Source organism: Parabacteroides johnsonii DSM 18315 (assembly GCF_025151045.1).
Classification (GTDB): domain Bacteria; phylum Bacteroidota; class Bacteroidia; order Bacteroidales; family Tannerellaceae; genus Parabacteroides; species Parabacteroides johnsonii.
The window spans coordinates 4,037,002-4,094,672 of the sequence record NZ_CP102285.1 but is presented as its reverse complement, the minus strand read 5'-3'; the positions used below and the strand labels follow the sequence as shown (position 1 = coordinate 4,094,672).

At 43.3% G+C, this 57,671-nt stretch carries 47 protein-coding genes (2 of these 47 only partly in view); 20 read left to right on the top strand and 27 right to left on the bottom strand.

Annotated features, from left to right (window positions below):
- The 4 genes in view from NQ564_RS16730 to NQ564_RS16715 are tightly spaced (at most 58 nt apart) and all read right to left on the bottom strand, a layout consistent with a single transcriptional unit that may run on beyond the window.
- On the bottom strand, nt 1-771 hold the 5' portion of the coding sequence (locus tag NQ564_RS16730; protein WP_008147104.1) for a glycoside hydrolase family 28 protein. 699 nt of this gene lie to the left of the window's left edge; only the first 771 of its 1,470 coding nucleotides appear in the window; its start codon is at nt 769-771; its stop codon lies off the left edge, out of view.
- 36 nt (nt 772-807) lie between these two features.
- On the bottom strand, nt 808-3,690 hold the full coding sequence (locus NQ564_RS16725) for a glycosyl hydrolase (protein ID WP_087375529.1): 2,883 nt from the start codon (nt 3,688-3,690) through the stop codon (nt 808-810).
- Between the two features lie 15 nt (nt 3,691-3,705).
- Nucleotides 3,706-4,458 carry a glycosyl hydrolase family 28 protein gene (locus NQ564_RS16720; RefSeq protein WP_008147098.1) on the bottom strand — a complete coding sequence of 251 codons (753 nt, stop codon included), beginning with the start codon at nt 4,456-4,458 and terminating at the stop codon, nt 3,706-3,708.
- 58 nt (nt 4,459-4,516) lie between these two features.
- A complete protein-coding gene (locus NQ564_RS16715) occupies nt 4,517-5,998 on the bottom strand; it encodes a glycoside hydrolase family 28 protein (RefSeq protein WP_021863034.1) in 1,482 nt (493 codons plus the stop codon).
- 597 nt (nt 5,999-6,595) lie between these two features.
- Here NQ564_RS16715 and NQ564_RS16710 point away from each other — a divergent pair.
- Together NQ564_RS16710 and NQ564_RS16705 are read left to right on the top strand one after the other, a co-directional pair.
- On the top strand, nt 6,596-7,588 hold the full coding sequence (locus tag NQ564_RS16710; RefSeq protein ID WP_227963178.1) for a TolB family protein: 993 nt from the start codon (nt 6,596-6,598) through the stop codon (nt 7,586-7,588).
- Nucleotides 7,589-7,601: 13 nt separating this feature from the next.
- Nucleotides 7,602-9,287, top strand: coding sequence for a DUF6057 family protein (locus tag NQ564_RS16705; RefSeq protein ID WP_008147093.1), 1,686 nt, complete (start codon nt 7,602-7,604; stop codon nt 9,285-9,287).
- 72 nt (nt 9,288-9,359) lie between these two features.
- Here NQ564_RS16705 and NQ564_RS16700 read toward each other — a convergent pair whose 3' ends face one another.
- Complete coding sequence (locus tag NQ564_RS16700; RefSeq protein WP_008147092.1) at nt 9,360-11,201, bottom strand: RagB/SusD family nutrient uptake outer membrane protein; 1,842 nt, start codon at nt 11,199-11,201, stop codon at nt 9,360-9,362.
- A gap of 12 nt (nt 11,202-11,213) precedes the next feature.
- Nucleotides 11,214-14,372 carry a SusC/RagA family TonB-linked outer membrane protein gene (locus tag NQ564_RS16695; RefSeq protein ID WP_039848009.1) on the bottom strand — a complete coding sequence of 1,053 codons (3,159 nt, stop codon included), beginning with the start codon at nt 14,370-14,372 and terminating at the stop codon, nt 11,214-11,216.
- Nucleotides 14,373-14,569: 197 nt separating this feature from the next.
- Here NQ564_RS16695 and NQ564_RS16690 point away from each other — a divergent pair, with 197 nt between their 5' ends.
- Nucleotides 14,570-15,490 (top strand): AraC family transcriptional regulator, encoded by a 921-nt coding sequence (locus NQ564_RS16690; RefSeq protein WP_008147089.1) that lies wholly within the window; start codon nt 14,570-14,572, stop codon nt 15,488-15,490.
- Nucleotides 15,491-15,503: 13 nt separating this feature from the next.
- Here NQ564_RS16690 and NQ564_RS16685 read toward each other — a convergent pair whose 3' ends face one another.
- On the bottom strand, nt 15,504-17,114 hold the full coding sequence (locus NQ564_RS16685) for a dipeptidase (protein WP_008147087.1): 1,611 nt from the start codon (nt 17,112-17,114) through the stop codon (nt 15,504-15,506).
- A gap of 205 nt (nt 17,115-17,319) precedes the next feature.
- Entirely contained in the window at nt 17,320-19,116 is a 1,797-nt protein-coding gene (gene typA / locus NQ564_RS16680) for a translational GTPase TypA (protein WP_008147086.1), read from the bottom strand.
- A gap of 171 nt (nt 19,117-19,287) precedes the next feature.
- On the opposite strand from typA, the gene rpsO reads away from it, so the two are divergent.
- The 6 genes from rpsO to NQ564_RS16650 all read left to right on the top strand — a co-directional run bounded on the left by rpsO (nt 19,288) and on the right by NQ564_RS16650 (nt 25,472).
- Complete coding sequence (gene rpsO, locus NQ564_RS16675; RefSeq protein WP_005635554.1) at nt 19,288-19,557, top strand: 30S ribosomal protein S15; 270 nt, start codon at nt 19,288-19,290, stop codon at nt 19,555-19,557.
- A gap of 158 nt (nt 19,558-19,715) precedes the next feature.
- Nucleotides 19,716-20,300 (top strand): helix-turn-helix domain-containing protein, encoded by a 585-nt coding sequence (locus tag NQ564_RS16670; RefSeq protein WP_008155791.1) that lies wholly within the window; start codon nt 19,716-19,718, stop codon nt 20,298-20,300.
- A gap of 12 nt (nt 20,301-20,312) precedes the next feature.
- Nucleotides 20,313-21,968 carry an AMP-binding protein gene (locus NQ564_RS16665; RefSeq protein ID WP_008147079.1) on the top strand — a complete coding sequence of 552 codons (1,656 nt, stop codon included), beginning with the start codon at nt 20,313-20,315 and terminating at the stop codon, nt 21,966-21,968.
- Nucleotides 21,969-22,213: 245 nt separating this feature from the next.
- Nucleotides 22,214-23,632, top strand: coding sequence for an adenosylhomocysteinase (ahcY, locus tag NQ564_RS16660; protein WP_008147078.1), 1,419 nt, complete (start codon nt 22,214-22,216; stop codon nt 23,630-23,632).
- A gap of 65 nt (nt 23,633-23,697) precedes the next feature.
- Complete coding sequence (locus tag NQ564_RS16655; RefSeq protein WP_008147077.1) at nt 23,698-24,471, top strand: class I SAM-dependent methyltransferase; 774 nt, start codon at nt 23,698-23,700, stop codon at nt 24,469-24,471.
- 2 nt (nt 24,472-24,473) lie between these two features.
- Nucleotides 24,474-25,472, top strand: coding sequence for a glycosyltransferase (locus NQ564_RS16650; RefSeq protein WP_008147076.1), 999 nt, complete (start codon nt 24,474-24,476; stop codon nt 25,470-25,472).
- Nucleotides 25,473-25,606: 134 nt separating this feature from the next.
- On the opposite strand, the gene NQ564_RS16645 is transcribed toward NQ564_RS16650, so the two are convergent.
- The 19 genes from NQ564_RS16645 to NQ564_RS16555 all read right to left on the bottom strand — a co-directional run bounded on the left by NQ564_RS16645 (nt 25,607) and on the right by NQ564_RS16555 (nt 45,826).
- Entirely contained in the window at nt 25,607-28,126 is a 2,520-nt protein-coding gene (locus NQ564_RS16645) for a YfhO family protein (protein ID WP_039848052.1), read from the bottom strand.
- 25 nt (nt 28,127-28,151) lie between these two features.
- The gene (locus NQ564_RS16640; protein WP_008147074.1) at nt 28,152-28,910 is read right to left on the bottom strand and encodes a glycosyltransferase family 2 protein; all 759 of its coding nucleotides are present in this window, start codon (nt 28,908-28,910) and stop codon (nt 28,152-28,154) included.
- Nucleotides 28,911-28,920: 10 nt separating this feature from the next.
- Nucleotides 28,921-30,126: a glycosyltransferase family 4 protein gene (locus tag NQ564_RS16635; protein WP_217802993.1), complete on the bottom strand. Its 1,206-nt coding sequence runs from the start codon at nt 30,124-30,126 to the stop codon at nt 28,921-28,923.
- Between the two features lie 383 nt (nt 30,127-30,509).
- Nucleotides 30,510-31,463 carry a glycosyltransferase gene (locus tag NQ564_RS16630; RefSeq protein WP_008147071.1) on the bottom strand — a complete coding sequence of 318 codons (954 nt, stop codon included), beginning with the start codon at nt 31,461-31,463 and terminating at the stop codon, nt 30,510-30,512.
- 7 nt (nt 31,464-31,470) lie between these two features.
- Complete coding sequence (locus NQ564_RS16625) at nt 31,471-31,845, bottom strand: class I SAM-dependent methyltransferase (protein ID WP_260056735.1); 375 nt, start codon at nt 31,843-31,845, stop codon at nt 31,471-31,473.
- A 77-nt stretch (nt 31,846-31,922) separates the two neighbouring features.
- Nucleotides 31,923-32,408 carry a class I SAM-dependent methyltransferase gene (locus NQ564_RS16620; RefSeq protein WP_008147069.1) on the bottom strand — a complete coding sequence of 162 codons (486 nt, stop codon included), beginning with the start codon at nt 32,406-32,408 and terminating at the stop codon, nt 31,923-31,925.
- Nucleotides 32,409-32,434: 26 nt separating this feature from the next.
- Entirely contained in the window at nt 32,435-33,376 is a 942-nt protein-coding gene (locus NQ564_RS16615; protein WP_008147068.1) for a glycosyltransferase family protein, read from the bottom strand.
- A gap of 334 nt (nt 33,377-33,710) precedes the next feature.
- Nucleotides 33,711-34,373, bottom strand: a complete 663-nt coding sequence (locus tag NQ564_RS16610; RefSeq protein ID WP_008147065.1) for an LbetaH domain-containing protein — start codon at nt 34,371-34,373, stop codon at nt 33,711-33,713.
- Nucleotides 34,366-35,331 (bottom strand): aspartate aminotransferase family protein, encoded by a 966-nt coding sequence (locus tag NQ564_RS16605; RefSeq protein ID WP_217802991.1) that lies wholly within the window; start codon nt 35,329-35,331, stop codon nt 34,366-34,368. The genes NQ564_RS16610 and NQ564_RS16605 overlap by 8 nt, the downstream gene beginning before the upstream one ends.
- Complete coding sequence (locus NQ564_RS16600) at nt 35,328-36,536, bottom strand: ATP-grasp domain-containing protein (protein WP_008147062.1); 1,209 nt, start codon at nt 36,534-36,536, stop codon at nt 35,328-35,330. The genes NQ564_RS16605 and NQ564_RS16600 overlap by 4 nt, the downstream gene beginning before the upstream one ends.
- The gene (locus NQ564_RS16595; RefSeq protein WP_008147061.1) at nt 36,533-37,696 is read right to left on the bottom strand and encodes a pyridoxal phosphate-dependent aminotransferase; all 1,164 of its coding nucleotides are present in this window, start codon (nt 37,694-37,696) and stop codon (nt 36,533-36,535) included. Before NQ564_RS16595 ends, NQ564_RS16600 begins: the two co-directional genes overlap by 4 nt.
- A gap of 14 nt (nt 37,697-37,710) precedes the next feature.
- Nucleotides 37,711-38,829, bottom strand: coding sequence for a DegT/DnrJ/EryC1/StrS family aminotransferase (locus tag NQ564_RS16590; protein WP_008147060.1), 1,119 nt, complete (start codon nt 38,827-38,829; stop codon nt 37,711-37,713).
- Nucleotides 38,826-40,022: a glycosyltransferase gene (locus NQ564_RS16585; RefSeq protein WP_081450192.1), complete on the bottom strand. Its 1,197-nt coding sequence runs from the start codon at nt 40,020-40,022 to the stop codon at nt 38,826-38,828. Before NQ564_RS16585 ends, NQ564_RS16590 begins: the two co-directional genes overlap by 4 nt.
- Nucleotides 40,023-40,859 carry an O-fucosyltransferase family protein gene (locus tag NQ564_RS16580; protein WP_008147058.1) on the bottom strand — a complete coding sequence of 279 codons (837 nt, stop codon included), beginning with the start codon at nt 40,857-40,859 and terminating at the stop codon, nt 40,023-40,025.
- Entirely contained in the window at nt 40,859-41,701 is an 843-nt protein-coding gene (locus tag NQ564_RS16575; RefSeq protein WP_008147056.1) for a hypothetical protein, read from the bottom strand. The genes NQ564_RS16580 and NQ564_RS16575 overlap by 1 nt, the downstream gene beginning before the upstream one ends.
- Nucleotides 41,702-41,736: 35 nt before the next feature.
- The gene (locus NQ564_RS16570) at nt 41,737-43,179 is read right to left on the bottom strand and encodes a lipopolysaccharide biosynthesis protein (protein WP_008147055.1); all 1,443 of its coding nucleotides are present in this window, start codon (nt 43,177-43,179) and stop codon (nt 41,737-41,739) included.
- A 3-nt stretch (nt 43,180-43,182) separates the two neighbouring features.
- Entirely contained in the window at nt 43,183-44,022 is an 840-nt protein-coding gene (locus NQ564_RS16565; RefSeq protein WP_008147054.1) for a BRO-N domain-containing protein, read from the bottom strand.
- Nucleotides 44,023-44,102: 80 nt separating this feature from the next.
- Nucleotides 44,103-44,420 (bottom strand): nucleotidyltransferase domain-containing protein, encoded by a 318-nt coding sequence (locus NQ564_RS16560; RefSeq protein ID WP_008147053.1) that lies wholly within the window; start codon nt 44,418-44,420, stop codon nt 44,103-44,105.
- Nucleotides 44,421-44,512: 92 nt separating this feature from the next.
- The gene (locus NQ564_RS16555; protein ID WP_008147052.1) at nt 44,513-45,826 is read right to left on the bottom strand and encodes a UDP-glucose dehydrogenase family protein; all 1,314 of its coding nucleotides are present in this window, start codon (nt 45,824-45,826) and stop codon (nt 44,513-44,515) included.
- Between the two features lie 463 nt (nt 45,827-46,289).
- On the opposite strand from NQ564_RS16555, the gene NQ564_RS16550 reads away from it, so the two are divergent.
- The 11 genes from NQ564_RS16550 to NQ564_RS16500 all read left to right on the top strand — a co-directional run.
- Nucleotides 46,290-47,429 carry a hypothetical protein gene (locus NQ564_RS16550; RefSeq protein ID WP_008147051.1) on the top strand — a complete coding sequence of 380 codons (1,140 nt, stop codon included), beginning with the start codon at nt 46,290-46,292 and terminating at the stop codon, nt 47,427-47,429.
- A 72-nt stretch (nt 47,430-47,501) separates the two neighbouring features.
- Nucleotides 47,502-49,367 (top strand): DNA topoisomerase IV subunit B, encoded by a 1,866-nt coding sequence (locus NQ564_RS16545; protein ID WP_008147050.1) that lies wholly within the window; start codon nt 47,502-47,504, stop codon nt 49,365-49,367.
- Nucleotides 49,354-49,827 carry a pantetheine-phosphate adenylyltransferase gene (gene coaD / locus NQ564_RS16540; protein WP_008147049.1) on the top strand — a complete coding sequence of 158 codons (474 nt, stop codon included), beginning with the start codon at nt 49,354-49,356 and terminating at the stop codon, nt 49,825-49,827. Before NQ564_RS16545 ends, coaD begins: the two co-directional genes overlap by 14 nt.
- Nucleotides 49,828-49,838: 11 nt before the next feature.
- A complete protein-coding gene (locus NQ564_RS16535) occupies nt 49,839-51,431 on the top strand; it encodes a S41 family peptidase (RefSeq protein ID WP_008147048.1) in 1,593 nt (530 codons plus the stop codon).
- A gap of 49 nt (nt 51,432-51,480) precedes the next feature.
- On the top strand, nt 51,481-52,011 hold the full coding sequence (locus NQ564_RS16530) for a chromate transporter (RefSeq protein ID WP_008147047.1): 531 nt from the start codon (nt 51,481-51,483) through the stop codon (nt 52,009-52,011).
- Between the two features lies 1 nt (nt 52,012).
- Entirely contained in the window at nt 52,013-52,561 is a 549-nt protein-coding gene (locus NQ564_RS16525) for a chromate transporter (protein WP_008147046.1), read from the top strand.
- Between the two features lie 142 nt (nt 52,562-52,703).
- Nucleotides 52,704-54,059: a TolC family protein gene (locus NQ564_RS16520; RefSeq protein ID WP_008147044.1), complete on the top strand. Its 1,356-nt coding sequence runs from the start codon at nt 52,704-52,706 to the stop codon at nt 54,057-54,059.
- A gap of 130 nt (nt 54,060-54,189) precedes the next feature.
- On the top strand, nt 54,190-55,422 hold the full coding sequence (locus NQ564_RS16515; RefSeq protein WP_008147043.1) for an efflux RND transporter periplasmic adaptor subunit: 1,233 nt from the start codon (nt 54,190-54,192) through the stop codon (nt 55,420-55,422).
- 44 nt (nt 55,423-55,466) lie between these two features.
- Complete coding sequence (locus NQ564_RS16510; RefSeq protein ID WP_008147042.1) at nt 55,467-56,207, top strand: ABC transporter ATP-binding protein; 741 nt, start codon at nt 55,467-55,469, stop codon at nt 56,205-56,207.
- Nucleotides 56,208-56,236: 29 nt separating this feature from the next.
- On the top strand, nt 56,237-57,457 hold the full coding sequence (locus tag NQ564_RS16505; RefSeq protein ID WP_008147041.1) for an ABC transporter permease: 1,221 nt from the start codon (nt 56,237-56,239) through the stop codon (nt 57,455-57,457).
- 18 nt (nt 57,458-57,475) lie between these two features.
- Nucleotides 57,476-57,671: the start of a sensor histidine kinase gene (locus tag NQ564_RS16500; protein WP_008147040.1), read on the top strand. It continues 872 nt past the right edge of the window; only the first 196 of its 1,068 coding nucleotides appear in the window; it begins with the start codon at nt 57,476-57,478; its stop codon lies beyond the right edge, outside the window.

Sequence of the window (57,671 nt, the reverse complement as noted above, 5' to 3'; positions counted from 1 at the left end):
ACCGCTTGCACTTGAACAGACCGTATTGTTGCGCACCTCGATATTCTGGCAGACAGCATCGGCACTATGGGATTTCAGACAGATCGCATCGTCTGTCGCATCCACATAACAGTTTTGAATCAATGCACCGTTACAGTCGACAATATCCATCCCGTCGTTATTCCAGTAAGCACGGCTATGCACCGTAATACCGTCGATCAAGAGATTTTCGCACTGGTCGTAAGTCTGTGTCCAGAATGCCGGGTTCATCATCGTCACCCCTTTTATTTCCACGTTCTTGCATTCGCGGAAATAGACCAGTTTCGGACGGTTGGCAACACGTCCCAACTGCAACTTATCCCTGATCACCCCTGAATAAACCTGGTTGATGAAATTATTGGCAAGCTCACGTCCGCGACCGTCAATCACCCCTTTGCCAGTGATACCGATATTATCCTGCTTGTTAGCCAGAATCAAGCCATACCAAGCTTTCAGTTCCATATCATAATCATAAGGATTGGTGGAACCGACCAACACGGCCCCCTCTCCCAAATGGATCGTCACATTTGACTTCAGATGAATACTGCCGGTCAGATAACGTCCGACAGTAAACACCAGACGTCCTCCCCCATTCTCGGAAATAAAGTCGATCGCCTTTTGTATGGAACGGGTATTCATGGTTGTTCCATCCGACTTGATCCCGAACATAGTCATCTGGTAATCTTTTGCCCACACCGGAACCACCATTTCCACCAGTAAGCACAGGATCATTATTTTCCTAATCACATTCATAGCTCTTCAAATTCCTAATTTCTTAATTTTTAATTCTCAATTCTTAACTCTATAAACGGTGACCGGTCCGACCAGTCCCGCCGATTGGACTACATCCTGCCTCCGGGTCCATGCCTGAGCGATCTTATTATCCTTCAACGTCTTCATATAGTTTCCCATAACAGTTACGACATGTACCTCAACCGTATTCTCCCCCTGTTTCAATTGGGCTGCGACCGGATGGATACGGCGGCCATACCATTTGACACCACAGCTCTGCCCATTCAAGAATACTTCCGATACACCATGCACTAATCCGAGATTAAGCACCATTCCGGCAGATGAAGAGACATTGACTTTCTTTCTATAGACAATTGTACCGCAGAAATTCACATAGTCCGTATCCTTTAAATCCTTCAGTTTGTCGAAATGGGTATTCTGTACCGTATTCTCACGGCTGTGACGGAACTCTACATCCCAGTCAGACGAAAGATCTTTCAAATCCTCACCGGAAACCGGAAGCGGCTTGTAATCATTTCCTCTCTTCTGCTTATCAAACACAATCAGGAGAGAATCAGCCGGACCGAAGTCGAACAGGAAACTGTTGGCAACATCCAGCGGCAACCGGTACCGTTCGCCCGTTTCCAGATCCCACACCCAACCCTGACGGCCTTTTACAACCTCGTTGCTAAAGGAAATACGGGTCTGATGCGAATTATAGCGGTGCGCATAACTGAAGAAAAACATTTCTTCCCTGTTATCACCCTGATAACGGTTCTGCATCAGATAAGGATCAGGTTTTTCGATAGTCATATACGATGTCAATCCATAGTCCTTCTGTACCCCCTGGTACCAACCGACAAAGTCTTTTTCCGGTTTATGGAGTAATATAAAACGCCCGTCCATCTGCTTCATCTTTTCCACCCATCCCTGCACTTCCTTATCATGCTTGTCATGATCTTTCAGGCCGACTGATTTATGCGGATAAGCCTCGATGCAGAAGATACGTCCTCCTGAGGTCACAAAATCATACAATTTACGCGCGGTAGCCGGTTCCATACTCTCCACCTCGATCAGGAAAAGCGTTTTGTATTTGCGGGGACCATAGCATAAGTAACCGTCTTTCATCTCAGCATCCCGGATGATCGATTCAGAAACATAGTCGCAACCGCTGCCGTTCTTATGGATCGCCTCCCATACCAATGTCTTATATTTCACATTGGTAGTGGCAGGGAACGGCTCGTTCTGCATTCCCAAGGTGCTCCACATATCGGCTATCGGATGCAAGATCGCGATATCCGCATACATGGTTCCATGTTGCAGGGCGGAAGCCATGCGGCCTTTATAAGCGGTATAATATTTGAAATACGGCCACCAGTTGTTATTCTCGTTATAATAAGCCCCGTAACGAATCCATCCGGGGAACGGAGCTTCTTTAGGAGAATAGTTGAAACCGTGGAAGATAGAATGCGTCACACCGGAAATAGCCGTCTGGTCACCACCGATCTTCAATAGCTCCAATGTCATATTGAACACGGTATAGGTATTTGTCATTTCCTCACAACTCACTAGGCGCTTTCCACGCAAATGGGCGGCAGAAGACACATACTTATTGACCATTGTATAAGCACGGCCCCGGCGGTAGTCCTCTTCCGACATCTCTTCACCCAAACGATGGCGTAACCAGGTCATCGTCCAGGATTCACATTCCGGAATATCATAGTCCAGACTGCTTTCGAGCGGGAAGAAACCACGTCCGTAGGCTTGTGCACGCGATTTCACATTCAACCCTTTACACCAGTCCAGGTAAGTCTGTGTAAAACGCTCGCGCAGCAGTTCGGCTTTCGTATATTCGAAGTCATAGCGTACACGCTGGATCGTATCATCCAGTTCGGGAGTGAACTGGACCTTCGGCTCATAGGTCAACACATTCCCCATGCTGCCCATCTTAAATAGAATGAAAGGTAGATACGGTTGCACATCATATCCCCGGCGTTTCTTGAACTCCTCCGCCATATCATACGACCAATTCGAGCCTTCCAGTTCCATGCTATCAGTAAAGAGAGAACGGATATTGCCGGACAACGGGCCTAAACGGTTCTGAATCTTGTCCGACATATTGTTCAGATATTTTTGTACGGCCGGCTTGTTGAAGTGGTTCAACACCGGTCCCGTAGCACCGGGAGCACCATTGATCACTTCGAGGAAACCGCGTATCTTGACCAAGGCAAACAAGACATATTTTCCATCGGGCACTTTAAACTTGAACGCCCCATCCACCTCTTTACCCATCAGGTTGATAGCCTGGTCAAGACTGCCAAACGGTTCGGGAACCAGTTGCAAGGAAACCAGCTCCATCTTCCTTCCGAGAAAAGGAGAACTGATAGCAGGATCGGCCGCACAGAACAGACCGTCGCGAGAGACTTCATAATCGATCGGCCCACTCAGCTTCTCTGAATAATTTACTACGACATCCGCCCGTTCATCTCCCGTCAGGAACTCCGCCCCGAACGGCCAACCGGAACCAACAATCAGATCGCAGGTCATATCAAGCGACTTCGCCTCGTCAAAAGCCACCCTCAACATATCGATCCATTCGTCACTCAACCAGGGCAGCGACTTCTTTCCCAAATCATCCGTATCATTACCGGGAAATTTTACAGGATTGATCTCCACCCCTCCGATACCTGCATCCTTCAATATGTGCAGTTCACGTTTCAACTCGTCAGCTTCCACCTTATCCCCGTTCCACCACCAACGGACAAACGGACGATAAATAGATTGTGGATCACGAAATAATTTATATAGCTCACCGGAACGCAAGACCGTCCCCTTCATCTCATCGGTTACACTGACCGAACCCCACAACGGCATACGGCTACCGACAGCACAACCAGCTGTCCATAAAACACTTTGTTTGATAAATGATCTCCTCTGCATAATTTTTTCCTCCTTTTATTGATCGCTTGAGACAGCTTTGCCGTCTGGTGTTACACAATTTGTAAATATTAGATTGCGGGATGTCCCAGCACTCTCCAACGGATTCCCCGTCATATTGAAGTAGCAATCTGTCATCTTCACTCCATCACACCCAGAGATCGAAATTGCTTTCCGGTCCGATGCACCTGCATTCACAACGACTTTGTCGACTGTCACATTATGGCAATCCTTATATATTTCGGCTATGTCTGCTGCATCCTGTAGGGTGATTTGTTCAATTTTTACATCCTCGCAGCCTTCCATACAGATCAAAGCCGGTGCATAACCGGATACATTTCCTTCGATATGGCCTTTCTGCAATTGCTCTTCCACACTTGCCTGCACAGCGATGCTACGCCCATCGATAATACCTTTTCCACCGATACCGATATTTTTTTGCTTGTCTGCGTAAATAATCGCATTACATCCCCCTACTCCTTTAAAATCATAAACGGATGGAACTGCAACTAAAGTGGCTCCTTCTTCGATACGGATCGTCACATTCGACTTCAGTTCGATTGAACCAGTCAGATAACGGCCCACATAAAAAACAAGCCGGCCACCTCCCTGTCCACTTATATAATCAACAGCCCGCTGAATGGAACGGGTATTGAGTGTCACCCCGTCAGATTTGATCCCAAACATCGCAACTTGATAATCTTTTGCCGAAAGCCCCGCCACAAAAAACAGAAGTCCTATCACACTTGCAAATAACTTATTCTTATTCATGTTGTCTCACTTTTTTGTTTTTTAATCCTATACATCCTTCCTATCCGATATCACGCTATCATTTTAGCACTTTAGACTTATAAGGGAATATCTGTTTCTTTCCCTCACTCTCCGGCTCGACAAACCGGACATCCTTAAAGGTCACCTTCCCGGCATCATCCATCACGATAGCCGGACGGTAATCTTTTTTCAAAGCCTTAAACGTCACATTATCAAAAATGATTCCCTCAGCATGGCGAATGTAAAAACCCCAGGCCGGCAATTCCTTAAACTGCGAAAACTCCGGATAGGAAGTCGCCATTTCAGGAATACTGTCCAACTCGGCCGGTGTCAGTCCACGATAAGCGTAGTAAGGATTACCGCCTCCAGGAGAAACGATCTCGATATTCTGAAGCGTCACGTTCTGAATCTTATATTCCGGCAATCCGACAATGCTGGCAGGTGAGATATTGCGCGGAAGGTCTTCAATCGGCCCTTCATAATTATATCCGGCATCCGGTTTATCCATCGGGATCTCGGCATAGACATTTTTGATCGTGATATTCTTCATGACCGGTTTCTTCCCTGCACTCCAACGGTCGCCGATACGAAGATAGATCACATTTCCCGTATGAATGGAGCGAACACCATCTACCTCTATATTTTCGATCAAGGCACCATCAACCGCGGCAAACGTGATAGCCGAACGATACGTATCGTATATCTTAATATTCTTCACCTTGAAATTACGGAAACCACCACGGGACACTGTTCCAAATTTCAATCCGCTGGCACTCGAACGGCCTACACAGTTCTCGACCACCACATTCTGACACATACTGTTCGCATCGTGCGATTTGAAACAAAGGGCATCATCCGCCGCATCAAGAAAAGAATTTTTCAGCACGACGCCGTCACAGTCCACAACATCGATCCCGTCGTTGTTCCAATAGGATTTGCTATCGACGTGTATGCCGTCGATATACAGATTTTTGCACTGATCGTAGGTCTGGTTCCAACTTGCCGGATCCCGCAGGGTAATATCTTTGATCGTCACATTCTCGCATTCGCGGAAATAAATATTCTGCGGACGGTTCGTCTCGTTCGGACGACCCAGTTTCAGAGGGTCTTCGTAGATACCTCGCTGGATATAGTCCACCATATTGTTGGCGGTTTGAAAACCACGCCCGTTAATTGTCCCCTTCCCCGTTATACCGATATTCTGCTGCTTGACTGCGAAAATCATAGACATCCAGCGAATATACGAATCTTTTTCGTAATCCCAGGGATTGGTCGATCCCAGTAGAGTCGCCCCTTCTTCAAGATGAAGTGTCACATTCGATTTAAGATAAATTGATCCCGTCAGATAATTACCGGCAGTAAAGACCAGGCGTCCTCCACCCAGTTTGTTCACAAAGTCGATTCCTTTCTGAATGGAGTTTGTATTCAAAGTCTTGCCGTCTGCTATCACACCAAAATCCGTGGCATAATAATCCTTGGCCGACAGGCTTGCCACACATATCAGAGTGAGGCTAAGAATAAAGAATTTGTATCTGTTCATCATAATACGGTATTTACATAAATAAGATTAATGCATGTTCCCATGTGTCTTTCACAACGGACAAAAATATTTACGTTCTCACAAATTTTATCTATGCTTTTGATATTTATAATTAAAAATTTGATACATCTTTGCAAAGTGCTATTATTAACAGAACGAGATATGAAACAATTATTATTTACTTTATTAGCCTTCTTTATCTACACTGGATGCACCGAAAATAGAATTGCATCAAAGCAGGAAAATACCTATCCGAATATCTTTCCAGATTATAAAGAAATAAGTATTCCTATCAATATTGCACCTTTAAACTTTACAGTCAAAAATTCTTCTCATATAAAAGCTATTTTTTCCAATAATAACCAACCATTATTTAGCATTGAAGGGAAAAACAAAATCGATATACCCTTAAAAAAGTGGCGGCATATAATCTCGCGCAATATTGGAAAACAGATAGATATATCCATATCTATTTGGAACAATTCTTATCCGGAAGGTGTACAATACAAATCTTTTCCTATTTATATTACCACAGACTCTATCGATCCATATATCGCCTACCGACTGGTCGAACCTGGTTACGAATCATGGCACGAAATGGATATACGACAAAGAGCCTTAAACTGTTTCAAAGAAGAGATTATCATTTCCAGTAATATGACTGAAAAAGGATGTGTAAATTGCCATTCATTCTGCAATTATTCACCTACCGATTTCATGTTTCATGCACGGACTACTCCGGGAGGGACAATCATCATTAAAAATAACCAGCCCGTCAAAGTGCAATTATCGCAACTCGGATCGTCCAAAGAAGGAACTTATCCCCATTGGCATCCATCCGGCAAATACATCATTTTTTCAACCAATGCCACCCGTCAGTCTTTTTATAGCCGAAATCCGAACCTTATAGAGGTCTACGATCTGGAATCAGATCTGATCTTATATGATCCGGTCCGGAACACAGTCATAACAGATCCTCGTTTCAACAGTCCGGAATCTTTCGAGACATTTCCAGCATGGGCTCCTGATGGGAAACGCCTATATTATTGTACAGCCCCTGCCAAACAATTACCTAAAAGGTTGAGAGAGGTCAAATACTCCATTTGCAGTGTTTCCTTTGATCCAGATAGCGGTTCTTTCGGAGAAACGATAGACACGATCTATACAGCACACAATAAAAGCGCTTCATTTCCCCGCATCTCACCAGACAACCAATATCTACTTTTCACCGAATCAGATTATGCAACTTTCCCTATTTGGCATAAGGAAGCAGATCTGAAAATGATATCTTTACAAGATTCTGCTTCCGTAAATACCGATATACTAAACAGCCCGGACGTGGAAAGCTATCACTCCTGGTCTTCAAACGGAAAATGGATCATATTCAGCAGCCGGCGTCTGGACGGACTTTATACCCGTTTCTTTATCGCCCACCTAAATAAAAACGGAAAGTTCAGTAAACCGTTCCTGCTCCCGCAGAAAGATCCTGACGAGAACAACCTCCGGATGAAGTCATTCAACATCCCGGAATTTATCAAGGATAAAATCACAATCACCAGATCCCAACTGGATCATACCGTAACCGATTAAAACATACATAAAAATGAAAAAAGAAAACATCATACTTCTGATCCTGTCAAGTATTTATGCACTCATTATCGAATATATGTTCTATCCCGAATATACTCGTTATCAAGAAGCAGGCGAATTATTCCTGGCGACAAATGACTACCTGTCAGGTTATCTACTTGCTCCAGCAGGATGGAACAGTCTGCTAACTAATTTTTTGTCCCAGTTCTACCACCCGCTCTCACTGGGACTTTTCGTGGAAACAAGTTTGCTTCTGATTACTGCAGCTATTACCCTACTCTACTTGCGGCAATGGAATGCCACACAGCATAGATGGGTAATCATCATTCCGGTTATTATGTTCTGCATCTATCAATATGCCTGGAACTTATCTGCACTATTACAATACAATCTGTTCCTTCTGACACTCGCTTTTTATCTTTTCCTCCAGAACAAAATCATACGGCATATCAGCGCTTTGATCGCTATTCCTTTCTTGTATCTCCTTTTACCAGAAAATAGCTTACTCTTATTATATCTGTATGGAGTTGTTTTCGAACGTATTTCCTTCAAACAAAAAGGCTTTCCTATATTACCGGCTATAAATCTGATACTCGTTACCGCATGGCCTCTGTTATGGCAAAATTTTATTTATTACACCCCGACCAATCAGTTGTACACCTTCATCAATCCGGAATATGGAATGCGATATGTTTACATATATTATGCCTTGTTCCTGATTCCGCTCTGTTCTGTCTTCCTCTCCGACCGAAAAGGGAACCGTTATATCTCCTTCGCACTCCCCCTTCTGTTAATCGCATTCAGCTGTTACAGCATTTACTCCTCCCCTAATCAGGAAAGGGAGAAACGCCTGGCTATACAACGGCATGCGGAAGAACAACAATGGGACCAGGTACTGCAAACAATCCATACCTGTAACATTAGCGAAGCCTATTATCATCCTTACCTGATGCTTGCCCTCAGTGAGAAAGGTATCCTGCCGGAACAACTCTTCCACTATCCGGTACAATCGGCAGACCGTATCTATTTTCCGGCAAATGAATTAGACGGAGCTAATTTCAACAGTCTTTTCGCCTATTCCCTCGGACTAAAACACGAAGCTCTCCATCAACTTGCACAAGCAAATGCCATGTCCCCGCAAGGTCTCTCTTTCTCCCGACTCAGAAGGATGATCGACTGGCAAACAGAATTCGGGAATCTTCCCCTAGCCCAGAAATATATGGACATATTACAGACCTCCACCTGTCACAAACAATGGATAAAAGAACGGACCAAACGACTCTCCACCTCTCTAACAACATTCAAAGAAGCCTACAAGGAAGATTTCATTATCGATGCATCTTCCCCTCTGATTCTTCTGACACAAGCGGTAAAAGCCGATACTACCAACCGCAAAGCGCTCGACTATCTATTATGCGGCGTTCTTTTGAGCAAAGATCTAAAAGGTTTCTATAATTTATTCCAGCAATACTTTCCACATAGTGAAACGATACCAGTTCATTATCAAGAAGCTCTATTAGTGGTTGACCTCATGTTTCCTCATTTGGAGGCCACCCGCAACTACCCGGTTAGCCCAATCTGCAGGCAAGCTTTCGAAGATTTCGGTGTACTGATGTCACAGCGTCCGAATACAGATCATGTACTCCGCCAAAAATACGGAAACACCTATTGGTATTATGGATTTATCCGTACCGCCTAACTCCGATACAAAGTAAAAGCCCGGAAGCTTTTCTGCCACCGGGCCTTTATTAGTTTATACAGATAATTCAGATCAATACCCCTCATTCTGCGGGAAATTCGCACCCGAGTTCGCTTCGATTACCTGTAATGGTATTGGATATTGCCATTGATAATCCTGAATATTAGGACCTGCATCTTTCAGTTCGTTTGTTGCGGCCGGGAAACGATATCCATATTTACGTGTACGCTGTACTAAAATCGGATTTTCCTTAGTTGACAAACGGGATAATGTCACCGCACGATGCTCTTCACCATACAGTTCACGGGCACGTTCATCCAAAATATAGTCTATCGTCACATCAGCAGCCGTACACAACGGAGCTTTGGCGCGGGCACGAACAACATTGATAGCTTCTGCTGCACTTGCCTTATCTCCTTTATTCAAATATGCCTCTGCCAACAACAGATAAGTTTCAGCCAGACGAATTACATACCAATCCGGATCATATCGGCGATAGTCACCATCTACATGTTTATCCGTACCGAATTTCCAAATACGCGGGAAAAGAGTGACCGTATCATTAGCCGTTACTTTATAAAGATCGGCATCCGGATCACCGGCAGCTTTTTTAGATTCATATAAGGCCTTCGCTTCATCAATAGCCTGCCTCCATGGCTTGCCGCCCGATTGATACAGATTACGCTGAATCATCTCTTCAGAGCCACGAACATCACTACCACAGCCATTCCACAGATCACCCAAGAACCATTCAGTCGGGTGGCAAGTTCCACCACCACCGTACCCTGTCGAGTCGGTTGCCACATTCGACTTATTCTTATTCGCGTCATAGTCTGCCTTACTATTCGTAAAGGTTACGGCCCCCCAACCGAATATCTGAATAATTTCACCATTCGATAAAGTCCTTTTCTTATCCACGTTATAGAAATTGGAAACAAAAGCCTGTTCAATATGGCATTTTGCAGGAGCAGAACCCCAACTTACAACACCACCGCCACCGGTATTGCTGATTCGTCCTTCATAATCATATTGAGCGACCCAGATTGCTTCCTTATTTCCTTCCTGATAATTAAAATTCCCCATACGGAACAAGTCCCAATAAGAACTATGAGGATTGCCATAACGGTCTGTAGCCTCACCCGCACGGGTTCCGAAACGTTCCGTCATCAGATGATAATCTCCGTCCGTTCCATCGATTACACGCTTTGCCGCCGCAATCGCTTTATCATAATCACCGATACAAATGGCCATTTCAGCCAGCATGTGGTCAGCTGCCGCTTTTACGATACGACCGTTTTTCGTTGTTGTCAACGGTAAATTTTGAGCTGCCCATTCGAAATCTTCAACACATTGTTTCCACACATCGATACGAGGAGAGCGTTCATAATCCACTTTCGCAGAACGAGCCGGTTCCAGTATAATCGGAGAATCACCATACATTCCAGCCAAACACCGGTGAGCCCATGCACGGAAAAAAATCGCTTCAGCCCGAACTTCCTTTTTCTGTGCCTCGCTATCCCATTTGATATCACGGGTATCGATCGCTTCAATAATAACATTCGACTGTTGAATGATCTGACATAAATTATCATACCAGTGACGTGAATAGCCCGGTTCGTCAGGAGTAAACGTCTTCCAGTTACTTGTAATATAATTCTGGTCTGTCGCAGCAAAGGTGTCCAGCCCCATACCTGTCATAAAGTAGTTATGATTACCCCATACACCAAAAAACAAATACTGGATGCGACCATGCAGAAAACCGATTGCCATATCCAATTCTGCAGGTGTATTATAAGATGTCGAAGAAGTATATTCATATGACTTTTCTTCCAGGAAATCATTGTCACAGCTAACTAATCCACACATGGACAAAGAGCCAACAACCGTTCCTAATAATATATTTTTAATTTTCATATCCGTTCATTTTTAGAATGTTATATTAGCACCAATTGTAATTGTCCGATAAGCAGGCTTACTTCCATAGCGAGAACTACCAGGCCCTGCAGCAATCGTACCACCTGTTTCAGGATCCAGACCAGACCAGCCAGTAATAGTGAACAAGTCCGTACCACTCAGATAAAGACGTAAATTCTGAATATTAGCTTTTTTTACCCACGGCTGGTCAAATGTATAAGAGAGACTTAAATCTTTCAGTTTCAAATACTGGCGTTGCGACCAGAAATAATAGGAATAGGTGTTTACATACCCTAGGCGCGGATGGTCGTTTGTCGGATTATTTTCACTCCATGGAGCTACTTTCAACTGAGCACCTGATGTCGTTGCCGTATTATGGTAATTACCGAACGGGTCACTACCGATAAAATGAGAACTATTACCAGCATCCCAACGGAAGTTGAAATACAGAGAAAAATTCTTCCAACTTAACGTATTGCTCAAATTGATCGTGAACAACGGATCCATATCGCCAATACAATGACGGTCATCCGTACTGATCTTACCATCGCCATTATAATCCAGGAATTTGATATCACCAGGTACAGCATCAGGTTGAATCTTATTACCATTTGCATCTACATAGTTATCAATCTCAGCCTGAGACTGGAAGATACCTAACATTTTCAAGTCCCATGCTGCATTGATCGACTCGCCTATAACCAATGCACGAGCAGTCTCATAGCCATTTGTTGTCGCATTACCCGTATCGTTTGCTTCCTTGCCATTAGCATCCTTACCAAAAAGGTGAACAATCTTGTTTTTGTTACGATAAAAAGTCAATCCACTTTCCCAACGGAAATTATCTTTACCGTCCCCATTTATATTGATTGTATTCAAAGCCAATTCGACACCACGGTTCATCACTTCCCCCGCATTAAACTTTGCTTCCGAAAAACCGGTCATATAAGGTAATGAACGGTTCAGCAGCATATCGTTTGTCTTTGATTTATAAACATCAATAGAACCGGAAATACGTCCGTCCAAGAATCCGAAATCAAGACCGAAATTACCCGTTTTAGTTGTCGCCCAAGTCAATTCCTCATTTGCCAACGAATTCTGATAGATATACAAAGAAGATGCATCATACCAAGTATAACCGGAAGCGACTGTAGCCAATGTAGCATAGGCTTCGATACTCTGATTACCGGTCAAACCATAGGATCCTCTCAGCTTCAAGAAACTCAATCCCGGAATTACATTCTGCATAAAATCTTCCTGGGACAATGTCCAAGCTGCAGACACACCTGGGAAGTTAGCCCATTTACTACCTTTTGCAAATCCAGAGAAACCATCACGACGGAAGTTCGCCGTCAGATAATACTTATTTGCATAGTTATAATTGACACGAGCCATATAACCGACATTCTGCCATTCCTTCAATGTCTTGTTAATCTGCTGAGTCGTTGCCAAATTTTGTCCGTACGAGCCTAATACAGTCGGCAGTTTGAAACCACTATAAGCAGTCTTCAACTGATTCTGATGAGTGGCGTCACGCGTATAACCGAGCATCGCATCCAAATGGTTCTTTCCGAAATCTTTCGTATAAGTAAACACATTATCCATGGTCCACGCATACGTCTGGTTAATCTCCGATTTACCATTTGCCTCCGCCGTATATTTATACGGATCAGCCAGTTCCTCTACTTTTCTTGTATCCAAAAAATATTGAGGGTTTACAAACATATCAATATTGCTCGTATTCTTTACAGCATTCATGGTAAACTTATAGCTCAGACCTTTTACAAACGGGAAATCGATCTGTACAAATCCTGTTCCATTCAGGTTATCATATTTCTTATCGCGATCTGTCCACAAATAGGAAGTAGTTTCGGAAGAACTCCAGAACGGACTGGCAACATTACCATTTGCATATCTTTCATACCAATCAGTATAACCATCATAACGTACATACTTATGGCTATAAGGCGACAACCATGTTGCAGACTGAATGTTTGCGATCTGACCAGGATTAGAGGCATTATAATAAGAAGCACGCATACCAACCGTCAACCACTCAGTAACTTTTGCATCCATTTTAGCCATGAAAGTCAACTTTTTATAATCATCACCTACAATCAGACCATCCTGTTTCATATAACCGGCTGACAGATAATAATTCACTTTATCCGAAGCATTTCCCGAAATACTCAGATTATAATTCTGAATCTGCGCATTTTGAGAGACCTCATCAATCCAATCAACCCAACCACCAGCGTTGTAGACTTCCAGTTCTTCTGCATTCAATAACTGTGCGGCGTCTAAACCTACGCTCGGATCAATCGAACCGGCAGCAATCATCGCTTCACGACGACGATTCAAAAATTCATTTTGGTCCGTTACCATCTGCGGTTTTCTCGTCCAACTCTGAATTCCGTAATAAGCATCCAGATTAACCGTCGGCTTGGAAGAACGACCACGTTTTGTTGTAATAATAATTACACCATTTGCAGAACGTGAACCGTAGATAGCAGCAGAACTGGCATCTTTCAGGACATCAATGGATTCAACATCCGTCATGGCAATTTCGTTGATACTACCATTAAAGATAGAACCATCGACAACCAATAACGGTTTGTTCAAGCTTGCTTCCGAAGGACCTGTAATAATAGAATTCATACCACGAATCGTCATTGAAGCCGTATTATCACCACCGGCATCTGTCGTCGGAGAATAATTAAAGCCCGGAATCTTGCTTGACAATGCAACCAAAGCATTTACGTTTGCCAACTGCGTCAACGGGGAATCATCCAATTTAACGCTGGAAATAGAGCCTGCCAAATCTTTTTTACGGGATGTGCCATAACCAACCACCACAACCTCATCCAATGCCATATTATCTTCCTGTAATTTCACAGTTAGATTTTTAGCATTCCCTACTTTTATTTCTTGTGTCTGGAAACCGACATAAGAAAATACCAATACGGCATTACTGCCACCCGGAACATCTGGAATCGTAAACTTTCCATCACCATCGGTCAATGTACCGATAGTCGTTCCCTTTACCATCACATTTACGCCTGGAAGCTCAAGCCCTCCTGCATCAACCACTTTTCCTGAAATAGAAATCTGGGCAAATGCTTGCAATCCCACACATAGGAAACATAGCAAAAATAGAATTCGATTTCTCATAATCTCCAAACTTATTAGGTTAAACGATATTTATTTTCACAAATGTCTGCCTTTATTATCTTTATAATCATGAAAAAATGATATTTTTCCCTTGCTTTTTGACAGATGTAATAAATTTAATACCTTTGTAAACAGAGATAAATGTAATCTTCCAAGAGAGAAACATTTTATTCTGAAATACTCAAAATAAACACCAAATGGATTTTGATCGCAGTAAACATAATGTCATAAAGTACTTACCGACAAATAATGATGAGAACATCTGGGGAATGTCTATTAGCGGCATAGGCTTTCAGTCTATTGATCCAAAAGGCAGTTATCCCCTTAAAGGTCACCCTATCGGATATACATTTAATCCCGACCGAGGCAGAATCATTGATGAGTTCGCACTTGTATATATTGTAAAAGGAGAGGGAACTTTTACTTCCATCAACTGCCTTGAAAAGAAAATATCAAAAGGAGACGCTTTCTTTATTTTCCCCGGACAATGGCATAGCTATCAACCTATTGCCAACATAGGTTGGGATGAATATTACGTAACCTTCCAAGGTGATTATTTTGAAAAATTATTAAATGGAATTATTAATCGTGCAAATCCTATATTTCATATCGGCATGAACGACCAAATTGTCAAGCATTTCGGGGAAATGCTTGACTGTGCCAGGGCACAGAAGTCAGGATTCCAGGCTGTTTTAGCAGGAATTACGATGCATACGATCGGCTTGATCTATTCGATCAACAAAAATCAGGATTACGGACCGGTCTCCATGCAGAAGATACAGGAGGCATGCGTACTGATGCGAGAAAACATCTACGACAAGTTCACACCGGAAGACATTGCCGAATCCATCAACATGAGCTATTCCAATTTTAGGAAATCATTCAAGCAATACACCGGGATCGCTCCCCACCAATACATGCTGCAACTGAAACTAAGCAAGATCAAAGATTTGCTGAGCAGTACGGAGATGTCAATCCAAGACATCGCAATGAAGCTCAATTTCGAATCGGCCGACTATTTTTCTTACTTTTTCAGGAGTAAAACCGGCATAAACCCACTCTCCTACCGGAAAGAAATCGAAAAGCAGCGGGAAAAAGCCAAGAAAAACTCGCACTAAAAAGAGATCTCGATCAGAACCCCCGTCCGAACTTATGCCAAAGCTGTCCCTCCATTTCCTCCCAACAACGCAAAGTCGAATAGATAAAATCGAAGGAATAACGGGTAAGATAAGCTTGGGCTTCGTCCTTCTTGCCTTCCCGCATAAGCGCCGACACCTTGTTTTCTATCAGAGGCATTTCGTCTGCCGCCTTCTGCTCGAAAGAGAGGACGGCAGGTTCAATCAGTTTGCGGCCATGTCCCCAACTCACCTGGGCCAGACGGTTCGTACGCCGGTAAGTCCAAAGGGCAGCATCAGGACGGTAACGCTTATGTCCACAAACCTTAAAACTTTCGGGGACATCTGTCATCCCGGCAAATAAGGGTACCCTGGGACTTTCGCCCGGATTATCTTCCGACCACCAGCAAACACCGCCCACCTCGTCCGGTAACCAGTCACGGCATTGTATCACAAATGAATAAGCGCACCAAACAACCGATATCGTCCGCTGTTTTTCTATCTTCTTTTCACCACGTTGCGCGTTCAGGAATTCAAACATATCGTTCGTCATCCAATTTTGAGCCAACGGGCTTTTATATGTCGTATCACGCTCGGTTCCGTCTTTATCCTTAATCTTCTTCGTTACCATTATATCTTTCGTCATGTCCCATTCCGTACCCTCATATGTTTCACGCAGCAAACGGTTCATATCCGCCAACGAAACTTTCTGTTCAGGCTTGACAGACAAAGGTAGCTCCTCCATATCCATCGTCAGGTTCAAAGAAGGAGCCAACGTTTTCAAAACAAAAAGGTCCCGGACAGTAAAAGGCTTCTTCCCCGTTTCATGGATTACTTTCCAGAACTTGAAAGGTTCTTTTCCGTCCCAATACCCTAACTTCCGTGCTTTCTCCTTCAGTCCTTCACTATACATATAATTATCCTTGTCCCCGAAATCAACATCGGAAATACGAGGTGTATTAGCCGAAACCGTCACATGGTCGTCCGGTATGCGTCGGGCGACCCACAAAGCCCCCATATCTTCCGGACCCGCACCTGTAATCTCGAAAAACCAAAGTTCCCTCTTGTCGGCAACCGTCAGACATTCCCCGCCATCACGATAACCATATTGTTCTGCCAAGCGTCCCATCAGCAAAACCGCCTCGCGTGCCGTACTGCAACGTTGCAAAGCAATCCCCTGTAAATCTTCGATATGGAACAAGCCTTTCGGACTGCGCAGTTCCTTACGGCCAACGATAGTCGTTTCTCCCATCGCCAGCTGTTTCTCGTTCATACAAGGATAACCGGTATTCAAGTAAGCGAATGTATAAGGTACCTGTGGGATAGAACCTTTCAGTTTCACTCCCAACCGATCGTTTTTGCTTTCCGTATGACGGAGATCCCAATAAAGATCGAGTTTTGCAGTATCCGCCCACTTTTGGGCAGGCACGACCTCCATCCAAGTACGCGAAGTCCCGTCACATGTCTGCGAGGTCATGACTGAACCATCAGTCGTCGCCAATTTGCCGACAGCAATACTCGTACAACTTTCGTTCGGATCTGTTAATTCTACTACGCGCTTCTGGGCAGAGAGAGACGCCACGGTACAACAAAGACATACGAACGCTGTATATACTTTTTTCTTCATTTTCCTTTAAAGTTTTTTACTTAATAGGGCAAAAATAATCAGTATACGCAAATGCCTCCCCTTACTTTTTGATATTATTCATTATTAATTTGACAATCGATAACCATACCACGTTTGAATACAAATAGGAATTAAAGCAAAAAACGCCGATAACGCAAATCCAGCTATGATTTGCATTATCGGCGCGATTATGTCGTGATGATCCTTATCTTCCCTGACGTTTACGTTCAAGTTCGTCAAGGATGATCTTACGCATACGCATACTATTCGGGGTGATTTCTACATATTCATCGCCTTTGATATATTCCAAAGCATCTTCCAAGCTGAACACCGTAGGAGGAGCCAAAGATACTTTATCGTCCGAACCGGAAGCACGCATATTGGTCAGTTTCTTCGACTTCGTCACGTTAACCACCAAGTCATTGTCTTTCGTGTGTTCACCAACCACCTGACCGGCATATACTTCTTCCTGAGGGGAAATAAAGAAACGTCCGCGGGATTGCAAGTTGTTCAAGGCATACGCATAGGCAGTACCCGTTTCCATCGCGATGATAGAACCGTTCGTACGGCGTTCGATCTCACCTTTCCACGGTTGATATTCGAGAAAACGGTGTGCCATAATCGCTTCACCGGCCGATGCAGTCAGAACAGCATTGTTCAAACCGATAATACCACGGGAAGGGATCGTGAACTCCAGATGCATACGGTCGTTCTTGCTTTCCATCATCGTCATTTCACCCTTGCGTTTGGTTACCATGTCGATGATACGGCTGGAACATTCTTCCGGCAGATTGACTGTCAACTGTTCAACCGGTTCACACTTCTGGCCATCGATTTCCTTGATAATAACCTGCGGCTGGCCAACCTGCAACTCGTAACCTTCACGACGCATGGTCTCGATCAGGACAGACAAGTGAAGGACACCACGTCCGTACACCAACCAGGAATCGGCAGAATCTGTCGGCACCACTCGTAAGGCAAGATTCTTGTCCAACTCTTTCATCAAACGTTCATAGATATGGCGGGATGTCACAAACTTGCCATCTTTCCCGAAGAACGGAGAATTGTTGATCGTAAACAACATAGACATCGTCGGTTCGTCGATAGCGATCGTCGGCAGCGGTTCCGGATCATTGGCATCAGCAATCGTCTCACCGATTTCGAAACCTTCCACACCGATAATCGCACAGATATCGCCTGACTGGACAGCGTCTACTTTCGTACGCCCCAGCCCTTCGAAAACGTCGATTTCCTTGATCTTCGATTTCACCATCGAACCGTCACGCTTGCAAAGCATGATGTCCTGTCCTTCGCGCAGTTCGCCACGATGCACGCGCCCCACAGCGATACGGCCTACATACTTGGAATAGTCCAACGAAGTGATCAACATCTGGGAAGAGCCTTCCAATACCTCGGGTTCCGGAATATACTGGATGATAGCGTCCAGCAAAGCGGTAATATCTTCCTTCGGCTCTTTCCAGTCTTCCGACATCCAACCCTGCTTGGCAGAGCCGTAGATCGTCGGAAAGTCGAGCTGTTCTTCCGTTGCATCAAGACTGAACATCAGGTCGAACACCATTTCCTGCACCTCTTCCGGACGACAATTCGGCTTGTCTACCTTATTAATGACCACAATCGGTTTCAAGCCTAACTGGATAGCCTTCTGAAGCACGAAACGAGTCTGAGGCATCGGTCCTTCGAAAGCATCGACCAGCAACAAGCAACCGTCAGCCATGTTCAATACGCGTTCCACTTCACCTCCGAAGTCGGCGTGTCCCGGAGTATCGATAATGTTGATTTTATAACCTTTATAATTAATAGATACATTTTTGGCAAGGATCGTAATCCCTCGTTCGCGTTCCAGGTCATTATTGTCCAGGAACTGATCCGGCTCTGCCTGTCCTTCACGGAAAAGCTTACCGGCTAATAACATCTTATCCACGAGCGTTGTCTTACCGTGGTCTACGTGCGCGATAATCGCGATGTTTCTAATCTTTTGCATTGAAAACTAATTTATTGGCCGCAAAAATACAATAAATTTGCGAGAAGTATATGACATTGACACTTCAAAATAAAAAAAGATACATAAAAAGATTTGTCAATCAAAAATGAATCCCTACCTTTGTCCCCGCTTAGATAACATAGTATTAATTTATTAAAGTACACAAGAATCATGTTTTTAGATTCAGCAAAGAAAAAAGAGATTTTCGAAAAGTATGGTAAATCTGCAACGAACACAGGTTCTGCAGAAAGCCAGATCGCACTGTTCACAGTTCGTATCGCACATTTGACTGAACACTTGAAGGCTAATCACAAAGACCATAGCTCTGAAAGAGCTCTGAAGATGCTGGTTGGTAAACGTCGTCGTTTACTGGATTATCTGATCAAGGTAGATATCGAAAGATATCGTGCTATCATCAAAGAACTTGGCATCAGAAAGTAAGAAACAATTTCTTCGCAGGAAGTTACAAAAGGATGGTCTCCACGGGGATCATCCTTTTTTCTTTTACCTAACACCTTTGTTTAATGAAAATTTAATGTAATTTTGCGCCATTCTGTTACAAATTAAAAGATTCAACAAACAATAAACATATAATGCTCATGGGAAATAACAAAATCATAGGAGCTAAAATCAAAAGCATCCGTGAATCCAAGCAACTTTCTACCCAGGAAGTATCTGAACGCTCAGGTCTGAGTATCGAACAAATAGAACGTATCGAGGGCAATATAGACTTTCCGTCTCTCGCCCCACTTATTAAGATAGCCCGCGTATTAGGCGTACGCCTGGGCACATTCCTGGACGACCAGTCCGAACTGGGCCCCGTCATTTGCCGCAAGAAAGATAGCAACGACACGAACAGCATCGGTTTCAGCAACAACGACAGCAAGGCACGCAAGCACATGGAATACCATTCGCTGTCACAAGACAAGTCGGGCCGCCATATGGAACCGTTCCTGATCGATGTCGCTCCGAGTGAAGACGGAGTGGATTTCGTACTCTCCACACACGAAGGGGAAGAATTCATCTATGTACTGGAAGGCGTCCTCGAAATCAACTATGGCAAGAATACCTATATCCTGGAGGAAGGAGACAGCATCTACTACGATTCCATCGTCGCCCACCATGTACATGCCGCCGCCGACAATACGGCGAAAATCCTCGGAGTCATCTATACCCCCTATTAATCTGCTGCCTCTATGGAAATACAATTACAAGACAGGACACTCGGCCAGTGGATGGAGCATTGGGCCGAAACGACACCCGATAAAGAATATCTGGTATATTCCGACCGCGACCTCCGTTTCACCTGGAAGGAATTCAACGAACGTGTAGACCGGATGGCAAAAGGAATGCTTTCGATCGGGATCAAACATGGCACGCATGTCGGTATCTGGGCAACCAATGTCCCGGACTGGCTTACATTCCTGTATGCCGCCGCCAAGATCGGAGCAGTGGCCGTTACCGTCAATACCAACTATAAGCAGAGCGAACTGGAATTCCTGGTCGAGAATGCGGATATCCATACGATGTGCATCACCGACGGGGTGTTTGATGGCAGTTATGTCGACATGATGTACACCATGCTGCCCGAACTGAAAGAATCGCAACGAGGCTACCTGAAAAGCAAACGTTTCCCGGTACTGAAGAATGTAGTTTACATCGGACAGGAGAAATACAGAGGGATGTACAACACTCCCGAGCTGTTGCTTTTAGGTGAAAACGTCAGTGACGAAACGTTAGTGGAAGCCAAAAAGCTGGTGACCCCGCACGATGTCGTGAATATGCAATATACATCCGGCACAACCGGCTTCCCCAAAGGGGTTATGCTGACGCATTATAACATTGCCAACAATGGGCTGTTGACAGGAGAACACATGAAATTCACGGCAGACGACAAACTATGCTGCTGCGTCCCTCTGTTCCACTGTTTCGGTGTCGTGCTCGCCTCCATGAACGTCTTGACACATGGATGCACACAGGTCATGGTCGAAAAATTCGATCCGCTGGTCGTACTCGCCTCCATCCACAAAGAACGGTGCACGGCCCTTTATGGCGTTCCGACCATGTTCATAGCCGAACTCAATCATCCGATGTTCAGCATGTTCGACCTGACCTCCCTCCGCACCGGCATCATGGCAGGCTCCCTTTGCCCCGTAGAGTTGATGAAACAGGTGGAAGAAAAAATGTTCATGCGTGTGACCAGTGTATACGGGTTGACGGAAGCATCGCCCGGTATGACGCACTCGCGCATCGACGATCCGGCGGAAGTACGCTACAATACGGTAGGCCGTGATTACGAATTTACCGAAGTTCGCGTGATCGACCCGGAAACGGGTGAAGAATGTCCGGTAGGCGTACAAGGTGAAATGTGCAACCGGGGGTACAATACCATGAAAGGCTATTACAACAACCCTGCCGCGACAGCCGAAGTCATCGATAAAGACGGCTTCCTGCACAGTGGCGACCTGGGCGTGAAAGACGAACATGGCAACTACCGCATCACCGGACGCATCAAAGATATGATTATCAGGGGAGGAGAAAACATCTACCCTCGTGAACTGGAAGAATTCCTTTATCACCTGAAAGGCGTGAAAGATGTACAGGTCGCTGCTGTTCCATCCAAGAAATACGGTGAGGAAGTGGGAGCTTTTATCATCCTGCACGAAGGTGTCACCATGACGGAAGATATCGTCAAGGATTTCTGCCGCGGAAAGATCGCCCGGCATAAGATTCCGAAGTATATATTCTTCGTCGACACTTTCCCCATGACCGGTAGCGGAAAAATCCAGAAGTTCAAACTGAAGGACTTGGGCTTGAAGTTATTAGCCGACCAGGGAATCACGCCTGCATAAGCATCCGGCTCCGATTAGACGGGCGTCTAATCTGTTTTCGACAATGTCGTGTATATGTTCTACAACGTCAAACATATACACGACATTGTCGAATATATACACGACGTTGTCGAAAACAGATTACACTTACACAAAAATCCAAACACACTACAAGGAAGACCACACTTCCTCCCATCTCCTTCCGAAAAAGACTAAAATAAAAAAAATATTACTACCTTTGCTCCATAATCATTTAGTATCAATTTATGTCACAATTATTTCCAACTAATCTGCCTTATAAAGTGGCAGATATGAGTTTGGCTGAATTCGGTCGTAAAGAAATCGAGATCGCCGAACACGAAATGCCGGGACTTATGGCACTTCGCAAGAAGTATGCCGATCAAAAACCTCTGAAAGGAGCTCGTATCACCGGCTCACTGCACATGACGATTCAGACCGCAGTGTTAATCGAAACATTAGTTGCGTTGGGAGCAGATGTCCGCTGGGCAAGCTGCAACATCTTCTCTACACAGGACCACGCCGCCGCAGCCATCGCTGCCGATGGTGTTCCCGTTTTCGCCTGGAAGGGTGAAACACTGGAAGAATACTGGTGGTGCACCGACATGGCGCTCCGTTTCCCCGACGGCAAAGGTCCGCACATGATTGTGGATGATGGTGGCGACGCATCCCTGCTGGTTCATATGGGTTACCGTGCAGAGAACGATGCCGAAACGATCAACCGCAAAGGTGGCAATCACGAAGAACAGGTTATCCTGGATACCTTAAACCGTATCTTGGCTGAAGACAATACCCGCTGGCACCGCACGATCGCCGAAATGAAAGGTGTTTCCGAAGAAACGACTACCGGCGTGCACCGCCTGTACCAGATGATGGAAAAAGGCGAACTGCTGGTTCCGGCTATCAATGTCAACGACTCCGTTACGAAATCGAAATTCGACAACCTGTACGGTTGCCGTGAATCACTGGCCGACGGTATCAAGCGCGCTACCGACGTGATGATCGCCGGTAAAGTCGTGGTGGTTGCCGGATATGGCGACGTAGGAAAAGGCTGTGCCCACTCCATGCGCTCTTACGGAGCCCGTGTCCTGATTACGGAGATCGACCCGATCTGCGCTTTACAGGCTGCAATGGAAGGCTTCGAAGTGACGACGATGGAAGAAGCCGTCAAGGAAGGTAACGTCTTCGTTACGACCACCGGTAACTGCGACATCATCACCATCGAACACATGGCCCAAATGAAAGACCAAGCCATCGTTTGCAACATCGGCCATTTCGACAATGAAATCCAGGTCGATAAGCTGGTGAACTATCCGAACATCAAGCACACCAACATCAAACCGCAGGTCGACAAGTACACATTCCCGACCGGCAATTCCATCTTCCTGCTGGCAGAAGGCCGCTTGGTGAACTTGGGTTGCGCGACCGGCCATCCTTCTTTCGTAATGAGCAACTCCTTCACCAACCAGGTATTAGCCCAGATGGATTTGTGGACAATGCCTTACGAAGTAGGTGTCTACCGCTTACCGAAACGCCTGGACGAAGAAGTTGCCCGCCTCCACCTGGAGCGCATCGGCGTCAAACTGTCCAAGTTGACACAGAAGCAAGCCGATTATATCGGAGTGCCGGTCGAAGGACCTTATAAGGCCGAACATTACAGATATTAATATATCTGAGGGTGTGCCCAAAAGCATGAAAACTTTCGGCACACCCTCATTTTTATTTTGTAGATATGCAAAAAAGACACGCTGACAGACAACTATATTTCAACGAACAAAGTATTACAACACAAAAATATGTAATACCTTTCATTGAAAAGCATAAACCGATAACGGCTGATTCCCATATTCTTGAAATCGGTTGCGGAGAAGGAGGAAACATAAAACCTTTTCTGGACCTCGGCTGCCAAGTAACAGGTATAGACATCAACGGAGGCCAGATTGAGATCGCAAAAGAAATCTACAGCGCACACACCAACAACAAAAACCTGACACTGATCTGCGAAGATATCTACAAAGTAACCGAACTGCACAACAAGTTCGACATTATCATCATCCGGGATGTGATAGAACACATCCCAAACCAAGAATTATTCTTGCCTTTTATAAAGAGATTCTTAAATCCCCACGGCGTTATTTTCGTGGCTTTCCCTCCCTGGCAGAATCCGTTCGGAGGTCACCAGCAGATTTGCAATAACAAGTTCCTAAGCCATTTACCCTGGTTCCACCTGCTACCTCGCCCCGTATATAAAAAAGTACTGGAATGGGGGAGTGTCAATCCCGGAGGACTTTTGGAAATCAAAGATACCGGCATTTCACTGGAACGTTTTCTCTCGATTGTGCACAAAGAGAAATACCGGATAGCCGAAGAAGTCCTCTATTTCATCAACCCGAATTACGAAACGAAATTCAATCTCCATCCTCGAAGACTATGGAGATTCCTGAATATCCCCTATATCCGTAATTTCTATACAACCTGCGGATATTACATTTTAAAAAACTCATAAATATGGCAACACCCCATTTATCTCTTATCATCCCTGTCTACAACCGTCCCAACGAGGTAGAAGAGTTGTTGGACAGCCTTACGCGGCAGAGTGAAACAAACTTCGAAGTCGTCATCGTCGAAGATGGTTCGAAGGAAACTTGCCAGCATGTGGCCGAGGCTTTCAAGGATAGGTTGGATGTTTCCTATTGTTATATTCCGAATGGTGGTCCGGGCAATGCCCGCAACTATGGGGCGAAGCAGAGTAAGGGAGATTACCTAATCGTTCTCGATTCGGATTGCATTCTGCCTCCCGACTACATCAAATCGGTAAACAAGGAACTGGAGGAAACTGGGGCGGACGCTTTCGGGGGGCCGGACAAGGCCTCTGACAGCTTTACGGATGTACAGAAAGCCATCAACTACTCTATGACCTCTTTCTTTACGACAGGTGGCATTCGTGGAGGGAAAAAGAAGATGGATAAGTTCTACCCTCGTAGTTTCAACATGGGGATTCGGAAAAGTACATACGAGGCATTGGAGGGCTTTTCAGCCATGCGCTTCGGCGAAGATATTGATCTCAGTATCCGCCTGTTCAAGAACGGCTACAAAGTATGCCTGTTTCCCTCGGCTTGGGTATATCACAAGCGACGCACGGACTGGCGCAAGTTTTTCCGCCAGGTTTATAATTCCGGAATCGCCCGTATCAATTTGTACAAGAAATATCCGGACTCGCTTAAACTGGTACATCTATTACCGGCAGTCTTTACTTTAGGAGTATTTTTCTTCCTGGTCGGAAGCCTCTTCTGCACTTGGAGTTTATTGCCGCTCGGACTTTTCAGCTTGCTGATCTTTGTGGATTCTTCGATTCAGAATAAAAGCCTCAAAATCGGATTCTTATCGATTATTGCCTCCTTTATCCAGTTAATAGGATATGGATGCGGATTCTTAGATGCCGCCTGGAACAGGCTGGTTCTGAAGAAAAAGGAGTTTTCGGCATTCCAAAAGACGTTCTACAAATAAAAGACACCAAAGGTCGTTATCATGACGACCGTCTTCATTTCTACGACGATCGTCTTCATCCCACATGAACATTGACTTCATCGAGATGAGGACGGTCGTCGTGATAACAAAGACAGTCGGAGGGTGTGTCAATATTATTCTTTACTCTTTTTCCAATATTTCCATCCCGACCAAGCAATCGCAGCGATCAGTAATAACAGAATCAGGAACGAGCTGTAGGAAGAAACGTATGCAGCCGTTACATAACCGGAAGGCCGGAACTCGAATACAATCGTATGTTCGCCTGCCGGCACACGCATGCCACGCAAAATCCAGTCTGCACGGAAATGAGGCACTTCCTTGCCATCGATCGTTGCCTTCCAACCCGGCTGGTAATAAACTTCGGAGAAGACTGCCAATTGTTCTTTATCGGTTTTACTCTTATAAATCAGACGATTCGGACGGTATTCTTCCAACACGATCGTTGCGGTTGAGTCTTTCTGCGGAACAAATCCTTCCAGATCCTTCTGGAAACGCTTGTCCACAACTGCCGTTTCCAGCGGATCGATCGTATTCAAGGCTTCTATTTCGGCATCTGCATTCTCCACCATATCCAACTTATCCACAAACCAGGCATTCCCGAATGCATACGGATTCTTCAACGGCTGCTGTTCCGGGTTATAGATGATATAGCGGGTATTCAACATATTCAAGGAAGGACAAGCAGCCAGCGCGGACATCACATCCCCAGCCGTCTGTGCCTTCTGCAAAGCACCGATAATCCCACGCAACTCACCGTCCAACCGATGGTCGATCAACTCCTGATAACGGCGCAACTTGACGGCATGATATCCCCCGATAGAATGATGATAATAGGAAGTATTCGTTTCCTGCCATGGGTTATTGATGTTCAACACACGGAAAGTCGAACCCGTGTCCTGCAGGATTGCTTTATCGGCAACTGTTTCCTTATACATCTCCGCCGGTTGTTGCTTAACGAAATTGCTGTCATCCAGATAACGGCGGTCCACCGTCCAAAGATCAATCAAAATAAGAACTGCCACACCTGCGCTCACGAAAGTCGCCGCAGTCTTCTTGTTCTTCGCTTTCCAGAACCAGACAAGCAGCCCGGCTCCCAGCAGGATGAAGACCAAAGAACGCAACGCATCGGCCGAAGCCAGCGAAGCACGGTCCATCAATAAGGCAGTGTAATACCATTCCGGAACCTGGTTCTGGAACTGTGCATCATAGGCAGACCGGAAATCCAACAGCAAGGAAGGCATCAGCCAAAGGACCACACAAAGGCCTCCGGTCAACCCCAAAGCCCAAAGAAATCCTTTTTTCAAACGGGCCTCCTCCACTTTCTGTGACAAAATTTCTTTTAATCCCCAAATGCCGACAATCGGGAATACCAATCCCGGTATTACCAACGCCATCTCGACCGTACGGAACTTATTGTATAAAGGCAGATAATGGAACATCAGGTCGTTGAAAGAATCGAAATTACGTCCCAACGCAAGGAATGTCAGGAACACCGATCCTGCCAACAGCCACCATTTCATCGGGTTCCGGATCACGAACATTCCCAAGACGAACAGGAAGCAGACCAAAGCCCCGAAATAGACCGGTCCAGAAGTGAATATCTTATCCCCCCAATAGGTATAGGTTTGTACTTCTTTCCCCACCTGGGCCCCGTTTTTCTTCAATTCCTTGTATAACTCGGACGAACTGTCCAACGTGCCTCCCGAACCACCACCATATACGTTCGGTACGAGAACGGTCATCAACTCTTTCCAGCCGTAACTCCATTGAAAAGCATAATCCTTATCCAAACCGGTGGAAGCCTTCTCCACTTTTCCCGAAGCATCCGGTTTCGGCGTCAGCTCCGAAGCCCCACGGATGGAGTGCTGCCCCAAGTCCCAATTGGAATACATCCCCTGCGCATTAGGCAATACAGCCAATACGACACAGGCCGCCATAATCAGGGAAGTCTTCAACCATTCGCCATACGCTTTCTCCCGGATCTTTTTAATCGCATACCCTAAATAGATCAGTACGCAAAGCAGTACCAGATAATAGGTGATCTGGATATGCCCGTTTGCCAGAGACAAGGCTACCCCCAACAAGAACAAGACGGCTCCCCACAGATAGGAGCGCCTGAAAAGCAAAGCCATACCGGCCAACGTCACCGGCATATAACCGATCACATAGGCTTTCACGATATGCCCCGCCTCGATAATAATGATATTATAAGATGCGAATGCAAAAGCGAACGCCCCGGCAATCGCAAGCCACCAGTTTACTCCCATGACACACATCAGCAGGTAAAAACATACCAATCCGACGAAAACCATAGCTGCATCGCCATATCCCACCTTTTTCAACCAACCATCCACAATCGAATAAGAAGGCATACTCGGTGCGGCCTGCCCATATCCTGTCACATACGGCATCCCACCGAACATCGCATCCGACCAGACGCTGAACTCACCCGGCTGTGCCGTTTTGGCGTATTGATCCATCTGGCTATGTCCCATTCCGGTCGCTTTGATATTATCACCTTGCATGATTACTTTCCCATCAAACACCGCCGGTGAAAAATAGACCATCACCAGTCCCAAAAACAAGATCAGGGCAACAACGTGTTTCCCCCATTGCTTTAGCAAATCCTTCATATATGTCTCATTAAAATTCATACTATCAAACCCGCCCCTTCAGACATTTAGCCGTATAAAAACGGATGGCGAACCACCCATGGAGCAAAACCGTAACAAAAGTACCATAATATTTGCACATAATCGCATACCTCTCTCGCAATGATGCTTTTCTTTGCGTCGTACTCGTCCCGCCGTCCAGGAAATCGGACAGGATGAGATGCGTATTGCAAAACGAACGAGCCTGCTTCATGCAGCGGATACACCAATCGAAATCGGCCGAATAGCGATACTGCAAATCATATAACGGAGCAACCGTACGTTTTGGTATGAACGATTGATGGCAAACCAGCATTCCCATCCTGAAACTCTTCCACGAAAGCTTCCGAGGAGCCCTGAGACGGCGCAGTCCCAACGACCGCCTTTCCTCATCGACGATATTCGTCTCTCCATAGATAATATCCGGCAAAGTCTTCCTCTTCTGCAACCTGGAAACGACCGACTGGACCGTATCGGACGAACAAAGAGAATCACCGGCATTGATAAACCAGACATAATCTCCCGTCGCCTTTTGAAGCCCCTTGTTCATGGCATCGTATATCCCCTTGTCCGGCTCGCTCACCCAATAAGCAAGGCCCGATTCATACCGTTTGATAATATCCACCGTCCCGTCCGTCGAACCACCGTCTATCACGATATATTCGATATTCGGATAGGACTGACTCAGCACATTCAACAACGTCTGCTCCACCAGACGCACGGCGTTATAGGTAATCGTTATGATTGAAAATGTCGGTTGTAGCATAAAGCTGTTTCTATTTTTTTTGATGAAGTAAGCGTTTGTATAAAGCCATATATTGTTTTGCAACCACTTCCTCCGTATAATTCTCCTGTACTTTCTTCACACAAGCATCCGAAAGAGCCTGCTGATCTTCATGCTCCAAAACCCACCGGATACCGTTAGCGAGGTCGCTGGCATCCTTATAACTGGCTACATAACCATTTATCTTGTGATCGATCATCTCCGGAATACCGCCAATTTCAAATCCGACACAAGGAGTTCCGCACGCCATCGACTCCATGATTGTGTTGGGAAGGTTTTCCTCTAAGGAAGAAGTGATAAACATATCGACTGCATTATACAATGCTACGATTTTAGATTCATCCGACAAATATCCCATCGAATGAATTGGCACGGGGAAAAGGCCTCGGATATCATCTTTTACTTGTCCGAAAACGACAAGCTCCACATCCTGCTTTTCTATTTTCCTTAAAGCCTCGATCAAATAATCAATTCCTTTACGCTTGTCTGTAACATTCAACGCCCCAAATAATAAAAGTCTCTTTCCTGAAGGTAACCCCAATAATTCACGCGCCATATCCTGATCCATCGGATGATAAACCTCCGTATCGATCGGATTAGGAATAGACAAAACCGTCTTATCCCGTAGCAGATAACTTTTTTTTGCCCTGCCGGACAACCATCGGCTACAACCGACAAAAGTTATATTGGCCTCCTTATACAAGGACAATTTTTTATCAAAGACAGAAGTCGAGAGATCCTTACCTTTCGACTTTAAAAAGAAACAAGACTCACATCCCATCTGGAACTTTTCACAATCTCTTGCATGATGACAAATACCTGTACAAGGCCACATATCATGCATAGTCCACACAATAGGCTTGTTCAATTTCACCAATTCTTCTATATCCTTTAATGAAAGAAAACCCTGATTAATCCAATGAAGATGGATAATATCAGCGTCTTTTACCAAAGGATGTCCGGATAAATCCATTCCGGTATTGGCGATAGAAACCGCAAACAGATTCTTACGATTTAAATGGTTACATAAAAAAATAATCAACCGCTCCCAATAGAATCGGAAACGGTTCAACCAAGAATTTTCACGGATAAGTTTATCAACCTGTATCCCGGCTTGTCTTAATGCCTTACCTAAACGCCCGGCAGCTACGGCTGCCCCTCCAGTACGTTCAGATGTGTTTAAGATGACAATTTTCATTTCCCAACCTTTACATTCCAATATCCATTCTTGCGTGTTCCCGCTCTTTTTATGTCCCCTTTGTATTTAGCTGTTTTATTATCTTACAGACATGAGAATCCTAATAAATCAGTCATACACTTCCAACTCTATCCGCTCACTTAAGAATATAAATTGGATAACGAGCACAATTCCCATCTTTCATCATATGAAACTTTGCATTTCTTCTACTAATTTTTCAACTTCTTCTATTCCTACAATGCCAACAAATAACATTGCCCTACTCGTATTATAAAGTGCAACAGACATACTCACCATGTTAAAATACTTCGAACCAGTGAGTTTAGATTTCTTTTATATTTCTCATTACGTTTACGATCTTCCCTAAAAAAGAAAAAACATAGTCAATAATACTCACTACAAAGTAATGGCCATAGTAAAGCTCTTATTTTCAATGTCGTATTATCTTTAGTCTTCGCATAAAATATTTCATTCCGCCTTTTGAAGCATATACGACTAGTTTCCAGTATCGAAGAAAACGATCCTTTAAACATACATTGAGAAAATAAAAGCGCATCTTTTAACAATTCATCCTGTCCATTAGGATCAAAAGCAGATAAAAGATAATTCATTGCTGAAAAGTGCCTTCTGATCTTATCTCTCTTTTGAAAATATCCTGTTATTCCACTACATATATAATTGAAAACATTAAAAATCGATTTATTGTAATTTTTAGGCATCGAATAAGAAAAAGCACTGTTGTGCCTCCGATGGAGATTCAAAACTTCTGGACAAGCCACAATACCCCCAAAGAGATTAGCTGCTAATGCCAGCAAGAGATCATACACTACATAATCCGTCTTGGGAATATGAGACAAAACAGACCTTTCAAACAACATGGCATGGCCAGGAATAACTGGATAAAACAGCAAACGAAACACATTTGTATTAGGCACACGACATTCAGTATAAGCCTCCACCCCGTCACCAAAAGCCCTACTCAAGGAAAAACACAAAGTATAGCCTTTTATGCAAGCTATTTGTTTTTCAATCTTCGTCAGTTCCCAAATATCATCCTGATCAGATATTGCAATATAGTTCCCTGAAGCTTTTTCAAGAGCAACCATGAAGTTAGGGTGTGCTCCTAAACGTTTAGAATTTACAAACAAATGAATATTATCATGTCGAATCATATACTCTTTTATTATATCAACAGTTTTGTCTGTTGATATATCATCATTAATAATGATCTCATGAATCGGGTATGTTTGTTGTAAAATAGAATCTAATTGCTGCCGAATATACTTCTCACCGTTATAAGTACACATGACAACCGAAATCTTCTCTATAACATTCATATATTCTTTACTTCTTTTTTAAGACAAAACAAGCCTGATCACCATCCGAAATCACATTCAATAATGCAGCCATTCCCTTATAGTATCCCATATCCCTACGAGAAATCACTTTATTTTCACTTCGATACATCTGAGAACCTATGAATTGATATTCATGGGAGTCATAATAAATATTTTCTATTTGCAAACCAAATTCAGCAGACAACAATGATATACTTTTTACTGTATGCAAATAAAAATGCCGAGGAGCATCTAACTGCCACCAATCCGTATTATATTTACGCCAAGCATATGAATCGCATAAAGGAACCCGAATCAAAATCCTACCCTTATCGGATAACATGTTTTTCAATTTTGCAAATACATCCCTCGGTTCTGCCATGTGTTCAAACGAATGATGCAACATGATACAATCATATTGTTGGCCAATACAGCCATATATATCCTTTTTCCAAATTCTTACACCATTAGAATAAATGATATCTGTAGAAATGAAGGATCTATCCCTGTTAAATCAGAAAATCCAAATCCCCTTAACTGCATCAACAAAGTACCCGTTCCGCAACCTATATCCAATATTTTGGAGGAGTAATCACATTTTCCTTTATCAAAACAAGGTAGTTGGTATTTATAATAATCATTATATCTAATCGCAAACAAACCAATCAAGTTTAGTCTATTAATCCGGTAAGATAATGAACACTTCATCAAAAAGTCTACAATTATCTGATGAAGTGTTTTCTTTTTCCTCGAAAAAGAATAATAGTCTGAAGGATAATATTTCGATATATTCGTTGGATATTCCTTTATTTGTAAACATCCACAATTTGCACATTTAAAATATAAAAACTCATCATAAATATGAAACATATTTTTCCTTACAGTATACTCACGATTATCAATATCATTACCACAGATTCTACACTTATTTGCTTTACTATCCATAAGCTATTACAATACCCCAAACAATACTATGCCAATACCTTCTTGATTTTTTTCCAAAGTCTATGTACCCATGTATATTTCAACCATTTTGCAATTAGACCACCATTAATCTTATCTTGAAATTTTCGATGATTTAGAAGTAGTTCTTCATTATATCCATTAAATGGAATAAACTTCGTTGGCTGATTTCTCGTATCCAACTCAGGTTTTGCCCACCAAACTTCCTTATTACCACAATGTTCACCTGTTCCATCAAATCCCCAATTTTGAGTTTTAGAGACAACTGGGAAGACTGAACACATATTGTGCTGGAACATGTGATAATAAACACGTAAATCCCCAGCTACAATTTTTTTCCGAGAATCAGCTTGCAAAATACCTTTGATATAAAAACCGATAGAAGTGAAAGCTTTATATTTTTCAGAATCTTTTTTCAATTCAGAATAACGATCAAAATAGTCATGATTGACCGATTCCCAACGGTCTTTCCAAGTAGCAATTCCCCATGGAGAATTACATGGATAAAAATAGACGTCTCCTTTATAATCTTTAGGTAAAAGGAAGGGAGCTTTAAATCCACAGATTGAAAAGATCCGTTCATCATTTTTATAAAACTCCAACGCAGTATTCATGTATTGGAGAAAATCAGATGATACAACAATATCATCTTCAAGTGAAATAAAAGAGTCATAAATCTGAAGTATATTTTGATATGCTAAGCGGATTGATTGATTTCCTCCCATATTTCTCTCTCGAAATACAGGATAAACTTTTTTAAATCCTGTAATACCATTAATATAGGTTCGAACTGCATCTATTAAAGGAATATGTTCCTCCTTATACGCTGCATCTGAAATCACATACAATTCACTGTAACAAGCCAACTCATTTTTTTGTAAAGACTCAATACATTTTTTTAGATGATCCAAACGATCATAAACACTTATTATAATTGGTGCGTATTTCATCAACTACATCCCTTTATTTGAATTCAATATCCTTTCTAAGTAGATAAAATTTCATCCAAATTTTATCTATTACTTTTATCCTTAATTACAACAGCAATCAAGACAATAATCAATTTTTTAATTTTTTGCAACAGCTATATATTCACTTAGAAGTAATAAAATATCTCATCCATTTTCCAAAAAATACAGCCATTCTTGAATCCCAAAATCACAATTTGCAATAATTAAAACAATAATCAAGCCCAATCACTCCATTTAGTACTATTCCTTTTATGTTATTTTATTCTTGACAAAAATATCAAATTTGGATTATGTCATTTACATTTATCAACAACTACTCCTTCACTAATGGTTTTGCCGGATTTCCTATCATAACATAATTATCTCCAATATCATAAAGAACATTTGCACACATACCTATTTGATTATAAGAACCTATTGTCACAGGTGTACGTACACTACTATTTAAACCGAAGAAATTAACATTACCAATAGTTATGCCAGATCCTATACATGTATGAGCTGCAAAAAAATTATCATTACCAACAACAGTATCATGGTCTAAATTAACTCCTGAATTTATAAAGTTTTGAGAACCTAACGTAACATTGTTCTTTATTGTTGCACAAGAAAGAATAATTGATCCAAGACCAATTTTTGCACTTCGAGACACATACGCTAATGGGTGAATAAAAGTTAAAAAACGTTCAAGGGGAATACCATAACTATCCCGTAACGCAAACCTTTCTTTAGCAATATCATAGCGAAACATACCAAATACAAAAAAAACAGATGGATCATCTTTATAAAGAGACCAAGCCTGATGTGTTCCACATAATACAGGCCAGTCATTTATACCACATCTATATGCAGGATCATCAAAAGCAAATCCCAGAACTTCTATATCCATACCATAGCGGCCACGAGCATCTTCAATTTCCTCAGCAATATCAACACAAGACCCCTTGCCTCCTATCAATACAACTTTTTTATGCATATTTACAAATCAAATTGATCATATATTCCATATCCTCCTCTCCATATCTTTGATCAATGGGAATAGCAACAAGATTATCGGCTAATCGATAATCAAAAGACTTCTTGTCACATTTCTCAAGAACATTTGGCCAATACGTTGCTACATATATTTTATGATTTATCAAATGTTGTTTTAAAGAATTATTTTGCGACAAAAAAGGATAAACCATTGGACAAGAGTAATTCATTTCAGGTATTAACAACTGATTCTTACGACCTAACGCATTATGCATTAATTCAAAATTTGAAATCCTTCTGTTCTTTATCACCCTAAAATCTATTGATGATAAAATTTGATATGTAAGTTTAGACATACGCAGCATTGGAGCTGAAGAGAGATCAATATCATTCTGTTTAAAATCCATATACCCTAAATTAGCACTTAAATCATAACGCTTCAATAAATGTTTACATCTGTCATACGATATATCCTGTTCTAATCGATCAATCCTAATTCTTTCATTTACAAATGCTATCCCTCCATCTGGAACACCTACATATTTACGAGGACTATAAAAAGTTTTACATCCTATCAATGTTTTTGCATACCATGCTTGCGCATTATCTACAATCAACTGATCTCTATATTTTTGAAATAAATCTTTAATATAAGAATCCTTAATCCCATAATAATTTGTAAACAGAAGATAGTCTCCTTTTGACAAGAATATATCTTTACTTATTTCCAGTTTTTCATTGATAGAATAAAAAGAATGTGGAATATCTAATTCTTTAATAAGTTTTAAGATTATATCACAAGTGTAATATGGAATCCAAATATGGTTAATGTCATTAATTGATTCTACGATATATCTTAAAGCATTTTTACCACTATTTAGCAATATACCATCTGAATGTAGAAAAAAATCATTTTTCCTCAGTTCTAAACCAAAATATCCACCAATCTCGTTATTCATAAATTATTTTCTACGATTACCTGGACAAAATTATCCATATTACAAATCATGTCAAGCATCTGTTCCGTATCCTTATACTTAACAATCAAAGTTCCTAATGCATCTTGTGCGTCCCGAAACTTATGAACTTGATCTCCCTTTTTTATATCTGTGACAAATTCTACCAAATTATTCTCCTTAAAACTATCTTCAAAAACAGTATCTACATATTTACCTGTCTCATTTGCATGAACCATGTAATTGGACCAACACCCCTTTGGCAACTCCATATGAAGATCGCTACAATCTTCACCCATAGCAGCCTTTATAACATAAGTTACCAAATTTACACCCGTCGTGCATTCTGTAATTTGAGGAATTAAACTTCCTCCACTTCGAGCCCCCAATTCCAATATGTATATATTATCATTTTTATCAACAATAGCTTCTACATTATATGCTGTAGATTTCATCCCTAAAAGAGATATCAATCTTTGCAAATCAGAATGCAAACGAAAAACGATTGAATCATCCATCAAAAAAGGCCAACATTCTCCCAAAGGAGCAAAGTTCTTACTCACTTTACTACTATAATATTCATTCCCAAAACAATGAAAAACTAATTTTCCATCAACACTAAAAGCATCCCCAGATATTTGATATCCTTTCTTCTCTATAAACTCCTCAATTAAAAAACGTTTATCACGAGAATAACTTAAAGCATCATCCACAAATGTTTTCAACTGGGATATATCTGTCATTTTATTAATACCTTTGCTCCCTGAAGAATCAACAGGTTTGACCATAACCGGCAACTCAAATTTATCCACTGCAGACAAAGCCTCTTCGTAAGAAGAAAAACCTTGGGCTTTAGGAACATTAAAGCCATTATCTGCTAAAAACTGTCTAAACAGATCTTTTTTAGATAAGATTTCAACAGATCTATATGGGCTTGTCGGTAATCCCAACTTTTCACAAACAAAAGCAGCCGTTGGCGCAGCCGGATCAGAGGCATACGCAACGATACCATCCACTTGTAGTCTTTTAGCTAATTCTAAAACTGCATTTTTATCAGTTGTACTAACATTATAGTATTCATGTGCATATTTATGCCCCGGATTATTCGGCAGATAATCACATGATATGACATAATATCCTAAACGGACTGCCTCTTTTATTGCATATACTTGATAGAGGGAACCACCAAGCATTAATATTTTTTTCATAAAGGCAATTGGTTTATAAAAGTTTGTATTCTTTTTATCCCTTCTTGAATTTTATCTTCCCCCAAAGTAAAAGCCATCCGGACATAATTGTCACAACTTCTACCATATGTTATTCCAGGGACAACAGCTACATGAACTGCTTTTAATAAGGCAATCGCAAATTCTTCTGACTTCATTCCTGTCTCAGATATGTCAACCATTAAATAGAAAGTAGCCTCAGGAGCCTCACAAGAAAGTTTTGGAATTCTATTTATACCATCAACAAGAATATTTCTACGTTTAGTAAAAATATTTACCATATTCGCAGAGTAATCATTCTCTCCACTTAATGCTTCAATAGCCGCATATTGGGAAGGTAAGGGTGCACAAGCAGCTACATTCTCTTGGAATTTTGTCATAGCTGCAATTACTTCTGCAGGAGCAAGAACATAACCTATACGCCATCCTGTCATACAGAATTCTTTAGAAAGACTATTTACCAATATAGTTCTTTCACGCATACCTTCTATCTCTACAATATTTTTAAATTTAGAATCAGCATAAATCAAGCACTTATAAACCTCATCCGAAATGATGACTAAATCATATTGTTTAGCTAAAGTAGCCAATGCTTCAATTTTCTCAACAGGAATTATCTTTCCCGATGGATTGGATGGAGTGTTGATAATAATCACTTTAGTTTTCTCAGTTATTGCATTCTCGACATCTTCAACCTTAAACCCTAATTTTTCTCCGTCAGGATTATCCACTATAATCGGTTTTGCATGGCACATCTGCACCATTTGCTCATAATTCACATAATAAGGGGCTGGTATTATTACTTCATCTCCTGGATTTAAAAGAGAAAGCAAAGAAAGATAAAGGCCTTCCATTGCTCCCACTGTCACTATTATCTCATCCAAAGGATGATAATCTATACGCTCTTTCCTTTTGTAACATTGACTAATCACCTCACGAAGTTCTAATAATCCCGCATTCTGAGAATAACGAGTTTTCCCTTCTTGAATAGCTCTACATCCTGCATCTTTTATAGCTTGATGAGGAGGAATATCCGGATCACCTAAGGTAAAATCTATAACATCATCATAGGTTTTTGCCAAATTAAATAAATGTCTTGTCAAAGAAGGCTTTATTGATTGCGCTATATCTGATAAATACATATTTTCACACTTTATTATAATCTATACATAATACTATTCAAAACTTTCTCTATGTCCGCTTGATTCAAATCATGATGCATGGGTAAGCAAATCACCTCATCGGCCATTTTATATGCATTAGGCAAATTCTCTTTTCGAGAAGACTCCAGGCCTTTATATGTCGAGAATGTACTAATCAATGGATAAAAATATCGTCTACCATATATTCCTACTGATTTCATTTTCTCATATAAAGCATCTCTACTCATCCCATATTCACGTTCAGAAACAAAAATCGGAAAATATGAATAATTATGTTTTACTCCGAAACTATCATCCAAATAACGTATACCCCGAACATCTTTCAATGCTTCCCGGTAACATATAGCAACTTGATGACGCTTCTCTATAGCCTCATCCACATATTTCAAACTCAATAATCCATATGCAGAACGAAGTTCATCCATCTTACCATTAATACCTGGAGCAACAACTGTTGTTTCATTGGCAAAACCAAAGTTCTTAATGTAATCAATACGTTGTTTGGTCTGTGCATCATGACAAACCAAAGCCCCACCTTCTATCGTATTATACACTTTAGTAGCATGGAAACTCAATGTTGCCATATCGCCTGCATTAAGAATAGAAATACCATCTTTTTCCACTCCAAAAGCATGGGCTGCATCATAAATAACCTTCAACCCATAGGTATCAGCTATTTCTTGAATACGTTCTATATCACAAGGCTGCCCATAAACATGAACAGGCATGATAGCAGTTGTTTTAGGAGTTATGGCTGCTTCTATTTTATCTGGATCCATGTTCCCGGTTAATGGATCCACATCCACAAAAACAGGCTTAATGCCATTCCACCAAAGAGCATGCGTTGTTGCAACAAAACTATACGGAGTTGTGATTACTTCTCCAGTAATTCGCATTGCCTGCAAAGCACATATCAATGGTAAAGTTCCATTTGTAAACAGACTGATATAAGGAACTTTCAAATACTCGCAAAGTGCCTTCTCCAACTCCTGATGATAATGCCCGTTATTGGTAAGCCACTTACGTTTCCAAATATCTTCCAAGCAAGGAGTAAACTCTTCTAAGGGAGGAAGAAGAGGAGAGGTAACTGTTATACTTGATTGTATATTCATTCTATTCTAAAATTTCCTAATTTATCAATTTCATTATCATACGAAAATGCTTTATTTAAAATTTTTACCTGCTGGAACAATTGTTCTAAACTCACATTTCCATCTATTACATCCTGCAAGATTTTTACAAGTTGATTTACATTGTTACATTCACATAAGCATCCATATCCATGCTTTATTAACTGAGGCGCTATACCAACTGGAGTCGATATAATATAATTTTTAAATCGGAATGCCTCACCTAACACAATTCCATACGATTCATATAATGCTGTATGAACAAATACTTTAGCTTTGTTATAATATTCATACAGTTTTTTTTGATTATAGATTGGACCAATAAAACAAACTTGTTCTCTCATAGATGGATTTTTCTCAAAAAATCCATCTATTTCACGCTGAAATAGGCAATCATGTGTTTCTACAGTTCCAATAAAAAACACTTTCCAATTTTTCAAATCAACTTGTGATAACGCATTTAGAAACATCATCGTATTCTTTTGCCATGATCCATGACGACCAACGGACAAAATAACATTTTCTTTTTCTACAATATCAAACTCTCTAATTCCATAAGCGTATAGAGAACGTTCATCTATTCCATTAAACATTAACTTCAACTTTTCAGGACGCTCTTTGAATGCTTTTTCACGGGATAGACATTCAAATATTTCAGGAAGTTCAACTGAGACCTTATCGGCCAATTGACACATCTTATTCAAAATAAAACGGATAATCCTATTTTTCCACTTCACAGGCCAACATTTCTGATCACGTTTGGAAGTTCCTTTAAACCAAGATTTCTCCCGAAACAAAGCCAACCACGCCCCATAACCATCTCCCTTTATGTAAAAAAAGCCTTTCGGATTCACTTTTTTATAAATCCAACCAATGATTGCTGTTTGATATGAGAAATGAAAACGAACTAAACAATCTATATTCTTTGCATTTTTCAATATATACCAACAAAAATACCATTCACTCAGAAAAGAGAAACAATCATAACCTCCCTTATAATGTAAAGGTATCATTTGTACTCCTTTATATAAAGAATCCTTCTCCCCTTTTTTTCCATGATATACCAAAGAAACAGAATAGTTATGTTTCAAACCGATATAATAAGGAACTAAAAACATGTCCCGAAAATAAATATCAGAAGATATCGATGAAAATAGACAAACTAAACGTTTCATTTAAATAGTTCTCGAATCCAATATTATATGATGAATATTTGTCATTCTTGACGCCATTCGAGCAAAAGAGCTATTTCCTGAATAAAGCCTTGATGTTCTTGATAAAACATTCATCTCTACAAATGCATCAATAATACCCTCTTTAGTATTCCTCTCAACTATATTCCAAGAAGTTATAATGCGATCTCCAAACATACTTACGAGTTGTTCCTTTTCTTCTACTGAATCTGAAGCCAAATAAAAGTTAACATCATTATTTTTTTCAATCTCTTTATTAATGATATTAATGTACAATTCTGTAGGACTATATTCTGTATCAATCAAGCTATCAGTTCTTCTAATATGTAATCCAATTGTATTTTCAGAAAAGCATTTCATTATTTCTTTTATTCTAGTCTCTACATCCAAATTTAAATTCAACCATTGAAAAACAGGATAACCTGTCCAATAATCTCCCCAACTTACCATAAATATACTCTTATATAAATCCAAACTAGTATCCAACTCAGGATTTATATCTTGAACTTTAAAATCTCCTTTAGAACAATAAATACACTTGTCATACAAAATATATTCAAATAAAAAAGGTATCCAAAAATTTCTCCTCCGAGGATTATCTCTCAAAAATAGATCCCCTATATTTGCATTCCGTATTTCTATATTCTTCAATGATTTATTAATCATAAACAAATTGTCAAAATCACAATTTAACCCATGATCTTTAAACCAAATGACTTCTAGATATATTTCTCGTGCATGACAATATGCTATTACAGAACTAATTGCTTCTATCCTATTACCAAGTCCTCCTATTGGAACTAATGTTATCTTTCTCATCAAATCTTTCTTTTTAGCCAAAACAAGTTCCACAAGTTCCTTACCTCCACCGGTAATTGAAAAAATCTTCGCTTCTGTTTTTCAAACCAAGTTATAGATTTATTTTCTTCAAAAAATCCTCTTTGCGAATAATCTACATGTAGATTATTGTTGTTGAACAATTCAACAACAGGTTTATACCAAGCACCTCCTATAACTCCAGTAATAATATAAGGAATAATTTCGTATTTTCCTGACACTACCCAACTATCACTCACAACAAAAAAATTATCATTTAAAATCTTAGCCCGCTTACTACCCCACCATTCAAACTGCCATGCTGATTCATAATCTCGAATATATTTCAATAAAACATCACGTCTCCATAATGAAGCCTGACAAGAAATAGTACTCCAATAAGTATTATCTACAACATCTAATTTTTCATATTTTGATTTACCTTTATGTTTTACAGCCCCTGGAGTCAACTGTATACAGTCTATGCCAGAATTATTTTTCATCAAATCCACAAAGTAATTAACACAATTATTATCTACTCTACTTTTTATAAAGTAATCTTCCTGCATATACAAAATAATATCATAATCTATTTTTTCTAAAGCCCAGCGTAAACATTGGCTCCATGTAGCTCGTTTTTTCACAGGTATTTGTTTTGTTATACATCCGCATATAGATTCAATACTTATTTCTCCATCGACATAAGATTTATACTCTGTATTTAAATATATTTTACCAGAACAATCTGGCCAATATTTTTTCAAAAGAGAAAAAAATGGGATCCAACAATCTTCAAATTTATCACAAGTATTAACTAATAATGCATATTTCATATTTCCATCCATGATTATATATACTATCTAGAATATTAATTTTATAACTAATTATTTTTTTTTAAGAGAAAAGATATAGATTCTTTAAAAATCACAGAATTACTCAAATACATAGACATACAATACAAAAATACCGCAACAATTACCTTACTTATAAAAAGCATATATATATTCTCAATTGATTTTGTAATAAAATAGGTAACACCTAATATAGCAATAGTAATAGAAAAAAATGGAAGAACATCTTTTAATACATCTAAAACATGAACTTCAATACATTTATTTACAAAATAATGCCAAACAAATAGCCACAATATATTTACTACAACAAATGCTAAAACCATATAATAGACACCAAAAGGTAACATACAGATAACAACGATCAATTGAAAAACACCTAAAAAAATCGTACAATATAAATACAACTCGGATTTACCATGGCTCAATAATACATGGCTATACAAATTGCCAATAGGCGCCACAGCTCCCCATACACATAATAATTGCATAATAGGAACACAAGGCAACCATTTATCAGAAACTCCTATTACGATCAATTCTTGTGCGACTAAAGCCAATCCTAACATTGAAGGGAAGGATATAAAAGACACAAAACGTAACATCTTACGAAACACATTCTGTTGTCTTTTAACATCAGCAACAACTTCTGTCAAAACAGGCAAAGAAACACCTCCTATCATATTCCAGACAAAAGAGTATCCCATATTCATCCATTTATTTCCTTGCGTGTAATATCCCACTTGTTCAGGTTTATAAAAGCGACCTAACAAAATAGAAAATATATTTGCATTAATTTGGCTGAATACATTTGTCAAAAAAACTTTTATTCCAAACACATACATTTCCTTTAAGGGAGCAATTTTAAAAGTTAAAGTCGGATGCCATGACACATAATACCAACGTAAAACAGTACCAACCAAACTATTCGCCACAGTTTGTATTACAATTCCCCAATAGGCAAAACCTTTAATAGCCAATACAACTCCCACGACACCAGAAAATATCATCGCACAGATATCGACTTTTGCACGCTCTTTAAACATCATTTTCTTCATTAACATTGCACTTGGTGCAACAGAAGTAGAGCCTATTAAAAACCAAAGAAAAAGAATACGTGATAAATCAATTAATTCAATATGTCCAAAAAAATCAGCTATGAGTGGAGCAGAAAAAAAAAGAACCACATAACAAATAACTCCGACTAAAAAACTAAACCAAAATACAGAATTATAATCATCATGCTTTACTTCTTTCCGATTTATCAAAGCCAAACCAAAACCACTATCAAATAAAACAGTTGCAATCCCCATGAAAACACCTAACATTCCAACCAAACCATAATCTCCAGGAGATAATAAACGGGCTAAAAACACCCCAAATACAACATTCAATATCTGCTGAATACCTGTATTCAATCCTCCCCAAAAGAGTCCCTTCGCCGTCTTTTCTTTCAATGTCTGTTCTGCCATCTATTATTCTTTATCTTTTTTCTTTTCTAATCTCAACCCACTCTTCGCATTCAGCGGAGAAATCACCGAATGTCCCAAGTCGCTTTCCAACTGTTTACGGGCAGCTTCAGCTGCTTTTCCGCCTTGTTGGGCAATTTGGGCGTGCTCTTCAAAATGCTGCGGGTCTTTCTCTTTGGACAACTCCGTAGTAGCCGCTTCTGCCAGCATATTGAGGGCAAGCTCGGTGTTCGTCATATTATCGCGGAGGCTTTCTTTCTTCAAACCTTTAAAACGTTTATATTCTTTAGAGGTTTTACCGGACCAAGTTTGATAAATAATATCCGTAAGAGTTGCAAACTGTACACCTTCCTGCAGACCATGCCGTTTCCATTCGTCCGTCAGGTCTTTACGGATTTCGATGCTTTTCAAACGTTGGTTGATCCAATGATCTGAATAACCTAACGCTTTATACTCCTTCATTGCCCGGTCAATCGTCAGTTCCGGATCTTGCATCTCGTCCAAACGTTCTTTGGCGACTTGTGCCATCCAGAGTTTGAACGGCTCGGCTTTAGGGGATGGGATGGATTGGATCAGGCGGAACAACTGTTCCGTTGTGGCGACATCTGTTTTATAATATTTACCGTCTGCTGATGGTAATTTCAGTTGTACGATTTGAGCGTACAACTGGCTCCCCTCTACGGATAACTTCCGTTTCAAATCACTCCAATACCTACGTGGGTTCTCACTGTCCGTAAGCACACTCACTACATCAACAACAGAGAAATACCATTCCTCCGTCTCGTCATCCCAAAGGGTACGTACTTTCTTTTCTTCAAAGATTTTGATTGCTTCTTTCTTTGTCATGGTTTTAGTTTTTAAGACTATCGGACGTATTCATTAATGATCCAAGCTCCCTTTTCCCAATGTCAATAGTTCCTCCATTGTCAACATAACTCAATTCCCTCCTGCTCTACGTTTTTATACAAGATAGAGAATTTTCGCTTCAACCAATCTTTTGTGGTATAGAGCATGGGATGTATTTGAGCATTGATATTCCATCCCAACTCAAACAAAGGATAAGAATAGTTATCATGATCTGAATTGTCCAACTTTTCTTTATTCAAAAGAATCAAAATATCCCAATCAGAATCTTCACGAGCATCTCCACGAGCTTGCGAGCCAAACAAAATCACTCGCGTACCAGAGGGCATAATCTGTTTGGCTGTTGTCTTGATAGCTTGTAATATTTCGTTTTTATCCATCCTCTCTATATATTATTTTTAAACTGATACTTCATCCTTCTGACAAATGATCTGCAATCTGCTTCTCAAATACCAATAGCTCGGATTATCCATTATCTTCCTACGCAATGATAAACAAACCCATTCTCCTCCAATTCCTTTACATCGTAAATATTCCGGCCATCCAAGATCAGAGGGGTTGCCATCAGTTTTTTGACAGCCGACCAGGAAGGCATACGGAATTCTTTCCATTCCGTGACGAGCAGGAGGGCGTCGGCATCCACTACCGCATCATAGATATCTTTGGCATAATGGATGGTGTCTCCCAAGCGACGGCGGGTTTCTTCCATCGAGACAGGATCGTAGACATACACTTCGCAACCGGAAGCCAATAATCTATCGATCAGGATCAGAGAAGGAGCTTCGCGCATATCGTCCGTTTCCGGCTTGAAGGCCAAGCCCCACATAGCGACACGCTTGCCTTTCAGATCACCCTTGAAATAATCATCCAGTTTACGGAACAAGATGGATTTCTGCTCTTCGTTGACCTCTTCGACCGCTTCTAAAATACGCATGCGGTAACCGTTAGAATTAGCTGTTTTGATCAACGCTTTTATATCCTTCGGGAAACAGGAACCTCCATAGCCGATACCGGCATACAGAAAACGATTGCCGATACGGGCATCCGAGCCGATCCCCTTACGCACCATATTCACATCGGCGCCGACAATCTCACACAGGTTCGCGACATCGTTCATAAAGCTGATACGGGTAGCTAACATGGCATTGGCCGCATATTTCGTCATCTCGGCGGATGGTACATCCATGAAAATCACACGGAAGTTATTCAACAAGAACGGACGGTACAGGCGAGTCATCAGCTCCTTTGCACGCTCCGATTCGACGCCTACCACCACACGGTCCGGACTCATAAAGTCCTTGATAGCCGCCCCCTCCTTCAAGAATTCGGGGTTCGAAGCGACATCGAACTCGATCGGTAAACCTCGTTTGTCCAGCTCTTCCTGGATCGCCTCACGCACCTTACGGGCCGTACCTACCGGAACGGTGCTCTTCGTCACGACAAGGAGATGTTTGGTCATGTTGCGCCCAACGGTACGGGCTACTTCGAGCACATATTTCAGGTCGGCGCTGCCATCTTCGTCGGGAGGAGTACCTACAGCGCTGAAAAGGACTTCGACCTCGTTCAGGCATTCTGTCAAATCGGTTGTGAAATGGAGACGGCCGGCTTGCTGGTTACGGTGGACCATCTCTTCAAGACCGGGTTCGTAGATAGGGATGATACCTTGTTTCAGGTTTGTGATCTTTTCGGCATTTACATCGACGCAGAAAACTTCGGTTCCCATTTCTGCAAAACAAGTACCGGTGACAAGTCCCACATAACCTGTCCCGACGATAGCTATTTTCATGATTTTATAATCAAATAAATGTTAGATATCAATGCCTCCAAGCAGAGTTTGGAGTACACACAGGTTCGTCACTCCCATACAGGAAATAACGAAAACGCCACAAAGATAAGAAATTGGAATCATTACACACTTTAAAATCGAGTTATTTGTACAAAAGGATCGAGACAGAGATAAAAAAGCACAATCCCTTCCATTTCACCGGCCAACCATTACGGCCCGTTTCAATTCCGGTGCAAGTGTAATCTGTTTTCGACGTTGTCGTGTATATACTCTACGTTGTCGAAAATATACACGACATTGTCAAAAACATATTCGACATTGCCGAAAACAAATTACACTTACATCGAACACAAAATTGATGCCGAAGATTTCACATAATCAAGAAGAGAAAACAATTTCTTCCTGCCAACCGGCACTAAAAATGAATTAATTGTGTAAATTTGCCGTTCAAACTAAATGACCGATGAGCGTAGTAATTAAAGAAGTTACCAGTAAGAAGGAACTCAAAAAGTTCGTAAAGTTCAATATCGAATTATATAAAGGCAACCCGTATCACGTGCCCGGCCTGATCGAAGAAGAGATGGTGACGTTGGATAAAAAGAAGAATCCGGCGTTCGAAGTGTGTGATGCCATCTACTTTTTAGCATATAAAGACGGGAAGGTTGTGGGACGTATCGCAGGGATGATCAACCGCCGGAGCAATGAGACGTGGAATCAGAAACATGCACGCTTCGGGTTTGTCGACTTTATCGACGACGTTGAAGTAGTGGATGCTTTGTTCGGTGCCGTAGAGAAATGGGCGAAAGAGCAAGGCATGGACGCGCTGCACGGGCCGATGGGTTTTACCGATATGGACCACGAAGGAATGCTGATCGAAGGGTTCGACCAGATCGGAACGATGGCGACCATCTACAATTATCCTTACTATCCGAAGCAAATGGAGCGTATGGGATATACGAAAGACCAGGACTGGCACGAGTTCAAGATCTATATACCGGACGGAGTGCCGGAAAAACATTTGCGTATCGGTGAGATCGTAAAGAAGAAATACGGGCTGAAGGTAATGAAGTTCAAGAACGCAAAATCGATCATGCCGTACGCACAGAAGGTATTCCAGACATTGAACGAATCGTACGCACCGTTATATGGATTCGCACGTCTGACCCAAAAGCAGATCGACTACTACATTAATATGTACATTCCGATGCTTCGCTACGACCTGGTGACGCTTATCGTCCGCGAGGAAGATGACGAAGTGGTTGGCTTTGGCATCTCGCTTCCCAACCTATCCAAGGCTATGCAGAAAGCGAAAGGGCATCTTTTCCCATTCGGCTGGATCTACCTGCTGAAGGCTTTGAAGAGCAAGCCGAAAGTGATCGACCTCTACCTGACGGGAGTCTTGCCGGAATATCAGAGCAAGGGTGTGAACGCGTTGCTGTTCAACGACCTGATTCCTGTTTACAAGAGCGTCGGAGCCGTTTATGCAGAAAGCAATCCGGAGCTGGAAACAAACAATGCCGTACAGGCACAGTGGGATTATTTCAAACGCGAACATCACAAGACAAGAAGAGCATACATTAAACAGTTGAAAGGGAAGAGTTGAAAGGGGAAAGTGATTCTTTATTCTCTTATTCCCAGTCTTTCAATTTTCAACTTTCAATTTTCAATTTTCAAAATGGACGAACTAAATTCAACAATGCAACAGCCGACAGCGTACAACGATGACGATATCAAGACGCTTGACTGGATGGAACATATCCGTCGCCGTCCCGGTATGTATATCGGGAAGTTAGGAGACGGTAGTTATGCCGATGACGGTATTTATGTATTGCTGAAAGAGGTGCTGGATAACTCCATCGACGAATATATGATGGGTTACGGTAAAACCATAGAAGTGACCGTTGAAGAAGGCACCGTCTCCGTACGCGACTATGGCCGCGGTGTTCCGCTGGGCAAAGTGGTCGACGTCTCCAGCAAGATGAATACCGGGGCGAAGTACGATAGTAAGGCTTTCAAAAAGTCAGTCGGATTGAACGGAGTCGGTATCAAGGCCGTAAATGCGCTGAGCAGCTACTTCCTGATCACCAGCCATCGCGATGGCGAATGCAAGCGAGTGGAATACAGCAAGGCGGTCATCACAGAGGAAGCCCCGATCTGCCCGACGGAGGAGGCAAACGGGACGCTTACCTATTTCATCCCGGACAAGGAGATATTCAAGGATTACCAGTATAAAGACGAATATATCGAGAGCCTGCTGAAGAATTATGTGTTCCTCAACTCCGGACTGACGATTATCTTCAACGGCAAGAAGTTCCATTCACGCAACGGCCTTGTGGACCTGCTGAACGAGAACATGACGACAGAGCCTTTATATCCGATCGTCCACCTGAAGGGAGAAGACATAGAAGTAGTCATTACCCACAGTAACCAGTACGGGGAAGAATATTACTCGTTTGTCAACGGCCAGCATACGACACAGGGAGGCACGCACCTTTCCGCCTTCCGCGAGGCGTTGGGACGTGTCATAAAAGAATACTACAACAAGAACTTCGAATACTCGGACATCCGCGCCGGCGTGGTGGCGGCCATCAGCATCAAGGTGGAGGAACCAGTATTCGAGAGTCAGACAAAGACCAAGTTAGGCTCGAAAGACATGGGACCGGACGGGCCTTCGGTCGGCAAGTTTATCGGGGACTTCATCAAGAAGGAACTGGACAACTATCTACACAAGAATGCGGAGACATCGGATGCCCTGCTACGCAAGATCCAAGAATCGGAGAAAGAGCGCAAGGCAATTGCCGGGGTGACCAAGCTGGCCCGCGAACGGGCGAAAAAGGCAAACCTGCACAACAAGAAGCTGCGCGACTGCCGTATCCACCTGAACGACACGAAAGGCGACAATCTGGAAGACAGCTGCATCTTCATCACCGAGGGAGACTCAGCAAGCGGTTCTATCACGAAAAGCCGCGATCCGAACCTGCAAGCGGTGTTCAGCCTTCGTGGTAAGCCGTTGAACAGTTTCGGGCTGACCAAGAAAATCGTGTACGAGAACGAAGAGTTCAACCTGCTACAGGCCGCCTTGAACATAGAAGACGGACTGGAAGGTTTGCGCTACAACAAAGTGATCATTGCGACCGATGCCGATGTGGACGGTATGCACATCCGCTTGTTGCTAATCACCTTCTTCCTTCAGTTCTTCCCGGACCTGATCAAGCGGAACCATGTCTATATCCTGCAAACGCCGTTGTTCCGCGTACGCAACAAACAGAAGACCTGGTATTGCTACAGCGAGGAAGAGCGCGTGAACGCAATCGCCGCCGCCGGGAAAAACGCCGAGATCACCCGATTCAAAGGTTTGGGAGAGATCTCGCCGGACGAGTTCAAGCATTTTATCGGAAAGGATATCCGCCTGGACCCGGTTACCATGAAGAAAGAGGACCTCGTAAAAGATATGCTGGAGTTCTATATGGGCAAGAATACGATGGAGCGACAGAACTTTATCATTGATAACTTAGTTGTAGAAGAAGATGTGGTCAATTGACAATAAACGTATCGCTCTTTTCCCCGGAACGTTCGACCCTTTCACGATCGGGCACGAATCGTTGGTAAGCCGCGGACTCGAGTTGGTGGACGAGATCATTATCTCGATCGGTATCAACGACACGAAACGTACTCATTTCTCGCTGGAGAAACGGCTGGAGGCAATCCGGAATCTCTACAAGGACGAGCCGCGCGTACGGGTTATGTCGTACGACTCGCTGACGGTCGACTTCGCCCAACAGATGAATGCCGGCTTTATCCTGCGCGGCATTCGTACGGTGAACGATTTCGAATATGAAAAGAGCATAGCCGACGTGAACCGCAAGCTGAGCGGGATCGAGACATTTATTCTTTTTACGGAACCGGAACATACGCATATCAGCTCCAGCATCGTGCGGGAGTTGCTGCGTTACGGAAAAGATATTTCCCAGTTTGTGCCGAAAGGAACAAACCTTTATTAAAATACAATACAATGAAACGAATTTTACTTCCACTCCTTATATTGAGTGTGTTTGCCGCTTCGATGTCGGCACAGCGCGGCAACAACATAGATGCCCGTAAGCTCCAGTTGGCCCTGTATGCCATCTCCAATCTATATGTAGACTCTACAAGTGAAACGAAGCTGGTGGAGGATGCCATCGTCGGCATGTTGGAAAAGCTGGACCCTCACTCTACCTATACGGACCCGGAAGAGACGAAAGAGATGACGGAACCGTTGCAGGGGAATTTCGACGGGATCGGTATCCAGTTCAATATGCTGACAGATACTTTATATGTGATCCAGGTAATTCCCGGCGGACCTTCGGAAAAGGTCGGTCTGATGGCCGGTGACCGCATCATCATGGTGGACGACACGCTGATTGCCGGCGTCAAGATGAAGAATACGGATGTGATGAAACGCTTGCGTGGCCCGAAGAATACGGAAGTGCGGGTAAAGGTCCTGCGCGGCGGAGTACCCGACCTGATCGAATTCAAGATCACACGTGGAAAGATTCCGGTATACAGTCTGGATGCCGCTTACATGGCGGATAAGACTACCGGATACATCAAACTGAACCGCTTTGCCGCCTCGTCGGCCGACGAATTCCGGGAAGCATTGGAGAAACTGAAGAAACAGGGAATGAAGAACTTGATTCTTGACTTGCAGGGGAATGGCGGGGGATATCTGAATATCGCGATCGACCTGGCCGACGAGTTCTTAGGTAAAGACAAGTTGATCGTTTACACCGAAGGAAACAAACAACCGCGCGAAGAAGCCAAGTCTTCGGCTCGTGGTGGTTTTGAAGAGGGACGTTTGGTCGTACTGGTAGATGAGACATCCGCATCCGCCAGTGAAATCCTTTCCGGCGCAGTGCAGGATTGGGACCGTGGCGTTGTCGTAGGCCGCCGTACGTTCGGAAAAGGGCTGGTGCAAAAACCGATCCCGATGCCTGACGGCTCGATGATCCGCCTGACGGTTGCCCGCTATTATACGCCTACAGGCCGTTCCATCCAAAAACCGTATGTCAACGGCAACCAGGAACAATACAACCATGACCTGATCGACCGCTACAACCGGGGCGAGCTGATGAGCGAGGACAGCATTCATTTCCCCGATTCGATGAAATACAATACGTTGGAGACAAAACGCATCGTGTATGGCGGTGGAGGTATCATGCCGGATGTCTTTATCCCGGTCGACACGTCCCGCTACACGGACTATCATCGTAGCGTCGTAGCCGCCGGCTTGGTGAACCGCATCGCCATGAATTATCTGGACCGCCATCGTGCCGAACTGAACAAGAAATATCCGAAGTTCGCCCAATACAAGCAGAACTTCAACGTAACAGACGACATGATGCAGGAGTTGGTCACACTGGCTAAAGATGACAAGATCGAATTCAACGAAGAGCAATACAACCGTTCCAAACCGCTTATCATGCTTCAGATCAAGGCGCTTATCGCACGCGACCTGTATGATATGGCCGAATACTTCCAGGTCATCAACGACGACAACGAAAGCTTCCAGGAAGCCTTGCGCCTCATCAACGACGACCAACGGTACGAAAAAGAACTGGGACGGTAAACCTATTATCGATAATACTTCCTATCATTCAGATTTATTCTAAAGGATTATGTACTGGACACTTTTTCTGACATTCGTCAAAATAGGGACTTTCACTATCGGGGGGGGGTATGCAATGCTGCCCCTGATACAGCGGGAAGTGGTAGATAAAGGATGGCTTTCGAAAGAAGATTTTATCGACCTCTTCTCCGTAGCCCAATCTTTGCCCGGCATTTTTGCCGTGAACATCTCTATTTTTGTAGGATATAAGCTAAAAAAAGTGCCGGGTGGCGTTGTTTGCGCTTTGGGAAGCATCCTTCCCTCTTTTATTATTATATTGGCGATCGCCTTGTTCTTCACCCATATCCAAGACAACGTATGGGTAGAGAAAGCATTCAAAGGATTGCGTCCGGCGGTCGTTGCCCTGATTGCCGTACCTTGTCTGACAACGGCACGTTCGATCAAGATGAGTTACAAAGAGTTGATTATCCCTATCGCTGCCGCATTGCTGATCTGGCAGGGAGGATTGTCTCCTGTGTGGATTATTCTGGCTGCCATCATAGGAGGACTTGTTTACGGACTGAAAATAAAGAAAGACTGATATGATCTGGTTGCAATTATTTTATGTATATCTGAAAATCGGAATATTCGGTTTCGGTGGTGGCTATGCAATGCTCTCCTTGATACAGGCAGACGTGGTGGACCGCTACGGATGGATCTCATCACAGGAATTTACAGATATCGTCGCAATCTCACAGATGACACCCGGCCCGATCGGGATCAACAGTGCAACTTATATCGGTTATACAGCCATCCACAACGCCGGCTATTCGCCCGCGATGGCCATCTTAGGTTCCTGCCTGACGACATTTGCCGTCTGCCTACCCTCTTTCCTGTTAGTGCTGGCTATCTCATACGCCTTTGCCAAATTCAGGAACAACAAATATGTAGCAGCCGCGTTCTACGGCCTTCGTCCGGCTACAGTCGGCTTGATTGCCGCCGCCGCCCTGCTGTTGATGAACAGCGAGAACTTCATCGACTATAAAAGCTTCCTGATCTTCGGAAGCGCATTCATCCTCACCTGGAAGTTCAAGATCAATCCGATCCTGATGATCATCCTGGCAGGGATTGCCGGAATTGTCTTTTATTGACACCCCTTTCATCGATAGAAATTCCTCCTTTGTCGAGGAAACACACCTCTTTTTCTAATCTGATTGTGCAGGTTTTCATCTCGTTGTAGTTTTGCTTTCGTAAAAAGGTAAAAAGATTGTCAGGTTATAAAACGAAAGCATCATGAAACAGATTTCTTCCATACTCCTCTCCTGCCTGCTCCTCCTGCCCGCCGGGATGAAAGCAGAGGGAAACGCACCCAAGCAATGGACGCTTCGCGATTGCATCGATTATGCGCTGGAGCATAACATCACCATACAGCGAAACCGTATCAGTGCTGAAAGTGCCCAAGAAGACGTAAAGACAGCCAAGGCGGATTTCCTACCCTCCCTGAGCGGAAACATCAGCCAGCGAATCGTTAACCGCCCGAACAGTGCAAGCGGCACCATCATCAGCGGCGATAACATCACGACAAGCGAAAGCAAGACTTCGTACAACGGTAGCTATGGCATCGATGCCAACTGGACCGTGTATAACGGCAGCAAGCGGGTGAACACCGTCAAGCAGCAAAAGCTGAACAACCGCATCGCCGAGCTGAACGTGGACGAAAGCGAAAACTCGATCGAAGAGAATATCACCCAACTGTATGTGCAGATCCTCTATTCCGCCGAAGCCGTCGAGGTGAACCGGTCGACACTGGAAGTAAGCCGGAAACAATACGAACGGGGACAGGTACTGTTCAACGTCGGGAGCATTGCTTCGAGCGACCTCGCCCAATTGGAAGCACAAGTCAGCAGCGACAACTACCAGTTAGTGACTTCCGAAGCGACCTTGCAGGATTACAAATTGCAACTGAAGCAGCTATTGGAACTCGACGGAGACATCGAGATGGATCTCTACCTGCCACAGTTGGATGACAGCAACGTCCTGACTCCACTCCCCTCAAAAGATGATGTCTACAACACCGCCCTCAGCCTCCGTCCCGAAATAGAAGCAGGAAAGCTGAACGTAGAAACCTCGGACCTGAGCATCAAGATGGCACGTGCAGGCTACCTCCCGACCTTAAGCCTCAGCGCAGGCATCGGAAGCACGAATGCCAACGGCAGCGACTTCAGTTTCAGCGAACAGGTCAAGCGGAACTGGAACAACTCGCTGGGACTGACTCTCAGCATCCCCATCTTCGACAAGCGGCAGACAAAAAGTTCCATCAACAAGGCTAAGTTGCAAAAGCAGACCAGCCAGCTGGACCTGCTGGACAACCAGAAGACACTCTACAAGACTATCGAAAACCTCTGGTTGGCTGCCAACAGTGCACAGCAGCAATACGTGGCAGCTTCACAGAAGTTGAAGAGTACGGAAACCAGTTACTCTCTCGTCAGCGAACAGTTTAACGTCGGCATGAAAAATACAGTAGAGTTGCTCACAGAAAAAAATAATCTGTTAAGCGCACAGCAGGAAACACTCCAGGCCAAATATACGGCCATACTGAACGCAGGCTTATTGCGCTTCTACCAGGGAGAAGAGATCAATTTATTCTAAAACACGATTCGGGTGAAACACTAATGAATATATTCACTCTCTTTTTGTTTCGGTCCCTGCTTCGATTCACTCCGGCAGGGACCTTGCAAAAGGGACCGTTATCAAAAAAGAAATAAAAACAGATAAAAATATGAACAAGAAGAAACTAATTATCGGTATAGTAGGTGTACTGGTCGTAGCCGGAGGCATCTGGTTCTTCACAGGCAAAACATCGAAAGGCGGCATCCAACTCGAAACCGCCAAAGTGGGCCGCAGTTCCATCTCGAACACGGTAACGGCAACCGGAACAGTCGAGCCGGTAACGGAAGTTGAAGTCGGTACGCAGGTATCCGGCATCATCGACAAGTTGTATGCAGACTACAACGACGTAGTCAAAGCAGGGCAGTTGATCGCCGAAATGGACAAGGTCAACCTGAAAGCCGAACTCGCATCCGCCGAGGCACAGCTGGCAAGCAGCAAAAGCGAATACGAGTACCAGCAGAAGAATTATGCCCGCAACAAGATCCTCTTCGAAAAGAAACTGATCAGCGACTCGGACTATGAAACGTCCACATACAACTACGAGAAGGCAAAAGCCGCCTACGAACAGAACCAGGCGGCAATGGTCAAAGTGAACCGTAACCTCGAATATGCAACTATCACCAGCCCGATCGATGGTGTCGTGATCAACCGTGCCGTTGAAGAAGGACAGACCGTGGCCGCCGGTTTCGAAACCCCGACTCTGTTCACCATCGCGGCCGACCTGACCAAAATGCAAGTGATCGCAGACGTAGACGAAGCCGATATAGGCAACGTAGAAAACGGGCAACGCGTCTCCTTCACCGTCGACGCCTATCCGAACGACGTATTCGAAGGCACAGTCATGCAAATCCGCCTCGGCGACAGCGAAAGCACCAGCAGTTCTTCTTCCACTTCGACCTCAACAGTCGTTACTTATGAAGTAGTGATATCAGCCGACAATCCCGACCTGAAATTGAAGCCACGCCTGACAGCCAACGTAACGATCTTCACGCTGGAACGCGATAACGTGCTGACAGTCCCGACCAAGTCGCTCCGCTTCGTGCCAGATGCACCAATGTTGACGCAACAGGGATACATCATCTCCGAAGCCGGCATAGAAGCCCCTGCCGGGAAACGTCTCGTATGGATCAAGAACGGACAGGAGTTGAAACCGAAAGCCGTTTCCGTAGGTTCCACCAGCGGAAACATGATCGAGATAACCGACGGCCTGAACGAAGGCGAAGAGTTGGTTGTCGATCTCGAAGCCTCCTTCGCAGCCCCAGTCGCCGAAGCCGAAACGGAAAGAAGCCCGTTCATGCCAGGCCCTCCGGGAAGCAACAAGAATAAAAAGAATGCCAAGTAGGAGCAGGCTCCCAACCTGCCCTCCCAAACAAGGAGTACAACAATATGAAAGAGATAATCAAATTAGATAACATCAAGCGCGACTTTAAGGTCGGAGACGAAACAGTCCACGCCTTGCGTGGCGTCTCCTTCACAATATACGAAGGAGAATTTGTCACCATCATGGGGACATCCGGCTCCGGCAAGAGCACCCTGCTGAACACGTTGGGTTGCCTGGATACACCGACGAGCGGGGAATATTACCTCGACGGCACATCGGTCCGCACAATGGGCAAAAATGCTCGTGCCACCCTGCGCAACCGCAAGATCGGATTCGTCTTCCAGAATTACAATCTGCTGCCTAAAACGACAGCAGTCGAGAACGTGGAGCTACCCTTGATGTACAACCCATCCTACAGTGCAGCTGACCGCCATAAGAAAGCTGTCGAATCGCTGGTTGCCGTCGGTCTGGGCGACCGGCTGATGCATAAGAGCAACCAGATGTCCGGCGGACAGATGCAACGCGTCGCCATCGCCCGGGCACTGGTAAATGATCCCGCCGTCATCCTCGCTGATGAAGCGACCGGAAATCTCGATACCCGTACCTCCTTCGAGATACTGGTCCTTTTTCAAAAACTGCATGCCGAGGGACGTACCATCATATTCGTGACTCACAACCCGGAGATCGCCCAGTACAGCAGCCGCAACATCACGTTGCGCGACGGACATGTCACCTCCGATACAGTCAACAAGAATATCCTGAACGCAGCGGAAGCATTGGCACAGTTGCCAAAGAATGAAGATTAATAACTATTCACATTCGCACATTATTTACAATGAACGGAACAAACCTAATAAAAATAGCCGTCCGGGCACTCGCCAACAACAAGTTGCGCGGCTTCCTCACAATGCTGGGGATCATTATCGGCGTAGCCTCCGTAATCACGATGCTTGCCATCGGACAAGGCTCGAAGCGAAGCATCCAGGCACAGATCAGCGAGATGGGTTCCAACATGATCATGATACATCCGGGGGCCGACGTGCGGGGAGGTGTCCGGCAGGACGCCTCCGCGATGGAAACCCTGAAGCTGCAAGATTACGAAAACATTGTGGATGAAACACGCTTTGTCTCAGCCGTCTCTCCTTCCGTCAACAGTAGCGGACAGGCGATCTACGGTGCCAACAACGCTCCGACCACAGTCTACGGCATCAGTCCCGACTACCTGGAGATACGACGCTACAAAGTCGAAGACGGTGACATGTTCACCGAACAGGATATCCAAACGGCTGCCAAAGTATGCGTGGTCGGCAAAACCGTCGTCGACAACCTCTTCCCTGACGGCGGCAACCCGGTAGGCAAGGTCATACGTTTTCAGAAATTACCTTTCCGCATTGTAGGCGTGCTGGAAAGCAAAGGATACAACAGCATGGGAATGGACCAGGACGACCTAATCTTAGCTCCATACACAACTATTCAGAAAAAGGTCCTGGCCATCACCCATCTGCAAGGCATTACCTGTTCGGCTCTCAAAGAGGAATACACCGACCAGGCCATCGACGAGATTACCGAAATACTCCGCCGCAACCATAAGTTGAAGGAAAGCGACGATGATGATTTTACCATCCGTAGCCAGCAGGAGTTGAGCACAATGTTGACAAGCACTACGGATATGATGACCGTGCTGTTGGCGGCTGTGGCGGGTATTTCGCTGCTCGTAGGCGGTATAGGGATTATGAACATCATGTACGTCAGCGTAACCGAGCGTACACGTGAGATCGGCCTCCGCATGAGTATCGGGGCAAAAGGCATAGACATCCTGGCACAGTTCCTGATCGAGTCCATCCTGATCAGTGTGACAGGTGGTCTGATAGGTGTAGTCTTTGGAGTGGGCGCGGCCCTTGTCGTGAACGGGGTCGCCCACTTTCCGATCTTCATCCAGCCTTGGAGCGTCATCCTGTCGTTCGCCGTATGTACCGTCACCGGTGTATTCTTCGGATGGTATCCGGCCAAAAAGGCGGCACAGCTCGACCCGATAGAGGCCATACGGTATGAATAAAACATTATCTTTGCAGAAATGGAAACAACAGAGACAATGCAGACACTACCGGCTCCCCCCTTTAAGGGGATGGGGAAACTGATTCATATTGCAGCCTGGGCGATTCTCTTCGGGCTGCCATTCTTCTTCACCGGACGCGAGTCGCAGACGGTGACAGTTCTGAGCTATATGCGCTCCATGATCGTCCCGTTGTCGTTCGTGCTCGTATTCTATG

Coding starts and splice junctions, on each gene's coding strand:
- NQ564_RS16725 (WP_087375529.1), bottom strand. CDS start 3,690: ATGCAGAGGAGATCATTTATCAAACAAAGTGTTTTATGGACAGCTGGT.
- NQ564_RS16720 (WP_008147098.1), bottom strand. CDS start 4,458: ATGAATAAGAATAAGTTATTTGCAAGTGTGATAGGACTTCTGTTTTTT.
- NQ564_RS16715 (WP_021863034.1), bottom strand. CDS start 5,998: ATGAACAGATACAAATTCTTTATTCTTAGCCTCACTCTGATATGTGTG.
- NQ564_RS16710 (WP_227963178.1), top strand. CDS start 6,596: ATGGATATACGACAAAGAGCCTTAAACTGTTTCAAAGAAGAGATTATC.
- NQ564_RS16705 (WP_008147093.1), top strand. CDS start 7,602: ATGAAAAAAGAAAACATCATACTTCTGATCCTGTCAAGTATTTATGCA.
- NQ564_RS16700 (WP_008147092.1), bottom strand. CDS start 11,201: ATGAAAATTAAAAATATATTATTAGGAACGGTTGTTGGCTCTTTGTCC.
- NQ564_RS16695 (WP_039848009.1), bottom strand. CDS start 14,372: ATGAGAAATCGAATTCTATTTTTGCTATGTTTCCTATGTGTGGGATTG.
- NQ564_RS16690 (WP_008147089.1), top strand. CDS start 14,570: ATGGATTTTGATCGCAGTAAACATAATGTCATAAAGTACTTACCGACA.
- NQ564_RS16685 (WP_008147087.1), bottom strand. CDS start 17,114: ATGAAGAAAAAAGTATATACAGCGTTCGTATGTCTTTGTTGTACCGTG.
- typA (WP_008147086.1), bottom strand. CDS start 19,116: ATGCAAAAGATTAGAAACATCGCGATTATCGCGCACGTAGACCACGGT.
- rpsO (WP_005635554.1), top strand. CDS start 19,288: ATGTTTTTAGATTCAGCAAAGAAAAAAGAGATTTTCGAAAAGTATGGT.
- NQ564_RS16670 (WP_008155791.1), top strand. CDS start 19,716: ATGGGAAATAACAAAATCATAGGAGCTAAAATCAAAAGCATCCGTGAA.
- NQ564_RS16665 (WP_008147079.1), top strand. CDS start 20,313: ATGGAAATACAATTACAAGACAGGACACTCGGCCAGTGGATGGAGCAT.
- ahcY (WP_008147078.1), top strand. CDS start 22,214: ATGTCACAATTATTTCCAACTAATCTGCCTTATAAAGTGGCAGATATG.
- NQ564_RS16655 (WP_008147077.1), top strand. CDS start 23,698: ATGCAAAAAAGACACGCTGACAGACAACTATATTTCAACGAACAAAGT.
- NQ564_RS16650 (WP_008147076.1), top strand. CDS start 24,474: ATGGCAACACCCCATTTATCTCTTATCATCCCTGTCTACAACCGTCCC.
- NQ564_RS16645 (WP_039848052.1), bottom strand. CDS start 28,126: ATGAAGGATTTGCTAAAGCAATGGGGGAAACACGTTGTTGCCCTGATC.
- NQ564_RS16640 (WP_008147074.1), bottom strand. CDS start 28,910: ATGCTACAACCGACATTTTCAATCATAACGATTACCTATAACGCCGTG.
- NQ564_RS16635 (WP_217802993.1), bottom strand. CDS start 30,126: ATGAAAATTGTCATCTTAAACACATCTGAACGTACTGGAGGGGCAGCC.
- NQ564_RS16630 (WP_008147071.1), bottom strand. CDS start 31,463: ATGAATGTTATAGAGAAGATTTCGGTTGTCATGTGTACTTATAACGGT.
- NQ564_RS16625 (WP_260056735.1), bottom strand. CDS start 31,845: ATGGCAGAACCGAGGGATGTATTTGCAAAATTGAAAAACATGTTATCC.
- NQ564_RS16620 (WP_008147069.1), bottom strand. CDS start 32,408: ATGGATAGTAAAGCAAATAAGTGTAGAATCTGTGGTAATGATATTGAT.
- NQ564_RS16615 (WP_008147068.1), bottom strand. CDS start 33,376: ATGAAATACGCACCAATTATAATAAGTGTTTATGATCGTTTGGATCAT.
- NQ564_RS16610 (WP_008147065.1), bottom strand. CDS start 34,373: ATGCATAAAAAAGTTGTATTGATAGGAGGCAAGGGGTCTTGTGTTGAT.
- NQ564_RS16605 (WP_217802991.1), bottom strand. CDS start 35,331: ATGAATAACGAGATTGGTGGATATTTTGGTTTAGAACTGAGGAAAAAT.
- NQ564_RS16600 (WP_008147062.1), bottom strand. CDS start 36,536: ATGAAAAAAATATTAATGCTTGGTGGTTCCCTCTATCAAGTATATGCA.
- NQ564_RS16595 (WP_008147061.1), bottom strand. CDS start 37,696: ATGTATTTATCAGATATAGCGCAATCAATAAAGCCTTCTTTGACAAGA.
- NQ564_RS16590 (WP_008147060.1), bottom strand. CDS start 38,829: ATGAATATACAATCAAGTATAACAGTTACCTCTCCTCTTCTTCCTCCC.
- NQ564_RS16585 (WP_081450192.1), bottom strand. CDS start 40,022: ATGAAACGTTTAGTTTGTCTATTTTCATCGATATCTTCTGATATTTAT.
- NQ564_RS16580 (WP_008147058.1), bottom strand. CDS start 40,859: ATGAGAAAGATAACATTAGTTCCAATAGGAGGACTTGGTAATAGGATA.
- NQ564_RS16575 (WP_008147056.1), bottom strand. CDS start 41,701: ATGGATGGAAATATGAAATATGCATTATTAGTTAATACTTGTGATAAA.
- NQ564_RS16570 (WP_008147055.1), bottom strand. CDS start 43,179: ATGGCAGAACAGACATTGAAAGAAAAGACGGCGAAGGGACTCTTTTGG.
- NQ564_RS16565 (WP_008147054.1), bottom strand. CDS start 44,022: ATGACAAAGAAAGAAGCAATCAAAATCTTTGAAGAAAAGAAAGTACGT.
- NQ564_RS16560 (WP_008147053.1), bottom strand. CDS start 44,420: ATGGATAAAAACGAAATATTACAAGCTATCAAGACAACAGCCAAACAG.
- NQ564_RS16555 (WP_008147052.1), bottom strand. CDS start 45,826: ATGAAAATAGCTATCGTCGGGACAGGTTATGTGGGACTTGTCACCGGT.
- NQ564_RS16550 (WP_008147051.1), top strand. CDS start 46,290: ATGAGCGTAGTAATTAAAGAAGTTACCAGTAAGAAGGAACTCAAAAAG.
- NQ564_RS16545 (WP_008147050.1), top strand. CDS start 47,502: ATGGACGAACTAAATTCAACAATGCAACAGCCGACAGCGTACAACGAT.
- coaD (WP_008147049.1), top strand. CDS start 49,354: ATGTGGTCAATTGACAATAAACGTATCGCTCTTTTCCCCGGAACGTTC.
- NQ564_RS16535 (WP_008147048.1), top strand. CDS start 49,839: ATGAAACGAATTTTACTTCCACTCCTTATATTGAGTGTGTTTGCCGCT.
- NQ564_RS16530 (WP_008147047.1), top strand. CDS start 51,481: ATGTACTGGACACTTTTTCTGACATTCGTCAAAATAGGGACTTTCACT.
- NQ564_RS16525 (WP_008147046.1), top strand. CDS start 52,013: ATGATCTGGTTGCAATTATTTTATGTATATCTGAAAATCGGAATATTC.
- NQ564_RS16520 (WP_008147044.1), top strand. CDS start 52,704: ATGAAACAGATTTCTTCCATACTCCTCTCCTGCCTGCTCCTCCTGCCC.
- NQ564_RS16515 (WP_008147043.1), top strand. CDS start 54,190: ATGAACAAGAAGAAACTAATTATCGGTATAGTAGGTGTACTGGTCGTA.
- NQ564_RS16510 (WP_008147042.1), top strand. CDS start 55,467: ATGAAAGAGATAATCAAATTAGATAACATCAAGCGCGACTTTAAGGTC.
- NQ564_RS16505 (WP_008147041.1), top strand. CDS start 56,237: ATGAACGGAACAAACCTAATAAAAATAGCCGTCCGGGCACTCGCCAAC.